35 protein-coding genes and 2 pseudogenes are annotated in these 47,548 nt (G+C 59.7%); 25 read left to right on the top strand and 12 right to left on the bottom strand.

The window, feature by feature from the left end:
- Nucleotides 1–345: 345 nt before the first annotated feature.
- The 4 genes from ACILSL_RS19845 to ACILSL_RS19830 all read left to right on the top strand — a co-directional run bounded on the left by ACILSL_RS19845 (nucleotide 346) and on the right by ACILSL_RS19830 (nucleotide 5,353).
- Entirely contained in the window at nucleotides 346–1,386 is a 1,041-nt protein-coding gene (locus ACILSL_RS19845) for an aldo/keto reductase (protein WP_395733800.1), read from the top strand.
- A 248-nt stretch (nucleotides 1,387–1,634) separates the two neighbouring features.
- Nucleotides 1,635–3,176, top strand: coding sequence for an MFS transporter (locus tag ACILSL_RS19840; protein WP_395733799.1), 1,542 nt, complete (start codon nucleotides 1,635–1,637; stop codon nucleotides 3,174–3,176).
- Nucleotides 3,177–3,455: 279 nt separating this feature from the next.
- Complete coding sequence (locus tag ACILSL_RS19835) at nucleotides 3,456–5,012, top strand: MFS transporter (RefSeq protein ID WP_395733798.1); 1,557 nt, start codon at nucleotides 3,456–3,458, stop codon at nucleotides 5,010–5,012.
- A 116-nt stretch (nucleotides 5,013–5,128) separates the two neighbouring features.
- Nucleotides 5,129–5,353 carry a zinc ribbon domain-containing protein gene (locus ACILSL_RS19830; RefSeq protein WP_395733797.1) on the top strand — a complete coding sequence of 75 codons (225 nt, stop codon included), beginning with the start codon at nucleotides 5,129–5,131 and terminating at the stop codon, nucleotides 5,351–5,353.
- Between the two features lie 249 nt (nucleotides 5,354–5,602).
- Here the strand turns inward: ACILSL_RS19830 and ACILSL_RS19825 are convergent.
- Together ACILSL_RS19825 and ACILSL_RS19820 are read right to left on the bottom strand one after the other, a co-directional pair.
- Nucleotides 5,603–5,749 (bottom strand): annotated as a pseudogene (locus ACILSL_RS19825) (hypothetical protein); the annotation flags it as partial.
- Nucleotides 5,731–6,714 (bottom strand): annotated as a pseudogene (locus tag ACILSL_RS19820) (RsmB/NOP family class I SAM-dependent RNA methyltransferase); the annotation flags it as partial. The pseudogenes ACILSL_RS19820 and ACILSL_RS19825, both read right to left, overlap by 19 nt.
- Before the next feature lie 105 nt (nucleotides 6,715–6,819).
- On the opposite strand from ACILSL_RS19820, the gene ACILSL_RS19815 reads away from it, so the two are divergent.
- The 5 genes from ACILSL_RS19815 (at nucleotide 6,820) to ACILSL_RS19795 (ending at nucleotide 12,459) form a co-directional block, all read left to right on the top strand.
- On the top strand, nucleotides 6,820–7,347 hold the full coding sequence (locus tag ACILSL_RS19815) for a hypothetical protein (protein WP_395733796.1): 528 nt from the start codon (nucleotides 6,820–6,822) through the stop codon (nucleotides 7,345–7,347).
- A gap of 23 nt (nucleotides 7,348–7,370) precedes the next feature.
- The gene (locus ACILSL_RS19810; RefSeq protein ID WP_395733795.1) at nucleotides 7,371–8,336 is read left to right on the top strand and encodes a LysM peptidoglycan-binding domain-containing protein; all 966 of its coding nucleotides are present in this window, start codon (nucleotides 7,371–7,373) and stop codon (nucleotides 8,334–8,336) included.
- Nucleotides 8,337–8,367: 31 nt separating this feature from the next.
- Entirely contained in the window at nucleotides 8,368–9,327 is a 960-nt protein-coding gene (locus tag ACILSL_RS19805; RefSeq protein WP_395733794.1) for an acetyl-CoA carboxylase carboxyltransferase subunit alpha, read from the top strand.
- A gap of 89 nt (nucleotides 9,328–9,416) precedes the next feature.
- Nucleotides 9,417–10,166 (top strand): hypothetical protein, encoded by a 750-nt coding sequence (locus tag ACILSL_RS19800; protein WP_395733793.1) that lies wholly within the window; start codon nucleotides 9,417–9,419, stop codon nucleotides 10,164–10,166.
- Between the two features lie 199 nt (nucleotides 10,167–10,365).
- Nucleotides 10,366–12,459: a TonB-dependent receptor plug domain-containing protein gene (locus tag ACILSL_RS19795; RefSeq protein WP_395733792.1), complete on the top strand. Its 2,094-nt coding sequence runs from the start codon at nucleotides 10,366–10,368 to the stop codon at nucleotides 12,457–12,459.
- Nucleotides 12,460–12,492: 33 nt separating this feature from the next.
- Here the strand turns inward: ACILSL_RS19795 and ACILSL_RS19790 are convergent, their stop codons facing one another.
- Nucleotides 12,493–13,155, bottom strand: coding sequence for an urease accessory UreF family protein (locus ACILSL_RS19790; protein WP_395733791.1), 663 nt, complete (start codon nucleotides 13,153–13,155; stop codon nucleotides 12,493–12,495).
- 90 nt (nucleotides 13,156–13,245) lie between these two features.
- Between ACILSL_RS19790 and ACILSL_RS19785 the strand changes: the two genes are divergently transcribed.
- Nucleotides 13,246–13,608 (top strand): YkgJ family cysteine cluster protein, encoded by a 363-nt coding sequence (locus tag ACILSL_RS19785; protein WP_395733790.1) that lies wholly within the window; start codon nucleotides 13,246–13,248, stop codon nucleotides 13,606–13,608.
- On the opposite strand, the gene ACILSL_RS19780 is transcribed toward ACILSL_RS19785, so the two are convergent.
- Nucleotides 13,605–14,069, bottom strand: a complete 465-nt coding sequence (locus tag ACILSL_RS19780) for a pyridoxamine 5'-phosphate oxidase family protein (protein ID WP_395733789.1) — start codon at nucleotides 14,067–14,069, stop codon at nucleotides 13,605–13,607. The two genes, ACILSL_RS19785 and ACILSL_RS19780, sit on opposite strands and share 4 nt — an antisense overlap.
- Nucleotides 14,070–14,186: 117 nt before the next feature.
- Between ACILSL_RS19780 and thrH the strand changes: the two genes are divergently transcribed.
- From thrH to ACILSL_RS19765, 3 genes are all read left to right on the top strand, one after another.
- A complete protein-coding gene (thrH, locus tag ACILSL_RS19775; protein ID WP_395733788.1) occupies nucleotides 14,187–14,795 on the top strand; it encodes a bifunctional phosphoserine phosphatase/homoserine phosphotransferase ThrH in 609 nt (202 codons plus the stop codon).
- Nucleotides 14,796–14,853: 58 nt separating this feature from the next.
- Nucleotides 14,854–16,362, top strand: coding sequence for an anthranilate synthase component I (trpE, locus tag ACILSL_RS19770; RefSeq protein ID WP_395733787.1), 1,509 nt, complete (start codon nucleotides 14,854–14,856; stop codon nucleotides 16,360–16,362).
- A 409-nt stretch (nucleotides 16,363–16,771) separates the two neighbouring features.
- The gene (locus tag ACILSL_RS19765) at nucleotides 16,772–17,881 is read left to right on the top strand and encodes a glycoside hydrolase family 3 N-terminal domain-containing protein (protein ID WP_395733786.1); all 1,110 of its coding nucleotides are present in this window, start codon (nucleotides 16,772–16,774) and stop codon (nucleotides 17,879–17,881) included.
- Here the strand turns inward: ACILSL_RS19765 and ACILSL_RS19760 are convergent.
- From ACILSL_RS19760 to ACILSL_RS19740, 5 genes are all read right to left on the bottom strand, one after another.
- Nucleotides 17,838–18,041 carry a tetratricopeptide repeat protein gene (locus ACILSL_RS19760; protein ID WP_395733785.1) on the bottom strand — a complete coding sequence of 68 codons (204 nt, stop codon included), beginning with the start codon at nucleotides 18,039–18,041 and terminating at the stop codon, nucleotides 17,838–17,840. The two genes, ACILSL_RS19765 and ACILSL_RS19760, sit on opposite strands and share 44 nt — an antisense overlap.
- Before the next feature lie 287 nt (nucleotides 18,042–18,328).
- A complete protein-coding gene (locus tag ACILSL_RS19755) occupies nucleotides 18,329–20,998 on the bottom strand; it encodes a hypothetical protein (RefSeq protein WP_395733784.1) in 2,670 nt (889 codons plus the stop codon).
- Nucleotides 20,999–21,281: 283 nt separating this feature from the next.
- A complete protein-coding gene (locus ACILSL_RS19750) occupies nucleotides 21,282–22,796 on the bottom strand; it encodes a hypothetical protein (protein ID WP_395733783.1) in 1,515 nt (504 codons plus the stop codon).
- A gap of 101 nt (nucleotides 22,797–22,897) precedes the next feature.
- Nucleotides 22,898–24,319, bottom strand: coding sequence for a DUF1501 domain-containing protein (locus ACILSL_RS19745; RefSeq protein WP_395733782.1), 1,422 nt, complete (start codon nucleotides 24,317–24,319; stop codon nucleotides 22,898–22,900).
- A gap of 15 nt (nucleotides 24,320–24,334) precedes the next feature.
- Complete coding sequence (locus ACILSL_RS19740; RefSeq protein ID WP_395733781.1) at nucleotides 24,335–26,857, bottom strand: PSD1 and planctomycete cytochrome C domain-containing protein; 2,523 nt, start codon at nucleotides 26,855–26,857, stop codon at nucleotides 24,335–24,337.
- 148 nt (nucleotides 26,858–27,005) lie between these two features.
- Between ACILSL_RS19740 and ACILSL_RS19735 the strand changes: the two genes are divergently transcribed.
- The 8 genes from ACILSL_RS19735 to ACILSL_RS19700 all read left to right on the top strand — a co-directional run bounded on the left by ACILSL_RS19735 (nucleotide 27,006) and on the right by ACILSL_RS19700 (nucleotide 40,026).
- A complete protein-coding gene (locus ACILSL_RS19735; RefSeq protein ID WP_395733780.1) occupies nucleotides 27,006–27,878 on the top strand; it encodes an alpha/beta hydrolase fold domain-containing protein in 873 nt (290 codons plus the stop codon).
- 137 nt (nucleotides 27,879–28,015) lie between these two features.
- Nucleotides 28,016–29,860, top strand: a complete 1,845-nt coding sequence (locus ACILSL_RS19730; RefSeq protein WP_395733779.1) for a hypothetical protein — start codon at nucleotides 28,016–28,018, stop codon at nucleotides 29,858–29,860.
- Nucleotides 29,861–29,865: 5 nt separating this feature from the next.
- Nucleotides 29,866–32,634, top strand: a complete 2,769-nt coding sequence (locus ACILSL_RS19725; RefSeq protein ID WP_395733778.1) for a hypothetical protein — start codon at nucleotides 29,866–29,868, stop codon at nucleotides 32,632–32,634.
- On the top strand, nucleotides 32,631–35,663 hold the full coding sequence (locus tag ACILSL_RS19720; protein ID WP_395733777.1) for a hypothetical protein: 3,033 nt from the start codon (nucleotides 32,631–32,633) through the stop codon (nucleotides 35,661–35,663). Before ACILSL_RS19725 ends, ACILSL_RS19720 begins: the two co-directional genes overlap by 4 nt.
- A 1-nt stretch (nucleotide 35,664) precedes the next feature.
- Nucleotides 35,665–37,308 (top strand): hypothetical protein, encoded by a 1,644-nt coding sequence (locus tag ACILSL_RS19715; protein ID WP_395733776.1) that lies wholly within the window; start codon nucleotides 35,665–35,667, stop codon nucleotides 37,306–37,308.
- Nucleotides 37,309–37,351: 43 nt separating this feature from the next.
- On the top strand, nucleotides 37,352–38,251 hold the full coding sequence (locus ACILSL_RS19710; protein WP_395733775.1) for a MotA/TolQ/ExbB proton channel family protein: 900 nt from the start codon (nucleotides 37,352–37,354) through the stop codon (nucleotides 38,249–38,251).
- A gap of 11 nt (nucleotides 38,252–38,262) precedes the next feature.
- Nucleotides 38,263–39,105, top strand: coding sequence for a hypothetical protein (locus tag ACILSL_RS19705; RefSeq protein ID WP_395733774.1), 843 nt, complete (start codon nucleotides 38,263–38,265; stop codon nucleotides 39,103–39,105).
- Nucleotides 39,106–39,111: 6 nt separating this feature from the next.
- Nucleotides 39,112–40,026: a hypothetical protein gene (locus ACILSL_RS19700; RefSeq protein ID WP_395733773.1), complete on the top strand. Its 915-nt coding sequence runs from the start codon at nucleotides 39,112–39,114 to the stop codon at nucleotides 40,024–40,026.
- A 23-nt stretch (nucleotides 40,027–40,049) separates the two neighbouring features.
- Here the strand turns inward: ACILSL_RS19700 and ACILSL_RS19695 are convergent, their stop codons facing one another.
- Nucleotides 40,050–41,609: a PQQ-binding-like beta-propeller repeat protein gene (locus tag ACILSL_RS19695; protein WP_395733772.1), complete on the bottom strand. Its 1,560-nt coding sequence runs from the start codon at nucleotides 41,607–41,609 to the stop codon at nucleotides 40,050–40,052.
- Between the two features lie 301 nt (nucleotides 41,610–41,910).
- Between ACILSL_RS19695 and ACILSL_RS19690 the strand changes: the two genes are divergently transcribed.
- Nucleotides 41,911–42,486 (top strand): hypothetical protein, encoded by a 576-nt coding sequence (locus ACILSL_RS19690; RefSeq protein WP_395733771.1) that lies wholly within the window; start codon nucleotides 41,911–41,913, stop codon nucleotides 42,484–42,486.
- Between the two features lie 238 nt (nucleotides 42,487–42,724).
- Nucleotides 42,725–43,036: a hypothetical protein gene (locus tag ACILSL_RS19685; protein WP_395733770.1), complete on the top strand. Its 312-nt coding sequence runs from the start codon at nucleotides 42,725–42,727 to the stop codon at nucleotides 43,034–43,036.
- Between the two features lie 73 nt (nucleotides 43,037–43,109).
- Here ACILSL_RS19685 and ACILSL_RS19680 read toward each other — a convergent pair whose 3' ends face one another.
- Nucleotides 43,110–44,036 carry a metallophosphoesterase gene (locus ACILSL_RS19680; protein ID WP_395733769.1) on the bottom strand — a complete coding sequence of 309 codons (927 nt, stop codon included), beginning with the start codon at nucleotides 44,034–44,036 and terminating at the stop codon, nucleotides 43,110–43,112.
- A 155-nt stretch (nucleotides 44,037–44,191) separates the two neighbouring features.
- Nucleotides 44,192–45,523 (bottom strand): ammonium transporter, encoded by a 1,332-nt coding sequence (locus ACILSL_RS19675; RefSeq protein WP_395733768.1) that lies wholly within the window; start codon nucleotides 45,521–45,523, stop codon nucleotides 44,192–44,194.
- 414 nt (nucleotides 45,524–45,937) lie between these two features.
- Between ACILSL_RS19675 and ACILSL_RS19670 the strand changes: the two genes are divergently transcribed.
- Together ACILSL_RS19670 and ACILSL_RS19665 are read left to right on the top strand one after the other, a co-directional pair.
- Entirely contained in the window at nucleotides 45,938–46,087 is a 150-nt protein-coding gene (locus ACILSL_RS19670) for a hypothetical protein (RefSeq protein WP_395733767.1), read from the top strand.
- 399 nt (nucleotides 46,088–46,486) lie between these two features.
- Nucleotides 46,487–47,263 carry a zinc-dependent peptidase gene (locus ACILSL_RS19665; protein ID WP_395733766.1) on the top strand — a complete coding sequence of 259 codons (777 nt, stop codon included), beginning with the start codon at nucleotides 46,487–46,489 and terminating at the stop codon, nucleotides 47,261–47,263.
- The last annotated feature ends 285 nt before the right edge of the window (nucleotides 47,264–47,548 follow it).

The raw sequence follows: 47,548 nt of genomic DNA, 5'->3' as shown, positions 1-47,548 counted from the left end.
TCCACCCGGCCCTCCACATACTTCGTGCTGCGATACTCGTAGCCTTCGCGCACGCCAAAGGCGTGATATAGCAAACTCTGGCTCATTGCTCCCCTCTGCCATCATCCCGCCTCGTATGCACCAACTTCCCGGATGAACCAAATATCGAACCTACACAGCACATTTTTTTAACGTTAATGCTTATCTTTAGCACCAAAATTTCGCACTTCAAACATAGGCCTGCAATCCAACCCCTTGAGGGCTCCATCGATCAGGGTCCTACTGGGTCTGTTTTTCTTGAGAACGCATGTGCTCCGCGCTTTCGCGTTTGCCCATCCCGCCCTCCTTCTCTAGCATCGGCGTCTTATGAATCGCAAACGCCTTGGCCGCACGGGTATCGTTGTCACTGACATATGCATGGGAACCATGACCTTTGGTCTGCAGGCAGATGAGAAGACCTCGTTTGCAATCATGGACCGTGCGCTGGAGGCGGGGATCGATTTTTTTGACACGGCGGAGCTGTATCCGGTGCCGCCGAGTGCGGAGCTGTTTGGGGTGACGGAGCAGATCGTGGGCAAGTGGCTCAAGGGGCAGAAGCGTGGGGAGATCATTATTGCCTCAAAGGTCACGGGCCCGGGCCATGGCTGGTTCCGGCCGCCGGTGCGGAATGGGTTCACGGCGCTGGATCGGCGGCAGATTTTCCAGGCTTGTGAGGACAGCCTGAAGCGGCTGCAGACGGATTACATCGACCTGTATCAGACGCATTGGCCTGACCACGGCATGCAGCAGGAGGAGACGCTGGGCGCGCTGACGGATCTCATCGACCAGGGGAAAATCCGGGCGTGGGGATCGAGCAATGAGACGTGCTGGGGCGTGATGAAGAATCTCTGGGAGGCGGAGAAGCATGGCCTGGCGCGCATGGCGACGGTGCAGAACAATTTTTCCCTGATCAACCGCCGGTGTGAAAGCGAGCTGGCGCAGGTGTGCCGCAAGGAAGCGGTGAGCCTGCTGCCATACTCGCCGCTGGGTGGCGGGGTGCTGTGCGGCAAGTACAATGGTGGTGCGCTACCGCAAGGGGCGCGCTTCACCGACTACATTTTGAACGGTGGGCCGCGTCAGAAGAGGATGGCGGCGCGCTTCGTCAATGAGCGCAGCCTTGAGACCACCGCGCGTCTGCAGGTGATTGCGGCTGATCTGGGCGTGAGTGTGACGGCTCTGGCGCTGGCCTGGAGCAAGCAGCATGACTTTGTAGCCTCCACGATCGTGGGTGCCACGACGGTGGCGCAGTTGAACGAAAGCCTTGCTGCGGCTGATCTGGTGCTGAGTGATGAAACACTGGCCCGCATTAATGAGATTGATGAAGCGATCCCGTGCGCGATGACGGAGGATGGATTGCGGAGGCTGTAGGATGGCTTGGCCAAAGGAGCTGATACAACTTTCAGCATGTGTTGGGGGATGCGGTGCTTTTTCCAGAGCGAGCTGAAGCTCGGGAGTACTTTCTCCGTGCTCATGGCGTTCTGTGCACTGGCGGTGTGATGTTGAGCTTTTCGCCTCCAGAGCCTTGGCGGTTATTTTCCAAGCGAGGAAAAAGACGTTGCGCTGTGAGGCTGCTTTTGCTGGAATCGCCGACTCCCTGACCGATCCCATCCCACGCCATGACTCAGACCACCTCCGGCAAAGCCGACATGAAACTTTTCTGGGCGTGCTTCATCGCCCTGGTCGCCACCTCGTTTGTGTTTGGGGTGAGAGCCAACACGATTGGGGAACTGCAGAACAGCTTCAATCTGTCTGAGTCCCAGAAAGGGGCGATCAATGGAGCAGGCATGTGGCCTTTTGCGCTGAGCATCATCTTTTTCAGCCTGATCATCGACCGCATCGGCTACAAGACGGTCGCGCTGTTTGCGGCGGGCTGCCATGTCGTATCGCTGGTGCTTACGCTGCGCGCCTCCGGTTATGAGGACTTTTACTGGAGTTCGCTGCTCATCGCGGTGGCGAATGGCACGGTGGAATCGTTCATCAATCCGGTCGTCGCCACGATCTTCAGCAAGAACAAATCAAAGTGGCTGAACATCCTGCACGCGGGCTGGCCCGCAGGCCTGGCGCTGGGCGCGCTGTTTTGTGCGCTGCTCCCGGACACCAAGCTGTTCTTCAATGCCGTGTGGCAATTCCGCTTTGCACTGTGCTTCATTCCTGTGGTGCTCTACACGCTGCTCATCCTGCCGCGCAGCTTCCCGGTGAATGAGCGCGTGGCCGCCGGGGTGAGCTACCGCGACATGCTCAAGGAAGTGGGAGCGGTGGGGGCCTTCATCATCGGATCTCTGGTTTACTGCGCCGTCGTGCAGATGATCGGCTTTGAAGCCTCCCTGCGGGACTCGCTTATCGCCGGACTGGTGCTGGGTGCGGCCACGGGCTTTTACACCCATTCACTGGGCAACTGGCTTTTCATTGTCGTTCTCATCACCATCGGACCTCTGGCCACGACCGAGCTCGGCACCGATGGGTGGATGCCGGAACTGCTCAAGCTCAGCGGCCCGGATTTCCCGAACTTCGCCACGTGGATCTTTGTGTATGTCTCCGTGATCATGACGGTGCTGCGCTTCTACGCGGGACCCATCGTGCACAGGTTCTCGCCCATCGGCCTGCTGGTGATCAGCGGGGCCATCGCCATCACGGGTCTGATCTTCCTCTCGCATGCCACTGGCTGGGTTATCCTCGCGGCCGCGAGTGTGTATGCCTTGGGCAAGACTTTCCTGTGGAGCACCACGCTGGGGCTCACGGCCGAGCAGTTCCCTAAAGGTGGGGCGCTCACACTGAATGGGGTTTCTGCTGTTGGCGTGCTTTTCCTGGGGGTGCTGGGCAGCCCCTACATCGGTCACAAGCAGGACCTCGACATGGCCGAGCGTCTCTCCAAGGCCGAGCACAGCGCTCTGTACTCAGAGATCAAGGGCGAACCCAAAGCCGGCATCTTCGGCAATGCGCCCACGCTGAACCAGGAGAAAATCAAAGCCCTCCCTGCCCCGCAGCATCAGGAACTCGAGACTGTGCAGGCCGCCAGCAAGCGCAGCGTCTTCACGACCATTGCCATCCTCCCCAGTTTCATGCTGGCCTGCTATCTTGGGATGTTCTTCTGGTTCAAATCCCGTGGTGGCTACCAACCGGTCGTCATTTCTGAAGGAGATGCAGGCCAGGGCCACTGACCCAAGGCGCCGGAAACAAAGCCCCCTACATTCGCTGCAAGATCGACAGGCTTCGCAGCGATAACAGGCCCGCCCACCCGAAAGCGCTCACAGCAAAGGTCTTTTTCTGGACGCGATTTGCGGACCTTCCCGCTGAGCGTTCTGGCAAGTTCTCAACCTTGAGAACACTTTTTCCTTGTCGCTCCAAGGCGTGGCACCTAAAACACGCCCGTTCCCGACAACCACCACTCCAACCAACACACACACTCCACTCCCTCCTCTATGAGCGAAAACAATCGAATGAGACTTCTCTGGGCCGGCTTCATGGCCATTCTCGCGGCCGGCGTCGGCTTCGCCATCCGCGGCGGCATCTTTGACAACTGGGCGAAGGAGTTCGGCTTCACGGGCGCGCAGCTCGGTGCCATCGGCGGCATGGGCTTCAACGGATTCTGCTTCGGCATCATCCTTGGTGGCGTGGTGGTGGACAAGATCGGATATGGCAAGCTCGTGGTGGTGGCCTTTCTTCTTCACATCGTTTCCGCCCTCGTGACGTTCACCGCCAGCGGCAGCAGCGCCTTCATGGTGCTGTCCCTCGGCATGTTCATCTTCGCTTTCGCGAATGGCACTCTGGAAGCCGTGGCCAATCCCCTCGTCGCCACACTGTTCCCGGAAAACCGCACGCACTACCTCAACATTCTGCACGCCTCCTGGCCTGCCGGCATGGTGATCGGTGTGATCATCGGCTGGTTCCTTGACGACAAAATGGAGATCAACTGGCGCATCCAGCTCGCGCTCTATCTCATCCCGACCGTCATCTACGGCCTCATGTTCATGGGCCAGAAGTTCCCCCAGTCCGCCGCTGCGGCCAAGGGTGTCAGCTTTGGCAACATGCTCAAGGACGTCGGCATCCTCGGCGGCGCCGTGGCATGCTTCCTCCTTTCCTTCTTTGCGGAAGGCTTCTTCAAAGACGTGCTCAGCGTTGAGCCTGCTCTGGCCAAGAACCTCGGCTACGCCACGGGCGGCATTGTGCTGATCGCCGTGGGTGTGCTCACCAAGTTCTCGCTTGGATCGCTGGTGCTCTTCGTTCTCTTCGTGACTCACGCCCTCGTCGGCGCGGTCGAACTGGGCACAGACGGCTGGATCCAGAACATCACCGGCAACCTGTTCACCCCAGAGCAGGGCAAGGCCCTCTTCCTCTGGACCTCCGCCATCATGTTCGGTCTGCGCTTCTGCGCTCATTGGATCGAAAAGACACTCAAGCTCTCCCCCATCGGCCTGCTTTGCGTCTGCGCAGCCCTCGCCTGTGGCGGCCTCACGCTGGCCTCCGGTATGAACACCTTCACCACGGCGCTCGTCGCCTTGGGCGTCTATGCCTTCGGCAAGACCTTCTTCTGGCCCACGATGCTGGCCGTCGCCTCGGACCGCTTCCCTAGCACGGGTGCTGTGGCCATCTCCATCATGGGTGGCATCGGAATGCTCTCCGCTGGTATCATCGGTGGTCCTGGCCTCGGCTACACCAAGGACCGCTTTGCTGGTGAGTCCCTGAAGGCCTCCAACCCCGCCTTGTACGAAACCTACAAGGCTGAAGCTCCGAGCAAGTTCCTCAATCTGGAAGCGACTGCCGCTATCGGTCTTGATGGCAAGAAGCTCTCCGAAGCCAAGGAAGCCAAGGAAAAGACTCCGGATCAGAAGGCCGTGGTGCTGGCCGATCAGCAGGGCGACCGCAAGACTCTGAAGTTTGACTCCTACATCCCCGGCACGATGGCCGTGATCTACCTGCTCCTGCTGGTCTACTTCAAGTCCATCGGCGGCTACAAGCCTCTGACCATTGAGGAAGAGATGGCCGCGAAAGCCTGATCTATCTTTCCATTACTCCCACGCGGCGTCCCTTCACGGGGACGCCGTTTTTATTTCCCGCCTTGCGCAGTGTCATTCATTCGGCATTCGTATTTCTAACATCTGTCATTCCCACCATGCCCACCTACGTTTACGAAACCATCCCCCAGTTTGAAGGCGAGCCCACCAAGCGCTTTGAAATCCGCCAGAGCATGAAGGACGCCGCGCTCACGCAGCACCCGGACAGCGGCCAGCCGGTCCGGCGCGTGCCGATTGGCGGCACGGGAATGATGGGTGGTGGCAGCGGCGGTGCCCAGGCTTCAGGCGGCGGCTCCTGCGGGACTGGGTGCGGGTGTCATTAGAAAATGACGAATGTCGAATTCGCGAATGTCGAATGAAATCCCAAGTTCCAAGGCCTAAATGCCTGAAACCTCCGGAACCACTTCGTCATTGAGCTTTTCTTCGGCATTCGCCAGCTTGGTTTCTTCCTTCTGCGGAGCAGCTTTTCTCATCAAACGTGCTGCATAGAAGCCGTCGAAGGCGCCGGTCTCGGGGGTGCGGTGGAGTTCTTCTTCCAGAGCCCATTCCTCACCGTGTTTGGCCAGGAAAGCCTGCACCTGCCGTTCGTTTTCACTCGGCAGGATGCTGCAGGTGGCGTAAACGAGCTTGCGCCGGGGACGACCATGCGGCTGTAGCTTTCGAGAATCTCCGCCTGCAGGGCGATGAGACGATCGATCTCGGCATCGCTGAGTTTCCATTTCGCGTCCGGATTGCGGCGCAGCACGCCCATGCCGGAGCAAGGCACATCCAGCAGCACGCGATCCGCTTTTTGAGCGAGGCGTTTCACGGTCTTCGAGCCTTCGATCTCGCGCGCTTCGATGATGTCAACGCCGGCGCGTGAGGCGCGCTTGCGCAGTTCTGCCAGCTTCCAGGCATGCACGTCCAGCGCCAGCAGACGGCCCTTGTTGCGCATGAGGGCCGCGAGGTGCAGCGCTTTGCCGCCGCCACCGGCGCAGGCATCGATGACGCGCATGCCGGGCTCCACCTGCAAAAAGGGTGCGATGAGCTGCGATGCCGCATCCTGCACTTCAAAGAGGCCGGACTTGTAGGCGGCGGTGCCAAACAGATTCGCCCGCTGCTTCAGACGCAGAGCGCTGGGCACCTGATCCACGGCTTCGGTTTCATAGCCTTCCTGGCCCAGACGCTCGCGCAGAGCACGACGGTCGTTTTTGAGGGTGTTCACACGCATGAACACATCCGCAGGCAGGTTCAGCGACTCGCGCAGTGCGGGCCATGCGGCCCCCAGTTCGAGACTGCCGCGCGCTTCCAGCCAGTCTGGGATGGCGGCACGGATGGCGGGCGATGCGCCCTCCTTGGCACGTTTCCGCACATCCTCAGGTTTCACCTCGGGCGCGGCTTCGTCCTTGGGAAGGTCACGACCGTTGGTGATCCAGTAAGCGGCCCAGACCCGCCAGAGGCGCTCCGGGGTGATGTTCTCCGGCTGCGTGTGCTCTTCATCAGGCAGCCCGGCCAGATACCAGAACCAGCGCCACCAGCGTACGCACTCATAAATGGACTCTGCGAAGATGCGCCGGTCCCGGCTGCCCCACTTGCGGTGCCGCTTGAAGGTGAACTCGATCACCTTGTCCGCATAGCGTTTGCCTACAAACACCTCTCCGAGTGAAAGGATGATTTCGTCAAGCAGGTGGGGCGGGAGTTTCATGGGACTAGAGACATGGCGCAGGCGTATCCCCTTCACAACTGCGGCTACCAAGAAATCACTGGCCCCAGCGTAGAAGCAGATTACTCTCAGCCACCCCAAAAAGACATGCCCACCGAGTTCGATATTCAATACGCCCTGGAAAACACCCAGGTGCTCCATGAGCCGGACCGCCGCATCGACACCTTTGGCAGCACGCATTTCGAGTTTCAGATCGTCACCGAACTCATGGATACCGTCGGGGCCGTGCGCGTGCGTGAAGGTCGCATCGAGGCGGAGAAGCCCCTCATCCTGCGGCCGGAACTGCCGGGCCAGTTTGACTTCGAAGGTTTCGGCCCCGAAGTGGCCGGATTTGGCGAATTCCTGCGGGACAACCTGCACAAGCTGGCGATCCTGAAGTACGGCTTCAAATTTCGCAAAGGCGACATCAGCGAGCTGATCATCCACGAACCCATGGAAGAAGTCACGGGCAAGCTGCTCGGTGAGATCCGCAACTCCGGCAACCCGATGCGTGCGGTGATCCAAGGAGTGGACGACACCTGGGAAATCTGCCTGCTGAAGTTCACCGTCGAGATGATCGAGAAGTCCCAGAACATCAACCTCTTCGATTTCAAACGCCGCGGCCTGCTGGGCTGAGTGGTAGTTTGCAGGTTCACGCGATGGCCAAGACCCAGATCAAACTGCTGATTTTCCTCATCACCGTGGGCTTGGTGGCAGGCACTCTGGCGATGGGGTACTGGGTTTACATGAACATCCTGCTCAAGGAGAGCCAGGTGGAGCAGGACATCGCCTCCATGAAGGCGAAGGACCGCCCGCGTGTGGACCCCGGCGTCCGTCGCTTCGAAGCCGCCGTGGAACTTATTCACCAGGGCAAAATCGACGAGGGCCGTGATGCGCTCTACAAACTCTGCCAGCAGTTTCCCGACTCCAAGACCTGCGCCGAGGCCATGCGCATCATTGGAGAGATCAACATGGACCAGCTCTACTCCGCGAACTCCACCGCCGGGAAGAAGGACTACATCGTGCAGCCGGGCAATTCGCTGAACTCCATCGCCACCAAATTCGACACCACCGTGGATTCCATCATCCGCTCCAGCGGTTTGATGAGCTTCAATCTGCACCCCGGCGACCACCTCACCATCATCCCGATGGACTTCCATCTCGGGGTCAGCATTTCCAAAAAGCAGGTCATGCTGCTGCGCAAAGTGGGCGACAAGGAATACCTGTTCAAAGTCTACAATGCGAAAGACATCCGCATCACCCCGGGCATGCGCCTGCCGGTGGAGATGACCATTGCTGGAAAAAACTCCATCTTTGATGGCAAGCCGGTGCTTTCCACCGATCCCAACTACGTCGATGCGGAGAAATGGTTTTCGGGCAAAAAGCCGGGCTCAACCACGACGATCAGCATCCGCACACCGCCCGTGGCCCGCACCATGCCGGTGGAGGAGCCAAAGGCCCCCACTCCAGCTTCGAAAAAATCCACCGCTTCCGCCACCCCGGCTGCCATGCCGGCCCCAGCCCCCTCTCCCACGGCGGAAACGGGCATCTTTCTTGCCCGCGAAGACATCGAAGAACTCTTTGCGCTCGTGCGCAACGGGTCAAAGTTGAGCCTTGTGAGATAATCCCTCCCATCCCATTTTCCCACCGACCGCCATGAAACAAGTTTTGGAATTCGAAAAGCCCATCGTCAAAATCCGCGAAGAAATCGAGGAGGCTAAAAAGAAGCTCGCCGCGAAGCCCAGCGACAAGCTGGCGCAGCAGATTGCCGATCTCGAAACCAAGGCCGAAAACCTGCAGCGTGACATTCACGCCAATCTTTCCCCCTGGCAGCGCGTGCAGATCTCCCGCCACATTGGCCGGCCCTTCATGCTCGACTATGTGAAGCACATCACGGATGAGTTCGTGGAGCTGCATGGTGACCGCCACATTGGCGATGACAATGCGATGCCCGCCGGATTTGCCACCATCGGTGGTCAGCGCGTGGCGATCCTCGGCCACCAGAAAGGCCGCGACACCAAGGAAAATCTGCTGCGCAACTTCGGCAGCGCCCATCCCGAAGGCTATCGCAAGGCCCTCCGCCTCATGCGCATGGCCGAAAAATTCAGCCTGCCGATCATCACTCTGATCGACACCCCCGGAGCCTTCCCCGGCATCGGCGCGGAAGAGCGCAACATCGCGGAGGCCATCGCCTTCAACCTGCGCGAGATGATGACCCTGCGCACGCCGGTTATCGCCATCGTCATCGGTGAAGGCGGCAGCGGTGGTGCCCTCGGCATCGGCATCGCGGACAAGGTGCTCATGATGGAGAACGCCTACTACTCCGTGATCAGCCCGGAAGGCTGCGCCGCCATTCTGTGGAAGCACCGCGAGCACGCCCCGGAAGCCGCCTCCGCACTCAAGCTCAGCGCCCAGGATCTCTCCAAGCTCGGCATCATCGACGGCATCATCCCCGAGCCTCTCGGTGGTGCGCACAACGATCACTTCGCTGCCGCGAACTCCCTCAAAGAAGCGGTGTTGGCCACGCTCAAGGAGCTCAACGCCCTGCCGACCGCCCAGCTGCTGGAGCAGCGCTATCAGAAATTCCGCGCCCTGGGTCAGTTCACTGAGGGCTGATCTCCGGCATTCGGCCGCCCCTGGCCATTGCGGAAGAAGCCAGTTTTGATGCTTTACAGCGCCTGCTCCTCCGGGAAAGCTCGCAGCCTATGAAGTGGCTCATTCGCATTGTCATTGTTCTCGTGGTTATCATTGGCGCCGGTCTTTGGTTTGGCTGGTCTCAGCTTGGCAACCTGGTCAAGTTTGGCATTGAGCAGGGCACGCCTCCGGTGGTTCAGACCAGCGTGTCTGTACGGCATGTGAATGTGTCCCCCTTTTCCGGCAGCGGTCTGGTCGAAGATTTTCAGATCGACAATCCCAAAGGCTTCACGGGCCCTTATGCCCTGCGAATTGGCCGTGCGGAGGTGGGCCTGGACCTGAACAGCGTCAGCGCTGACAAGGTGGTCATTCAGCACATCCGCATCACGGATCCTGAGATCAATCTCGAAGCCGGGCCCGGTGGCACCAATCTCAAGCACATCGCTGACAACGCGATGAACTTTGTCTCCCAGCAAACCGCGCCTGCCGGCAATGCCGCCGTGCCCGCCGCCGACGGCAAGCCGAAGAAGTCCGTCAAACTCCAGGTGAATGAACTGCTCATCACCGGTGCCACACTCAGCGCCAGCGCAGCGGGTCTTGTTCCGGGTGCAGGTGCCAGGATGACGCTGCCTGAAATACGTCTCACGAATCTCGGCACCGGTGCCGCCGGCATCACTCCTGCCGAGCTGATGGCACTGATCCTCCGCCAGCTGAACACCGAAGCCGTCAAGGCCAGCGCGAGTGGTGCTCTCAAAAACATGCTTCAAGGTGGTGCCGACAAACTCAAGACCGACGGTATCAAGGGACTGTTTGGGAAATAGGCCTCGTCGTTCATTGGGCGGCGGATGAAATCTGCGCAGCCACCCGCATGGACTTTTTTCTGACGAGTGTGCCTTCGTGCCACTCGATTCCGTCTCGATGTCAAAATGGACACTATTTGTCCATTCATCAATTCAGCGGCAGCCCGAGCATGACAAAGAATTGGCCGATGTTTGGTTGGCATTCCACTTTTTTCAATCCATGCGCCGATTCTCCCTCCCGCTCCTGCTCGCCTTTTCCGCTGCCAGTTTTGGCGCTGAAATGGAGGAAGATAAAAAGAAAAAGCCCACGAAGACCGCTGACCTGCCTGAGGTGGTGATCACGGCCACGCGCAGCGAGACTCCGCTATCCCAGGTGCCTGCGGCGGTGAAAACGCTGGATAAAAAGCAGATGGAAGAACGGCTCACGCGCACCTTCCCCGAGGCGCTGAGGGAAACGCCTGGCGTGACGATTCAAAAGACCTCCAACGGCCAGGGCTCCCCCTTCATCCGTGGGTTCACGGGCTTCCGCAACCTGATGATGGTCGACGGCATCCGCTTCAACAACTCCACCTTGCGGGACGGCCCGAACCAGTACTGGAACACACTGGACCAGCATGGCATCGACCATGTGGAAGTGCTGCCATCCCAAGGTTCCGTGCTGTATGGCAGTGATGCCATCGGCGGCACGGTGAACGCATTCACCAAAGGGTCGGGCTTTCTCAGCGAAGCCGAAGGCGGTTTTTTCTCCCATGGCCGGGCTGATTATCGTTACTCCACCGCAGAGCACAGCAATGTGGAGCACTTGGAAACCAGCATCGGCGAAGGGCAGAAGTGGGGGCTTCACGCCGGTGTTACCCTGAGCCAGTTTGGCGATGTCACCGACGGCAGCGGACGGCGGCAGCGGCACACCGGGTACGATCAATGGGCCTTCGATGTGAGGCTGGACATTGCACTGGACGATCAGTGGAGCTTCACCGCCGCGCATCAGCAGGTGCGCCAGAACGATGTGTGGCGCACGCACTCCACCACCTCCGGGGTTTCCTTTGAAGGCACCACCGTCGGCACTGACCGCGTGCGACTCTTTGATCAGGAGCGCAGCCTGACGTATGCACGCCTCGCCGGGAAGGATCTGAACAGCTTCATCGACAACGCCAGCCTCACCGTCTCTTTGCAAACCGCCGGAGAGAACCAGTTCCGTGTCACCGGCCCCGGTGTGCGCTCCTACAACAATGTGAACGTCACGACGCTGGGTTCCGATCTCCAGTTCACCAGCAAGTCACCCATCGGCACCTTCGTCTATGGCGTCGATTTTTATGAGGACTTTGTGCAATCACACGCTTCGGACAATCCTTTCCAAGGAGCCGTGGCGGACAACTCCACCTACAGCCTGCTGGGGGTTCACATCCAGGACGCCATCGACCTCGGCGAACGTGTGCATCTTTTCATCGGAGAGCGTTACACGCATGCCACGGCCAGGCTCGGCAGCTTCCAGAATCCCACCACCCTCGCGCAGCAGTCTTTTGCCAGCAGCTGGGACAACTTCTCCGGCAGCGTGCGCTTTGTGATCGACCTGGATGAACGCGACCGCTATTCGATGTATGGCGGCGTGTCGCAGGCCTTCCGCGCGCCCAATCTCTCCGACCTGTCCCGTTTTGATGTGGCGCTGTCCGGGCGCAAAGAGACACCGGCCACGGGCCTTTCCCCGGAAAAATATCTGACCTATGAGATCGGCCTCAAGGCAAACACCGAGAGCCTCACCGCCAGCCTGGCCTACTTCTACACCCAGCTGGACAATCTGATCATCCGGCGCTCCACCTCCGTGCCCCTGCAGGACACCAAGGCGAATGGCGGCAATGGTTACATGCAGGGCTTGGAATTTGCCGCACGCTGGCGGATCGACCAGCACTGGAGCCTCTTCGGCCATCTGGCCTGGGTGGAAGGTGAGGCGGATCAGTTCATCGGCACCACCACGCAGAAACGCCGCGAGCCGCTGGGCAAAATCTCCCCGCTCGTGGGTTATGCGGGCGTGCGCTGGCAGACCACCGACAATCGTTTCTGGTCGGAGTTTGTCTGCCTGACCTATGGCGAGGCCGGACGCATGAACACCTCCGACCAGCTCGACACCCAGCGAGTCCCGCCCAACGGCACGCCTTCTTTCTGGCTGCTCACGCTGCGCGGCGGCTACTCCGTCACCGAGAACCTCATCCTGACAGCCTCCCTCGACAACCTGCTGAACAAAACCTACCGCTACCACGGCTCAGGCTCCAATGAGCCCGGTTTTGGTGCGAACCTCGGTGTGACGGTGAAGTTTTAGCAGTGGCGCGCCGGCTTGTTTAGACGCCGGATTTTACGCATCCACCACGCGCAGCGCGGACTCGCCAGAGGCATCGTTTATGATACGGCCTGTGATTCCGGCGATGCTGAACTTTCCGGCGTAGGGCACCTGCAGGTGCGTATCCCGGGCCACCATGTCCCATTCCAGCCGCAGGTATTCGGCGATCACATTGGTGAGGCTGAGCTGGAAAAAATGTCCGACCGCCGCCCAAACGATGGCGATGTGGGAGTCGCATTTCCCCTGCTCCACGGCCTCGCGCAAACGGCCCAGCACTCCTTGATAGCGCGCATGCTTTGTGGATTTGAGCAACACTGCGCCCGCCTGCAGACTGCGCTGGCAGGCGGCGGGTGAAAGCTGGGAAGAGAGTCTGGAAGAAGCTGCGATGAGACCCGCCAGATCATTGGCATGCGCGCTCTGCCACGCGGACTTGAGCGCCGGACCGATGGCTTCACGCAGCACACTTTCAGCTGCGGCATTCCACTCGCCCACATCCTCCACCAGCAGCACCTCCACGCGGGCGCGCACGCTGCCCAGCAGCCACTTCACCCAGTCCAGCCCGCGAGACCAGTCCTCGATGACCTGCTGATCATCCGCCGTGTCATGCGGTGCAGGCAGCAGAGTGATGGTGGGAAGCAGATGCAGTTTCATCGCGACAGCCACACGCGCCGCAGCCATGGGCGGCGATTTTCAAACCTTCGTTGCATAGACCCGTTCATCGCACGAACTATGCCTCCAGCGCGGCAATGCGCGAACAGAATACTTTTCATGAGCGAAGCCTCCCCACTTGACACCTCCACGCCCTGGTATGCCTGCCAGCGCTGCGGCAACTGCTGCCGCTGGCCAGGAGATGTGCGCGTCACAGACGATGAGATCACGCGCATCGCCGCGTATCTGGACATGCCGCGCATTGAGTTCGTGGAGCAGTGCACACGACTGAACGCGAACCGCACCGGCCTGAGCATCATCGACAAGCCGAACGGCGAGTGCTTCTTCCTCGAAGGCGTGAATGTCTGCCGCATCCAGCCGGTGAAGCCGGTGCAGTGTGAAGGCTTTCCCAACACCTGGAATTTTCCCGGGTGGCGAGATAAGTGCGAGGCGGTGGAGGCACCGCGCCCAGCATCCCATTAGGCTGCTGCCGGCACCGACTTGTCCCAGAGCACGGACTTCGTATAGGCATAGGGCTTGCACAGCACGACCTTGCTCACCTCCGTGCGAATGACGGCAAATTTGTGATAGTCCTCCGTCTCGCAGTACTTGCGGTAGTAGGCCTTGGATTTGCCGGGCATCTGATCCCAGTAGCGCTTCGCGGCATCTCCCTCGATCAAACGAGTGCGCCCGGAGAGGTATACGATGGTCTCCATCGAGGGTGAGGCAAACATCCATTCCGCCTGCGGATTGGCACGCAGGATGTCGGCCTTCAGCGAATTGGGAGCGGTGATGGAAATGATCTCCTCCATGTCCGTGGTGACCTGCGTGGTCATCCAAGCCGAATGGGGATGGCCCTCGGCATCAGACGTGGCCAGCACGGCATTGCGGCAATTGGTCACCAGTTGAGCAGCGTTTCGAGTGGCTTCGTTTTCGATTTTCATGTTCAAACAAACGCCAAATTTTCAACAGCGTCTCCGCATGGCTTGCCCGCATGTGCGCCTTTTTTGAAGATCGCGGCTTTACTGGACAAGCGGCCCAGTGCATGACATCTCCCCCACATGAAGCAGCAGACCATCGTCACACTCGACCTCGAAGGCGTTCTCGTCCCCGAAATCTGGATCGCCTTTGCCGAGAAGACCGGCATCCCCGAACTGCGCCGCACCACTCGGGAGGAACCTGACTACGATGTGCTCATGAAGGGCCGCCTCAAAATCCTCGATGAGCACGGCCTGAAGCTGCCGGACATCCAGGATGTCATCGGCACGCTGGCACCGCTGGAGGGCGCGAAGGCTTTCCTCGATGAGCTGCGCTCAAGCACGCAGGTGGTCATCCTGAGCGACACCTTCGCGGAGTTTGCCCAGCCGCTGATGCGCCAGCTCGCATGGCCGACAATCTTCTGCCACCAGCTCGAAGTCGCCCCAGACGGCCGCATTGTGGACTACAAGCTGCGCCAGCCGAACCAGAAGCAGAAGTCCGTGGCCGCCTTCAAGGCGCTGAACTACCGCGTCATCGCCGCGGGTGATTCCTTCAACGACACCACGATGCTTGGCGAGGCCGATGTCGGATTCTTCTTCCACGCCCCCGCCAGCATTCAGGCGCAGTTTCCGCAGTTCAAGCCCTTCGACGACTATGGTGAGCTCCTGGCCGCCATGCGCGCTGTGCTTTGAAGCATCATTGCCACAACGCGATTCCGCGTCCAGAATGCGCGCTCGTTTCACGCCCCGCATGCCACAGCTCCATCTTCAGCCCGACTTCGCCACTTTTCAGACGCTCGCGCAGCAGGGCAATCTCGTACCAGTGGTGGCGGAACTCGCCGCCGACTACGAAACCCCGCTCTCCGCATTTCAAAAGATCCACGATGGCCGCTGTGCCTTCCTGCTGGAATCCGCAGAACTGACGCAGCACTCCGGGCGCTACTCGCTGCTCGGGAGTTCCCCGCGAATCATCTTCACCGCACGCGGTCGTGAGATCGAAATCGAGGAGCGCGGCAAGAAGCGCAGCTACACCACCACCGGCGATCCACTGACGGAGCTGCAGGAGCTGATGAAGCCCTTCACGCCGCTGGAAACGCAGCCGCTGCCGGTCTTCCACGGCGGCGCGGTGGGTTATCTGGCGTATGACATGGTGCGCTTCTTTGAGCCGACGCTGCCGCCACCACCGAAGGATGAGCTGGGCCTGCCGGACATGGTGTTCATGGTCACAGACACCGTGCTGGTATTTGATCACCGCACCCGCCGCCTGTCCATCGTGGCGAATGTCCACACTGATGAGCATGCCACGCTGGAGGCTGCTTACGACTGGGCGCGCGAACAGATCGCGGATGTCATTGCCAAACTGGAGAAGCCTCTGGCTGCCAGACCGCTGCAAACCTTTGCCCCGGTGGGGCAACTGCCGCCTCCGGTGAGCAACACCACTCAGGAAGAATACGAGGCGATGGTGCTCAAGATGAAGGAGTACATCGGCGCCGGTGACATCTTCCAGGGCGTGCCCTCCCAGCGCTTTGAAACGGACTACCAGGGCACCACGCTGGATCTCTTCCGCGCACTGCGGCATGTGAATCCGAGCCCCTACATGTTCTGCATCGACTTCCCGCAGGGCTTCGCGCTCGTCGGCAGTTCGCCGGAGGTTCATGTGAAGTGCATGAACGGCCGCATCGACATCCGCCCCATCGCCGGCACGCGCTGGAGGGGCAAGACCCCCGCAGAAGACGATGCCCTGGCGCAGGAGCTGCTGAATGATCCCAAAGAACGCGCCGAGCACATCATGCTCGTCGATCTCGCACGCAATGATGTCGGACGTGTGGCTGATTACGGCACCGTGCGCGTCAGCGATTTGATGATCATCGAGCGCTACTCCCACGTCATGCACATCGTCTCCAACGTGGACGGCCATCTGCGCGACGACAAGACCGCCTATGACGTCATGCGCGCCACCTTCCCCGCCGGCACCGTCAGCGGCTCGCCCAAGGTGCGCGCCATGGAGATCATCAACGAGTGCGAGAAGAGCAAGCGCTGCGCGTATGCCGGTGCCGTGGGCTACTTCGGTTTCGATGGCAACCTTGATTCATGCATCGCGCTGCGCACCTGCGTCGTGAAGGATGGCAAAGCCTATGTGCAGGCGGGTGCTGGTGTTGTGGCTGACTCTGTTCCTGCGTCCGAGTATCAAGAAACGATCAACAAGGCCACCGGCATGCTGCGTGCGATTCAATGGGCGCGCCAGTTGAGTGCGCCGTGAGCTGATTGAGTTGCTCACACACTAATCACACGGAGCTAACAAGCTAATCACACAGTTGCTCACAATGCGCGAATGCATCACCCAGAAACAGAGAACCCCCCGGCATGCGAAGCCGGGGGGTTCCATTGGCGATCCAGCAACCAACAACGATAGAGGACCGATTGGCACGAAATGCGTTAGCTGAGGAAGCTTGCAAACGTGGCCCGCGAGTTGCCCCACGGACGACGACATGTTAAAAAGTTTTGCCCCTCCCGTCAACCTGCCCACCCTTCTTTTGCAAAAAGAAACCGCTGAGTCGCAATCCTGAGAGCCTAAAACGCCCAATTGTTATCAGAATTTTAGCAAAACGAGTCTTGACACCTGATCTGTCACTTTCGACCAACCACTACTCAACCGAACACACGCCATCATGCCCACCTCCCAAGACCTCGGCCAGCTCCTCCTCATGGGTGTCCCCGGTGCCGAACTCACTCCAGAAACCGCCGCACGGCTCAAAAAACTTCAGCCGGGTGGCTTCATTTTATTTGGACGCAACATCCAGACCCCTGAACAGGTCCGCAAACTCATCGATGACCTGCGCGACATTTCCAACATCGAGCCATTCATCACGATTGATCAGGAAGGTGGCCGCGTCTCACGTCTCCGGCTGATTGGTGAAGAGCCACCGAATGCCCAAGCGCTGCGTGACAAGGGAGATCCGGCGCTGATCAAACGTCATGGCAAACTCACCGGGCAGATTTTGCGTCTCTTCGGTTTCAATCTCGACCTCTGCCCTGTGCTGGACATCTCGTATGATGATGCAGCGGACAATTCTCTCAAAGGCCGCACGTATGGCCGCGATCCGCAGCAGGTGATCGACAACGCCGGCGTCTTCAATCGTGCCATGCGCGCCGAAGGCATCCTGAGCTGCGGCAAACACTTCCCGGGCTATGGGCCTGCGGAGTGTGATCCGCATGAGTTCCTGCCCGTCATCACCAAAAGTCGTGAAGAGATGGAACGCAGCGAACTGCTGCCCTACTCCGCGCTGCTGCCGGAACTCGACAGCGTGATGACCTGCCACAGCAACTACACCGCGTATGATCCCGACCGTGGCCGCTGGCCTGCAAGTCTGAGCCACAACATCGTGACGAAGCTGCTGCGCCATCAGTACGCCTTCGACGGGCTGGCCATGACCGATGACCTCGACATGGGGGCGATCCTGAATGAAGTCACCTTTGAGCAGGCCATCCAGGAAGCGGTGCGCGCCGGCAATGACCTCGTCATGATCTGCCACCGCGTGGAAATGGTGGAGCTGGCCCGCCAGCACCTCGAAGGCGTCGAGGCCCCGGCCCTGCATGATGCTTTGATGCGGATCGAAAAAACCAAGAAGCGACTGGTGAAGCCGGACCGGTTTGATCTTGAGCGCTTCGCGGCGATCAACCGCGACATCTGGCAGCTGCGCGTTGACACTCTGGGAGAAGAAGCCGCCAAAAATCTCAGCGTCGAAGATGGCAAACGTTCCCCCGTGGAGCTGTACTGAGAAACTGCGGATATGACGAATAGGACAGCCCGGCGGGGTCCATCAGCCCTTCATTGAGATTCTGCCGGATGGCGAGCGTCCGTTCATGCAAGGCCTGCGCACGATCCACATCCATGCAGCTGTAATAAAGCATCCCGAGGTTGTTGTATGCGGAAGCCATGCGTGAGCTCTGAGCTCCCGCGCGGAAGAACGGAGTGCATGGATCTGCTCTGCGAACATGCCTTCATTGAGGCAGCAGTTGGCGAAGGCCTTGCGCTGCAAGAGCTTGTCAAAGTTGTGGCAGATCCGGTCCAGCACACGAGCGATTTCTAGTGTGATGTGTGCTGCCTGCAATTGAATGGGGGAAAGGCCACCAACCTCATCGTGCCGGTGACTCTCAGCCCGTGCTTTCGCGGGGAATCCCACGCCCGAATGGCCGCCCTATTGAAATACGGGCACCCGCTGGGATCATGGTATTGCTTTGCGTTTCGGCGACAAGGGTGCGGCAGTGGATATGGCAGGCATCTGCCCTGTCCTGTTTTCCACCTGCCCCTGCTTCATGCGGTCGATCTCCTCCTTGGAAGGAAGAATGGCGCGGCGAATAGTGATGGGGGGGAGCTCTGGCTGCTTTGCGGCAGTTATTGGAGAGACTGGCGCAGCCACGGGCTGCGGACTTGCGGGGGCAGGTGTCAGCACCGCAGTTTTCGTCGATGAATCCACCGAGGGCGCGGCCACAGGTTTTGTCATCGGCTTCACTTCATTCACCTGGGCGGGCACACCTGGTGGTGGGGCGGAAGCAACCGTCACTGAGGCCACCACTTCAGGCTCTGGTTTAGCAGGCTTATTCGGCGCTGATTCCACCACTGCTAGCACAGGCTTGACCGTGGGAGCCGGAACAGGAGCTTTCATCGCCTCAACCACCTTGACGGGGGCGACAATGGCAGGTGCGGGTTGTGGCTTGACAGCTTCGGCTTGAGCAGGAGCCGGAACAGGAGCTTTCATCGCCGCAACCACCTTGACGGGGGCGACAATGGCAGGTGCGGGTTGTGGCTTGACAGCTTCGGCTTGGGCAGGAGCCGGAACCGGCCTGCTCTGGACAGCCTTCACGGATGCAGGTGGCGCATCCTTTCGACTGACGGCAGGTCCTTCAGCTTCCGCAGAGGCAGCCACCGACTGCGCCACACCTGCCGACTCCTTTTTGCCGCCCATGCAAATCCATGCTCCAAAGCCCAGCATCACTGCAGCAGCAGCCGCGATGGCCCCCACTGGCAGGCTGCGTTTTTGCTGGACCAATGAATTGAAGTCATGCGTCTTGATGCCGCGCTTGATGGGGGAGATGGGCTCATCCTCCACATTTCCAGCAGATGCCGCATTCGCATTCCAATCATCGTCAAAATCAGATACGGAACCGACGCTTTCCATCTCTTCCACCGCCACCACATGGCTGCCCCGCAGGCGTGTGGCCAGATCCACAGTCGGTGCTGACAGCAGCGCCTCGAACTTGTCGATGAATTCACCCGGACTTGGGGCTTTGCCCGGACGGCGGATCATTTCAAGACATTCACGCACATAAGCGGCGGCCGCCTCAGGGGTGGATTCAGGGAACTGCGGCACACCTCCGCTCTGACGCTCCCCAGTGAGCAAATAACCTGCAAGCGCCACAAAGGAGCGATGCCGGAAATCACGATTCTGCAAATGCTCCTCCTGCTGCTGTCCTTCGGCGAGGTCCATGTCCACCAGCAGCGGTTCATACAGGCTGCGCATAGTCATGTGAGGGCGAAGCTTCACGACAAACGAAGGCCAGGCGTCCAAGCGCTTCTGCATCAGCCGCTCCAGCTCACGCGAGAGCAACGGACCATTTTTCCCCACCCGCAGCAGGATGTTGGAAGGGTGCAAATCGACACGCTGCACACCACACTCCACCGCCTGATCAAGCCCGGCCCGGATCTGGCGCATCAGCACCGTCACTTCGGCAGGATTCAGCGTGATGCGTTCCGCCATGAGTCGGCTGAGTGCAAAACCAGGCTCTCGCTCTTCGGTCAGGAAGGTCCAGTCAGGGCTTTCCCAGAGACTTAAAGAGCGCAGGATGTTCGGATGCCGCTCAGGATTGAAGCGCCACATCTGCAAGGGCACCGCCTCGTAGCGAGATTTGTCCACGATTCGCGAAGGAGGCAGCAGGTGCACCGTGACCGGCTGCCCCAGCTTCGTATTGATCGCTGGAATGGAGAAGGGATAGCGGCGTGCGTGATCCGCATCCTCCACGCGAAACCGCGTTCCGAGAATGGTCTCGACCGGCACGTCCTCCAGCAGCAGCTCCTGAAGCAGAGGCTGCGGCAGCAGCGAGGAGTTCACCACCAGGTGTTTGCGAAAACTGCGTGCCTTGATGTTGCTCGAAAGCGCGCTGAACGCCTCACGCACATCATCACGCAGTTTTTCAATTGATGCCGGGGCATTGCCAGGGTCGGTGAGTGCAGCTCGGACCGCTGTGCGCAATCCCATCGGGAGCTGCGTCAATGCAGGGAACCGGTCAGGATTTTCACCCGCATAAGGCTGCCCGGTCAGCAGCAGGAAAATCAACCGGCAGGCCTCCGCCACCAGCCGTGCGCCGTCTTTTCCCTCGGCACCTGCATCCAGCTGCGACAGACCGTAATCAAACACGCGGAGCTGCAGGAATGTGTCTTCCAGAGTCGTGACCAGCACGCGGTCGAGATGCATGCGCGAAACCAGACGCTGGAAGCCTTGCAGCTGCAGCAGGTCATCCAGCAACTGATAGACCATCGCCAAGGCTGTCGCGGGCGCCACTGCGCCGCGCCTTTGGGTGTAGTGCTCGACGAACTCACCGTCATTGAGATTGCTGGTGTAGTAGACCCGCCCTTGATCTTCACCCACTTCCAAAATGCGCATGAAAGCATGCCCGCGGATTTCCGATGCCTGACGGGCACGATCAAACGCGGATTTCTTCATCGCCGCATCCAGCGTGCCTCCCCCGCGCAGCACATGCAGTTCCACCAAACGGTGAATCCGGTTGTCGAAGGCCAAATAAACCACCTCATCCTTGGAACGCACCAGTTCGACCGGTGCACCACCGGTTCGATGCGCCACGGAAAGGCTGCCAAATTGCTGAGGCTCTTCAATCATAACAAGTTAATCAACCATCCAGCGCGAGTCATACTGAGATGAAAATTCGAGGCACGACCACGCATACATATTCCTATTTATAAGGGTTGCGGCTCAAAGTTGCAAAGTTTATTATGGAAAATCTAGTCACTCAACCCCATAAACAAACCAGCCACCAGAGATCAGACCATAAAAAATAATTACCAAAGCCAATTCCAATAAGATCAAACGGCATTAATTATAATCATATAAACAATAAATTCCACATCCGATACTCGGAATTGAGCCAGTGGAGGGTATCCTTTTATTTTTTGTCTCCAACCACTGGCACAGATTTATTGCCAGAAATGTCCCCAGCGATTGCGGTCAGGCGCTTTTTCTCATCATCGTTCCATTGATAGGCTGCATTTGTGAGCCCATTGCGGGCGGCGATTTTGATCTCAGCAGCATTCGCGGAACCGGAATAGGCCAGCATCTCCCAAAGCGTGATTGCATTTCCTTTCACCCGATCCAGCAGCAGTTTACAGACACGCAGACGGACCTCTTCATCCTTCGGCGGATCTAGATGAAGCCAGACCAGCAAATTCATGTACTGCGGGCTCTCAAAAGGCAGTTCCTGGCTTTTTCCTGAAAGCACTTTTTCATTTTCCTGCCAGCCGCCGTTTTTTGCCAAAGCATGCTGCGCCTCAAAAGGCTTCATCTCAGCGGCCTTTTTCTGCAGTTCTTTTTTCCTCCATGCCTCCATCTCGGCAGGAATCGAGAGCGTCGCCACCGGTTTTAAAGCGTCCAGAATGCCAAGGACAAATTCCCTCGGCAGCACCAGCACAGGCACCAGCACGGTGAGCAGCATGGCCAGGCAGCCGCAGAACCAAGGCAGAATAAACCGCGCCAATGGCCCCGCCTGAGGATGCGGAAGTATTTCTCGGGTGACTCTCCCGGCTGTCGGAACCAGTTCGGGCGCAGGCTTCGGAGACACCCCGTTTTCCGTTTTCACAGCCGCCAGCTTTTGGGTCACCTCCACCAGCTTGTCCTGCTGCTGCGCAAATTTCACCGCCAGGTTCCACCAGCTCTCGGGTAACACCGCCTTGTATAAGTCAGCGCCTTCCATGTCGGTCGTCAAACACTCCGACAAATGATCCAGCGCTTCGAGTTCCGTCTTGCTCTTCCAAGTCCAGGCTGTTTTGGGTTTGCGCAGCCGCACGTCCCAGAAATCACGCTCGTCCTGCACCGCACTGCACACGACGCGTCCGGCCGCCAGCCAGCGCTTGGCATCCGCCAGCGCCTCCCGATGCTCCTCCCCTGCCAGGGGCTGGGCGGCATTGTACAGCTGCTCTGCACGTGAAAACCGCGTCACCGCCAGCGTAGCTGCCAGTGCCAGCATGACATCGACGGCGCAGGCGTTTCTGGAGGCATGCGATGCCACGATCGCATCGGCGAGTCTGGAGAGGCGGTGCGTCTCCCCGCGTGCAGCCCAGCGGGATGCCACCATGCACGTCACGTTGACTTCCCCGCTGCCCATTTCAATGACCAGATCGGGGATGCGTGCGAGCTCTGCGAGCTGGTCCTCATCCTGCTCAAACATCTCGGCGATCAGCAGGCTGCCCGCCGCCGCCCACTCCGGCTTTGAAAATGCCTGGCAGCAGAACGCATCAAAGTGACCCGGCACGGCGACTTTGCCGACCATGGCGCGCAGCAGCCCTTTGGCGCTGGCGCGCAGCTCCTCTGGCAGTTCCGTCGCTATCATCGCCTCGATGCGCGTCATCGTCTCCGCATCGATCGAACTGCTGGGGGAAGCGTCCAGCGCCTGGCTGGAGGACATCTTCAAGGCGGATGCTGAGGCGCTGTTTCCCATTTTCAGCGCCATTGATAAGACGGATCACGCCAGATGCAACGCGTGCGTCACTTAGGGGGCTAATTCGCTCATGCGATGATCTCCTTCGCCACCGTGCCGTAAACATCCGTAAGACGGAAATCACGGCCTGCATACCGGAAGGTAAGCCGTTCGTGATCAAGGCCCAGCAGAGCCAGCACCGTGGCATGCCAGTCATGGATGTGCATCTTGTTCAGCACGGCCTCGTAGCCGTAGTCGTCGGTCATGCCATAATTCATGCCGCCCTTCACCCCGCCACCGGCCATCCACATGGAGAAGCCCTTGTTGTTGTGATCGCGCCCATCCTCCCCCTGGCTGTGCGGGGTGCGGCCAAATTCACCGCCCCAGATGATCAGCGTGTCTTTGAGAAGTCCGCGCTGCTTGAGATCGGTCAGCAATCCGGCAATGGGTTTGTCGATCGCCCCGGTGTTGCGCTCCAGGGAGGCCTTCAGATTGAAATGCTGGTCCCAGTTGCCGTTGGTGAGCTCGATGAATCGGACGCCAGCCTCAACAAACTTGCGCGCCATCAGGCACTGCCTGCCAAAGGCATCCGTCTCCTGCTCATCAATGCCATACAGCGCCTTTGTGGCCGCTGTTTCCTTGCTCAGGTCCATCACCCTCGGCACCTCAGCCTGCATGCGAAACGCCAGTTCATACGATTCGATCACACCTTCCACCTCGGCGCTGACACCGCCGTCCTGCTGCATGCGAGCTTTGTTGAGCGCCTGCACCAGATCCAGCTGCGTGCGCTGCTCCTCGGTGGTGTAGCGGTTGTTTTTGATGTTCGCCACCGTGGCCTGTTCTGCGCCGCCGAACCGCCGGCCTGCGCCGCCGGGGAGACCATTGCCACCGATCTTGGTGCCTTGATAAATGGCAGGCAGGAATGCACTGCCGTAGGTGCGTGTCGCATTGCCGGGTGGATTGACCGTGATGAAGCCGGGCAGATTTTCGTTCATCGTGCCAAGTCCATACAAGGCCCATGACCCCAAAGATGGCCGCACGAACTGCGTCGTGCCGGTGTGGAGCTGGGAAAACGCCTGGGGATGCGCCGGCAGATCCGTGGACATCGAATTCAGGATGCACAACTCATCCGCATGCCTGCCCAGGTTGGGAAACAGCTCCGAGATGTACAGGCCGCTCTTGCCCTGCCGGTTGAACTTCCAGGGCGATGCCATGAGCTTCGCGGTGCCATAGCGTCCGGCCGCCGAAGGCGCGCCTTTGCCGTTGTCGGCGATCAGCTTTGGCTTGTAATCAAACGTGTCCACATGCGACGGCGCGCCCTGCATGCAGAGAAAGATGACATGCTTTGCACGTGGCGCGAAATGCGGTGCTTTCGGTGCCAGCGGTCCCGTGGCGGCCTGCGGATTGGCGCGCAGAGCCTGCTGCTGTGCCAGCGCTGCAAAGGCCAGGTAGCCGAAGCCGTTGGAGCCGGTCTTCAAAAACTCGCGCCGGGAGAATGGGGTCGTGTTCATGATGTGGGAGGTGCTTTAATTGAGGTAACGAAACTCCGCGCTCGCGATCAGGCTCTGACAGAAGGCGGACAGCGCGGCAAATTCCGCCTGCGCCTTCGCTTCTTTGCCGCTGCCCTTGTCCTTCGCAATCTGCTGCGGGAAACGCATCCAGAAGTTGCTGATGGCCGCCTTCTCCTGCGTCGTGGGTTCACGGCCAAACGCCAGCTCGTAGGCGTAGCTCAGACGTTCGGCGGAGCTGCCCGGGTGCTTGGCGATGCGTGCCGCAAACGCATCCGCTGCACTTTGCGCCTGCGGATTGTTCATCAAATACAGGCTCTGCGAAGGCACGTTCGTCGTATCGCGATCCCCATTCACCAGGCTCGCATCCGGATAGTCAAAGACCGAGAGCATTTCTGGAATCTGATCCCGGATGATTGGAATGTAGATCGAACGATAGGTGTAGCTCTTGCTCGTCAGCTCACCACGAAAGATCGAGAGCAAGCCCTGCCTGCCCTCACCAGCGCGTGCCACGGGCGAGCCGTCCACCGGATACAGATTCAGAGTGCCCCCCACCGCGAGCATCGCATCACGGATCGCCTCCGCCTCCAGGCGGCGCTGGTTCATGCGCCAGTGCCACTTGTTATCGGGATCGACGGCATAGTTCGCCGCATCGTAGCCTGAGCCCATCTGATAGGCACGGCTCATCATGATCTCACGGATCAGCTTCTTCACCGACCAGCCATTCTCCATGAAGGAGACCGCCAGATAGTCCAACAATTCAGGGTTGGATGGCTTCTGGCCCATCGTGCCAAAGTTGTCCGGTGTCGGCACGATGCCGCTGCCCATGAGTTTCAGCCACACGCGATTGGCCATCACACGTGCCGTCAGGGGATTGTCCTTCGAGGCGATCCAGTAGGCCAGGTCCAGCCTGCCGCTGCCGCTTTGCGGGCTGATGTTCAACGGCTCGCCTTTCGCACACAGCACCTCCACCAGTCCTCGTGGCACCACTTCGCCCGGCTGCTTGATGTCGCCACGAATCAAGATCGGGCTGTTGAACGGGGTGGCGCGATCCAGCATCCCCATGGCCAGAGTGCGCGGCGTGCCATCGTCATAGAAAAGATCCACGTCCGCCTTCACCTCTTCCGCACGATCACGTGCGCCCCGAATGCGCAGGAAGCTCGCCGCCCCAGCCTTCTCACGGTCCTGCTGGCGCATGGCAAAAATCTCCTTCTGCGCCTCGGCGGCAGCGGTTTTCGCACGCTCATAGCTGCCCTTGAGCTCAGCCACTTCAGACGGCGAAATCTTCGCCAGGGAGGCCGTCTGCCCGGCAGTGCGATCCAGTTCGATCAATCCTGCCGTATTGTTGTTCTGCAGCTGCTCATACGTGCCAAACAGCGTCTCGCTGCTGAGGAAGATGCCCGCCAGCGCGTAGTAGTCGCGCTGCGTCACGGGATCAAACTTGTGATCATGGCAGCGTGCGCAGGCCAGCGTCAGCCCCAGCATGGACTGCGACACGGCGTCGATCTGCTCATCCACCACATCCATTGAGAACTGACGGCGGTCGCGGTTGTTGTGTCCTTTGGCCCCAATCGCGAGAAAACCCGTGGCCACGATCTTGTTCGCCTGATCGCGCTTGCCCTCAAACTTCAGCAGGTCTCCTGCGATCTGCTCCTTGAGGAACTGGTCATACGGCTTGTCCTTCGTGAATGAATCGATGACGTAGTCACGGTAGCGCCATGCATGTGGGTAGAGCACGTTCACCTCCTTGCCGCTGCTTTCCGCATAGCGGGCCACGTCCAGCCAGTGCCGCGCCCAGCGTTCGCCATAACGTCCGGAGTCCAGATACATGTCGATGACTCGCTTCACCGCTTCAGGCGACTGATCGGCGACAAAGGCCTTCACCTCATCCGGAGTCGGCGGCAGCCCCGTCAGGTCAAACGCAATGCGGCGGATCAGCGTGGGGCGGTCCGCATCGCGCATGGGGTGCAAGCCGTTGGCTTCGATGCCAGCCAGTACGAACGCGTCGATCTCCGTCTTCGCCCAGCCTTCCGTTTTCACCGCTGGAGGTGCAGTCTTCACCGGTTTCTGAAAGGCCCAGTGCTTGCGGCCTTCATCCATGTCGATCACCCGCTTGCCACCGCCCGCATTCACCACCTTGTTTTCACGCGGGTCAGGGGCGCCCATCTCGATCCACTTTTTGAAGTTCGCGATCACATCATCCGGCAGCTTTTGCTTCGGCGGCATCTGCATGTCCTCATTTTTCCAGGTCATCGCCTCGTACACGCTGCTCTGTGCGATGCTGCCCGGCGTCACCCCCGGATGCCCCGATTCCCCGCCCAGCAGCGTCGCCTGCCGGGTATCCAGCGTGAATCCGCCTTTGACCTTGGACGATTCAGCGGAGTGGCATTTGTAGCAGGACTGCACCAGCACGGGCCGGATGTTCTTCTCAAAGAACTGCAGTTGATCCGCAGGTATGCCAGCATGCGACGCCTCGGTGGCGTCAGCGGCGTACAGAGCCATGGGAGCAAGCAGAAGGACGGAGAAGGGCAGAGTCTTCATGGGAGGGTGAAGCGAATGACAGCGTGTAACACCTTGGCCCTAAAAAGGTTTCTCTCGTGCTGCCTTTGCATGCCACCCCCGCTGAAACTCCCCGCCGACAAGAGCCGTTAGGTCCCTCCCTCATTTCTTTCCCACCCCTTCACTCCTCATGCGCCACATCATCGCCTCCCTGCTGCTCGTTTCCTCCATTCACGCGGCGGAACTCGTCGTTCCAGACAACGTCACCTTCACCCGCGACATCGAATTCGCCAATCCAGACAACCAGCATCTGCAGGTGAATCTGGCGCAGCCCAAAGAGGGCACGGGCCCCTTCCCCGCCGTGGTCTGCATCCATGGCGGCGGCTTCCGCGCTGGCAAGCGGGAGGGGTATGACAAACTGCTGCTCACACTCGCCCAGCATGGCTATGTGGCCATCACCGTCACCTACCGGCTAGCACCGGCCTACAAGTTCCCCGCCGCCGTCCATGATTGCAAAGCCGCCGTGCGCTGGCTGCGGGCAAACGCCGCGAAATATCACGTGGACCCCGCACGCATCGGAGCCATGGGCGGCTCTGCGGGCGGTCATCTGGCGCAGTTCCTCGGCGTGACCGCCGGCGTCCCTCAGTTTGAAGGTGATGGCAATCTGGAGCAAAGCAGCGCCGTGAATTGCGTGGTCAATTTCTATGGCCCCAGTGACTTCACCAAGAGCTACGACAAGAGCGTGGACGCCAAGGACGTGCTGCCGCTCTTTTTCGGCGGCGATCTCAGCACCAAGCGCAAGGAGCACATCATCGGCAGTCCTCTCTACTGGGTGACGCCCAATGCCGCCCCCACCCTTTGTCTTCACGGCACGGCTGATGAATACGTCGCCTATGAGCAGGCCACCTGGATCGTGGACAAGCTCAAGGCCGCCACCGTGGAAGCCGAACTCGTCGGCTTCGAAGGAGCTGGCCACGGTCTGAAAGGCGTGCCCCCTGAAAAGACCGAGCAGCTCATGCTGGCCTTTTTTGACCGTCATCTCAAGCCTGTGGCGGCCCGCTAGCTGCTTTGCAGATTGAATTTGCAATGATTTGATGAACCATGAAAACTCGTGCTTTTCTAAGTAAAAAGCCAAGTTAAGATCGAACTTCGCAGGTTCATTTTTTTAATTATTCCCCACCAATCACGCAACAGGCAAGAATGAACGGCAACCACAACTCGCTCTGCATTTTAAACTGCATCACCGGGGAACGCTCCAAATTTGACGGCGGCACGTTTGTCATTGGCGCAGGGCCTCAGTCAGATTTGAAGGTAAACTCGCCGCAGTGCCCCCAGGTGCTTTGCAAAGTCACGAAAACCGGCGATGCCATGGACTTCCAATTCAGCAGCCCGGTGCTGGTGAACGGCGCTGAAACGACTTTTTTCAGATCCCTGCCGGGAGAGGAGCACACCATGACAGGCGCGGGGCAGCTGCTGGCCTTCAAATACAGCCCCCAGCCGGGCACCTGGATGGCTCTGGGGAATGACAACTCGTGGTTCGTTTACAACAGTGAGCAGCATGACTGGAACGGCCCCTTCGGCCCGGAGTTTTTGAAAACCTGGCTGGGCCAGTTTTCCACCAACGCCCGCAAGCGGCTGGTTTTAATCCCGAACGGCATGGAGCAAATGGGGTTTTATGTGCACGACTCCATGGAGATCCTCAAAATCCCGCCGCCCATGACCCCGCCGGCCGAAAAAACCGCGTGGTATGACCGCTACAGCTCCATGCCGGATGAATCAGCCGAACCGGCCCGTTCCCGATCCAGCTCCCGTGAACCAGCCATGGAGGCCGCGGAAGTGAACAGCGAATACGGCGAATTCACCTGCCCGATCTGCTGGTTCAAATTTGACCGGGGCGATGCGATGAACATTGCCGTGCACAACAGCCTGCGGGGTGATCCCATGCTGGGCGATGAAGCCATGCAGCGCTTCCACGCCACGCGCTTCAATGACCGTGGGCAGGCGCTGGATGCCATGGGCCTCTCCACCTCCGACCTCGCCTGCCCGCACTGCCGCCGCAAGCTGCCACCGGGGTTCCTCGACCTGCCCCATCACATCTTTTCCATCGTCGGCGCGCCCTCTTCAGGCAAATCGTACTACCTCAGCGTGCTGATCAAAATCCTGCAAAGCACCCTGTTCCAGAATTTTGGCATCACGTTCCGGGATGCTGATCCCTCGGAGAACGTCATCCTCACGCAGATGAAGACGCAGCTGTTTTCCTCCTCGTCACCGGAGGATGCCTTCCTGGCCAAAACCGATCTGGAAGGGGCGCTCTATGAGACCCTGCCACGCCAGGGGCGCAAGGTGCGCCTGCCCAAGCCTTTCATCTTCAAACTGTCTCATCCCGACACGCCGGACAACGGCTTCTCCATGGTCTTTTATGACAATGCGGGCGAGCATTTCGAGCCGACCCGCAACAGTGCGGACTCGCCCGGTGCCCAGCACATCGCGGTGGCCTCCGGCATTTTCTTTCTCTTCGATCCCCTGCACAACACCGAGTTCCGCGCCATGATGAAGGGCGTCACGGATCCGCAGATCAAAACCCACCGCATCGATCAGCAGGATGTCATCCTCGCTGAAACGGAAGTCCGCATCAAAAGCCTGCTCGGGCTGGACTCCCGCCAGCGCGTCTCCACACCGTTCGCGGTGATGGTGGGCAAGTATGACACCTGGGCCTCTTTGCTGGGAGATGAACCCCTGCTCCCCGTGATTGAAGATGGCGTGGTCAGACTCGACCACATCAAGGCAAACTCCAAGCGCGTGCGCAATCTCATGGTGCGCATCTGCCCTTCCATCGTGGCGAATGCGGAGGCCATCTCCTCCAATGTGTGCTACTTCGCCGTCAGTCCGCTGGGCTCTTCACCGGTGGAATTTCTTGACCGAGACGGCACGCCGCGCATCGGCCCGGATCCGAAGCAGCTCAATCCCCAGCATGTGGAGGCGCCCACACTCTGGGTGCTGTCGCAGGCGACGCCTGAAATGATTCCCTCCACCTCCGCGAACTGATCCACATGGCCTGGCAGCTCATTTACACCAGCGCCCCCCGCCTGATCGAAGCAGGCCGCACGGGATTCGGCACCGTGGCCAGACATCGCGCTGTCAGCGGCATGCTCGCAGCAGCGGTGGAACGCTTCAGCCAGTTTGCCCGGCTGCCGGGTCATGATCCCCGGCGCGTAGTTCACGCCCACCGCATCCTGACCGTAGGTTCGAGCACTTATCATGTGCTGAGCTGCCTGCAGGACGCCGGCTCAGACTACACCGGCCGCACCAATCACATCGCCCATCACCTCATCGCCGAACCTCGGGAGATTCGCGCCCTCTCCGCCGCAGGACTGACACCGGCGGACGTGCTCCTCTCCATGGCCTGGCGCACATCATGGAACGAAGGCCCGCGCTACCTTGACCCTGCCGAGGAGATCAATCTGACAAGCTTCACCCCTTCGGCCTCTCATGCCTGGGCCGCAGTCACCGGTGATCCCGCCTCCGCCGGCATCCTTTGGTCCCGTGAGGCAGACAGGGGCTGCTATCTCATCACACCTTCTGGCATCAGTGCGCTGGAGCTTTTCCGCGAGTCGTTGCAGGTGCAGCCGGCGCACTCCTGGCAGACCCGCTTCACCACCTGTCTGGAGCCCAATGACGATGTGGCGGACTTCCGCTGGATCGCCCTGTCATCCACCTCCCCCATGCGTTCGCAGGCGGAGACCTCCAACCGCCTCACGCTCGATCTCACCCGTCCTGACACGCTGCCGTCGCCGCCTCTACCCGAGGTTGCCCCGCCAGCCTTTGAATCCGTGAGTGCGGCAGCACCGGCGCCTGCGCACTCCGCACCAGCACAGGTCTATGAATCCATGCGTTCGTCAGATGCCGCGTCAGCTCCCGTCAGCCCCATGGGCGCGTGGTCGCCTGAGCCACGCCGCAAAGCTGCCAAATCAAACAAGAGCTTCATCGGCATCTCGCTCATCATTGCCGCTGTGATGATCGTTGTCGTGGTGGGTGCTTTGCTGCGGCAGAACAATCTGAAGGAACAGGCGCGTGCGGACTATGAACAAAAAATTGCCGCCACCTGGAAAAATCATCAACTCGTCCTCAGCGACACGCGCAAGCTGCTCGAAGAACAGCCCGACCTTGAAGAAGGGACGGCTCTGCTGAAGTCACACGAAGACTTTTTCCGCATCATGAAGCAGGTGCTGAAGCAGCCGGGGACTTCCATCGAACTCCCCCTTCCCGCACATACCGCGGACGATCTCGAAGATCTCCAAAAGCTGCTGGAGGAATGGACAGGACTGCATGTAAAACCCTGGGCGAAACTGCAATCCGGCCAGGCCAGCGTGACGGCGTTGGACCTTCTTGAGGCCTACCGCAAATGGCAGGACTCACGCAATGCCACCTGGAAGCAGCTGACCCGTTTTACAAGCCTGAAAGAGATTCCGCCACCCGGTGAGGAATTCGTCCAATCACTGAAGGACGCAGCCCGAGAAGTGCTGCGCCATGCGGAGCCTGCACGCGACACCCGTGCTCAGTGGGAGGAAGTGTTTAAACTCCCCGGAGACCCGCAGAACAGCACCGTTCTCGAAGTGCAGCAATGGCTGAAGCTTTGGGCAGCACTGGACGATGCAGGCCCCCAGTCCCGCGCCACAGCGCAAACTGCCGCCTCCAACAATTCACTGCCAGAATGGCTGCAAGCCAAGGCGGAAGGATTGAAGCAGCAGCCTGACAAGAAAAATGACCCCAAGATGGCGGTCAAGGCTGACGATCCGCGCCCTCAAGTGGCGCCAAAACCGGTGGTCATGATCGAGGATGCGGATGCGATCTCCGCCACCAATCCCATCCATCTTTGCCTGCTCCAGCCCAACGAAGATCCGGCGGGAAAAATCGCCGGGCTGAAGGTCTCTGATGACATGCAGTTGTTTGTCGGCAACGCCTGGGCACAGCATTCGCCCCCGGATGGAAAGGCCGAGCCCAAAGAGGGCGAACTGAAGAAGTGGCTGCCGGTCAGCCTGGAAGGCGACGAGGCGCTCAAGTTCGGCACGTCCTTGTTTGCCAAACTGAACGAAATGATCGTTTTCTCCAAGGACGGCAAACTGACCGCCATTCCTGAAGAACTCAGCAAATCGCCCGACGGCGTCAGGATCGTTGCACGCAGCAAAGAGGGCACCAAAGTTCTTTTTGATCTTCGCATCTTCAAATCATCCGCAGGCCACTCAGCTCTTATGCCTTTCGTTTTGAAGGCCACGTTGGTTGAGTCACCTGAAATGATCGAATCGCCAAAACTGGGAGCGCTGCTCAGTCGCCTTCAGGTTGTTAATGCAGCATCGCAGTTCAAGCTGCGCTCTCCGCTGAATCTCGAAGAGCCTTGGGATGCAACTCTGCAGGATGGAAAATGGATCCTCTCGCAGAAACAGCTCACTTCCGTTCAAAATGCCCAGGCCATGACACTTCTGGCAAACCAGATTCAGGCCCTTCTCGACGGAATAAAAAGCCTGGGAAACCTCAAGGAAGTGCTCCTTAAAAACCAGTCCGGTTCCGGGGCAAAACAGTCCGGTTCTGAGGCAAAACTCAAACAGTATGATGACGGAATCGCTGCAAAGGAGAGTGAATTGGCCGAGGCCAGGCAAAAACTGGCCGCTTTAAAACAGACCAAAGAACTGCCCAAGCCCGGCCTGCCTTCAGGCGAATTCATTCTCTATGCCTCACCCAAGGCAGGAACTGAGATCGACATCTGCAAAGTGCAGATCGTGCCTCCAGCAAAACCTGCAGCAACTCCCACGACCAACCCGTGAAACCTCTCACTCAAGCCATCGAGGCCATCCGCGCCGCCCTCAAAGAGGAGGTGCCACCATCCGCCGTGGAGGATGCCGCCATCCTCTACGCGCAGTTTTGTTCGGATGTGGAGCGGCGGCTGGACCTTGTCGCCACCATGCTGCAAAAAGGCAGCGACTACCAAGCCCTCCAGGTGGCGGAAGAAGACCCGCCGCTGCTGGATCTCGCGGCAGCCGTGAGTTTCGGCGAAGAAAAAAACTGGCAGATCTATTGCGACGCTCATGGGCTGAAAGTGGCCCCCCGCGTGAACCTCCGCATCATTCAGGATCTGGAGTCCCTCTATTCCCGGGGCATCTCCGCCAATCATCCGCTTTATAAAGACTTTCGCGCGGCGGTGCTCTCACGCGATGACGCAAAGTCGCTGCGCATCGTCAAAACCATCCTCAAGCTCAACCCGCAGGACGACAATGCCCGCAAGGAACTCCAGCGTCTGGAGAACAAGGCGCTGCAGGAAAAAATCGACCTGCTGCGTGAGGCGCTGAAGACGGATGACGAAGAACGCATCGCCACGCTCACGGAGGACATCAAGGCCGCCGCTCCTCCATCCAAGCTGGAACGCCTGGATGTCTTTGAGCAGGGGGAGAACATCCGTCAGGCGCTCCGCCGCAGGCAGGCCGAGGCCCGCGTGCCGGGCATGCTCACCACCATGCAGCAGTTCAAGGCCGAGGGCAGATGGCGGCAGCTGGGACAGATGCTGAGCGTCATCAACGCCATGTTCAAAGAGCATGGCTTCACGCCTGCCGATGCTGCGCAAAAAGCCACCCTGGCGGACCTGACCCAGTTCCATCAAAAGGAAAGGGCTGCCGATGAAAAGCAGCGCAATTTTGACCGCACACTCAAAAGCTTTCTCTCCTTTGTGGAGGAGGTGGAAACCCGCCTGCTCACGGGCGCTGGCGTCACGTTTGAAGAGATTGCCGGCAAGGATGAAAGCTTCGTCAAACGCTGGAAGGAGTTGGAAGGCTATCAGCTGCCGGTGGCCGCTGACTCGTTGCAGCGCCTGCGCACGGCTGGCCAGGAACTGCGGCACAAGCTGGAGCGCATGCAGCGCACCAAACGTGCGGGAAACATCGCGCTGGCCGCTGCGGCATTGGTGCTGCTCTGCGGCGTTTCCGCCATCAGCCTGCATGCCTGGAAGGCCTGGACGCTCACGCAGGAACTCGCCTCCTATCAGGCCAAGGAAAACTACAGCGCCGCAGAAAATCTGATCAAGAAACTGCGTGGCGAAGAGGAACTGCTGCTGCGCTGGCCCTACCTGCAGGCCCGGATCGAAGAAGTCAGTGCATGGGCCGCCAAGTCCCGCGTCACCGGCAAGCAGGCCGCCGAAGCGCTGCTGGCCTTGGAAAATTCATTCCAGGGGGAGCAGACCAAGCTGACGGCCACCCAACTCGTCAGGCAGCTCAGCGATGCCGAAGCCTTGGTAAAACAACTGGGAGGCGATGTGGCGGCAGAACCGAAAAACCGCCTCGCAGCCCTGAAGACCAAGGCGGATCTTCACCTCGTGACGGCCCTGAAAAAACTTGTCGCCAGCACCTCCTCCACCCTGGCCAAGCTCGAAAAGCGCGGCACCGCCGAGCTTTCGCACGAGAAGCTCGCAGCCAATGTCAGCACCAGTTGCACGGCCATCGACAAGGAGCTGCTGCCCCTCGAAGCATTCCTTAAACCCGAGGTGCCGGCCCTGGCTTTCCCAGCGGATCTGGAGACGCGGATTCGCGCCCTGCGCCAGCGTCTGAGCACCTACCAGGATGATCTGCGCACCTTTGCCACCATCCGCAAGGAAACCGCCGGTGCCGCCTCGCTGGACGACTACCGCAAGGCCATCACCAAGTGGCAGACCATCAAGTTTGCCGAGGCCGCCCCCTCCCTCAAAATGCTGGACACCCTGCCGACGGAAAAAGCCTTTCAGGCCGCCCTCTTCACCGGTGGAGACAAGGATCTGCTCCAGGCTGTTCTCGATGACAAGTCCAGGAGCTACATGGCGCCCGACACACTGCTCGAAGCGGAGCTGAAAATGATCCTCTCCCTTCTGCACAACGAATATTTAAACAACATTTTCGAGAGCAGCGTGATTCACTATTCCAGCAAAAAGAGCGGCGGCACCGTGTGGTCAATGGGCAAGCCTGAAGCGACGGTCATTGGTGGCTCCAGCCGCTGGAGCGCCAAATTCTACCAGCCCGATCCGACACAGACGTCGGTGATGTTTATCCAGCACAGTTTCACCCGCGCCGGAGAGGTGGGCGAATACCAGGGGGATGCCATCACCACCACCCGCCTGAGTCAGACCAGCGAGTTCATGAACTCATTGGATATCGGACGCATCAGTGACGAAAAAGGAGAGCACGTGCTCAAGCCGCTCCTGGAAGTCTGTGACAAGCTGGTGCAGGACACCCGTGGCAGCCCCATCGCCAAAGCCTACGTCCTGCTCAAGCTTGAAGACATGATGCACCTGAGGCCGCGTGAATGGGGCTTGGTGCACTGCCCGTCCTTGCAGCAGGATCTGCAAGCTCTGCATCGAACGCTCGGCACCACGCCACTGCGCAGCGAAGACTGGCTCGTGCCGGAGATGCAGGAAAAATGGCTCACGCCGCTCACCGCCTTTTTCAAACCTTTGAAATCACGCGCCTATCTGCGGGAGGCGCTCGCCCACAGGAACTACCTGCGCGCCGCCACCAGTGCCGGACTGAAGTTTGCCGGTTATGTGGAGACCGATCTGTCTCTTGTCCTCAACTCACAGGGACGCAGCGCAGGTGAGCTGTGGATGATCAGCAGGGAGAACGGCAAGCCGCTCCTGGTGCCCAATCCTGCCGCTGGAAAAGCCGCATCAGACACGCCCAAAGCGATCGTGGCCTCCGCCTCCGTTCCTCTCAGCCCGGTGTTCTTCGTGACTGCAGACCGGCGCGCCCTGCTGCAGCAGTATCAAGAAGCTCTTTCCTCCACCGGAGTCGATCTCAAGCCGCTCCCTGCTGAATCCCTCTTTCTAACCAACCCCTGATATGAGCAACACAACCTATTCTCTGGAGTGGCGCGGCACTGTGAAGTCCGGCCTCACCTATGAAGACATTGAGGCAGGCCTCGTCTCGGGGGATTTGCACACCTTGTACAAGATCCAGGTGAACGGCCGACGGCTCGTGCTGCGGGACTTCGTGGAGCAGCAGCGCCCGCTGCTCGCACCGCCCCCGGTGAGAAATCTCCCGCCGTCTCCATTGCCGCAGCTTGTCGGCAATGCACTGCCGCGGCCAGATCTGCAGTCATCGGTACCGCCACCGCCGCCCATGGGCAAAGCCGTTCCTTCTTCTCTGCCGCTGCCCGCCGGTCGCAAGGCAGCAAAGCCCGTCTGGTTCTGGCCGACCATCATCCTCTCTTCCACCGTCTGCATTCTGATCGGCGTGGTGCTCGTGTATTTCATCGCCAGCAGTTTTTCCAGCAACCGCAGATCCAACACCACAACGAACACCTCCTCAACAAGCACCAGTGCTGGCAGCGAGGGCAAGGGAGAGGCCACAGCGAGGGTCTTGAAAATCCTCCCCTATTCCCGCGCCGGGAAAGAGTTCTTCCCCAGTGCGCTCGTCTCCACCTATAACGTGCAATGGAACAACCAAGAGCTGAACAGTTTCGCCCCGGCCATCTTCGGCGATGAGGGCAGCTGGCTGGGCCTGGTAGTGGAAGGGGTGACAAAGAACGCCCATGTCAGCGTGGCAATAACCGTGGACGGCTTCACAAAACCCTCCAAATGGGAGGGGGAGATCACCTCGGTAAGCGAGGATGGCGCGGCCATGATCATACCCAAGCTCATCTGGGATTACGCGGCACTGCAGAAGGTCCGCCAGCAGCGGCCCGTCAATGTCAGCTTCACGGCCTCAGTCGATGGCAAGCCGCTGCCGGAAGTGACAGAAACCTACACGATGAGATCCATCAACGACTGTCCCCTGGTGCTGCTGAATGCGGATGGCAAAGGAGAAACAAACCTCTCCTTCCTCTTTGCCGCCTACGTCAATGAGGGCCACCCGCAGGTTCAGAAAATCCTCAAAGAGGCGCAAGACACCGGCCTGGTGAAGAGTTTCAACGGTTATCAGGGCGATCCCGACAAGCCAGAAGAGATCAGGATGCAGGTTAAGAGGCAGGTGTTTGCGATCTGGAACGCCCTCCAGCGCCGTGGCATCAAATACAGCAGCGTTACCAACACGCCGCCCGGAGACCGCATGTTCTGCCAAAGCGTGCGTTTCTTGGATGAGTCCATTGACAACCGCTCGGCCAACTGTGTGGACGGCACGGTTCTCATGGCCTCTGTGCTGCAAAAGATCGGCATTCAGTCCTACCTCGTGCTAGTCCCCGGCCACTGCTTTCTCGCCTTCAACGAGATAGAGGACAGCGCGGCCCTTCCCACCGGTCTGGAGACCACGATGCTGGGCCGCGACAACATCACCAATGTAGAGAAGCTGGAGTTTCTCTCCGATGCTGAACAGTCCAAAGAAAACCATGCCTCCGTCAGCACCTTCGTGGAGGCTATGAACGTGGGCAGTGGCAGGATTCAGGGCTGCGTCCTCAATTTGCAGGGGGGGGGCAGTTCAAAATACCAACTCATCTCCCTCAAAGAGGCCCGCAACCTCGGCATCAAACCGATCGCGTCGGAGCAATGAACTCTTCTGCCACGTCCTACCACAAATTCACCAATCCATGAGCATGCCACAGGTCCCGCCATCAAACTCGGTGGCCATTCCATCCGGCAATCCCTTCAAGGACACGCCGAAATCACTCGACTGGTCTCGCTCAGACATTGAGCGCAGGCTCGGCTTTCGGGGTGGGCGCTTCACCAGTCCGGGCAACACTTTGTCTTTGATCATCGCCCTGCTGCTGACCGCCGCCTTTTACACCGCCATTATTCTGGTGCAGCAGAAGTGGCCGCAGACGCGGTGGTTTGCCGCCATGTTTCTGGAGCGCGGCCCCTGCCCCTACCCCACAATGCTGCTCTTCTTCTGGGCGCTGGCTTTGCTGCTGCTCAAATGGCGCAAGCTGGTCTTTCAGCGCAGGGTCTTCGGTCTGCCCCTCATGCCGCAGGAGCCTGAGTTTGTACTGACCTCCGCCACCGCCCGCGAGGTGCGCGAGCGCATGAGCACTCTGGTGGACAACCCGCACCACTTCGTCCTCTTCAACCGCATCGATCTCGCACTCGCCAATCTACACAACATCGGCCACACCGCCGATGTGGCCGCCATCCTCAAGGTGCAGGCGGAAAACGACGAAGCCCAGATCGCCTCCAGCTATGGGATCATTCAGGGCTTCATGTGGGGCATTCCGGTGCTCGGTTTCATCGGCACCGTACTCGGCCTGAGCCAGGCCATCGGTGCCTTTACCGACACCCTGCAAGCAGGCGGAGATCTGACCGCCATCCGCGCCTCGTTGAAGACGGTCACCGGCGGACTCTCCACCGCCTTTGAAACCACCCTCGTTGCTCTGGTCTGCGCGTTCATTTTGCAGCTCATCGTCAGCTTCATGCAGTCCCTGGAATCTCAATTTTTGGACAACTGCAATGACGTCTGCAGCAGGCAGGTGGCTGGAAAACTCCGTCTGCAGGAAACCTGATCCCCATTGCGATGAGAGGCCGGTTCCAAAAATCCCATGGCAGCGCGGTGAGTTTCTTCGCGTTCCAGGACGTGATCACGGGCACCACCGGCTTTCTCGTCATCATCACCATTTTTCTCGCGCTCAATCTCGATGATGTCATCAGTATCAGCAGCGATGCAGATCCCCATTCAGCTCTGACTGTCACCCTCAAAGACACACTGGCCGAAATCGTGAAGCTCAAGCAGAAGGGCGTCATGGCCGAACTGAGTCCGAACGAAACGGAGGAAACCATCAGACGCATGATCGAGGAATTGAAGCGCTCCATTGAGCGGCTCACTCCCTCCACGCAGCCGGATGCCACCCAGAAGACCACCGAGGAGACGCCCCTTCAAAGGGAGGTGCGCATAGAAAAGCAGAAGCTGCTGACCACCATCGAATCACTCAAAAAGCTCCTTCCTGAAACCACGGAGAAGGCCGCGAAGGCGGAGTCCGAAGTGGCCGCGAAGGAGAGCGAGGTCAAAAGAATCCAGAGCCTTCTGCAGATGAGCTATGATCAGCAGAACGTCCTGCGCCTGATTCCTGAAAAGAGCACCACCAACAAAGATCCCGTGCTCGTCGTGGTCGATAAGACCGGCTTTCGCATCCAGCTTTTTGACGGCTCAAAATCGAAGTCCGCCAGCTCGCTGGAGGAGCTGATGCAGACCTTGACCGCCTACCCATCAGCTCAGCATTACATCGTGCTTTACTTCAAACCCTCAGGCGCGCTGCAGTTTGATGAAGTCACCCGGCGGACTCGGGGCGCAGGTTATGAAATCGGCTACGATCTCATCCCCGAACACATCCAGCTGGAGCCTGCCGGGCCCACCAAGTAACAGGCCATGAGAAGACTGCGCCCCAACTCCGAAGAGAGCCTCGATCTGCTGCTCGACACCCTGTGCAATGTGTTTGGCGGCATCATCCTCATCTCCTGTCTGCTGGCGCTTCTGACCAATCAAAAGACTCCCGTTCCGGGCGACCCCAACGGCATTTCAGGCACTCAGGGCCGGCTGCTGGCGGAGCGGATCGCAGCCGCCAAAAGCGAACTCGCGGGACTCCTAAAAATCAGCGAAACAAGGAAGTCCAAAGGGCAGGACGAGTTGCAGACCCTGATCAGCGAGCGCAACGAACTCCAGGCCACCCTGGACCGGCTGAGAAAACTGCAGCCCACGAACTCCGACACCACCGTCTCCAAAGATCCTGTGGGAGACCTCACGGTCCTCCGCTCTGAGATCAAGGCCCTCGACCAGCGCCTCGCCGATGCCAAAGCCAGAATGGAAGCGGCTGACAAAAAGGCACGCGATCTCGCCGCGCAAATTCAAAGCCTCCGCAGCAAGATCACCGCCGAGGATGAAAAACGCATCGAGCGTGTGCGCTTTCCCAAAGAGCGGCAGATCACCAAGTCAGCCACGAACATCATCTTGAAGTACGGGGCGGTGTATCCGCTGCAGGACTCCACCGGTGCCAACTATTCCGGCATCACACGTGTCATGAAGGGCGCGGAAGACTACGAAGCCATTCCCAAGAAATCCGAAGGCATCCCCATGACGGACCTTGCCACGCTGCGCAGACTCCTGGCCAGCTACAAGCGCGGGGGCGTTTACGTCAGCCTGTGCGTCTATCCCGATTCATTCGAAACCTTCCGCGCCATCAAGTTGCTGGTCCTTGAAGCAGGCCTGGATTACGGCTTCGACGTGTTTCCTGAGCACTTCATCATCACCTTCAGCCCCAAAGGCACCTCCCCCGCTCCGCTGTAAGGAGCTTTGAGGTAGCGCGCCTCTCACTTCGTCGGCCGCAGGTCAAAGCACACCAGCTTGTCCTTCTGCCGCACGATCAGCCTGCCGTTGGCAATGGCGGGTGAGGAGCAGCCCATGGCATCTGTTTTAGCACGGCCCATTTGCTCGTAGGCGGCGTTGGTGGCTTTCACCATGCGCACATGCGTGCCGTTGTTTTCATAAACCAGCAGCTTGCCGTCAGCGAGCAGCGGAGAGGTGATGGTGCTGTTCACCTCATTCACCACCCACTTCTCCGCCCCTGTTTCAAGGTCGATGCACTGATGCTTTTCACCGCAGCAGAGATAGACGCTGCCTTCGTAAATGATCGGGCTGCCGGCGTAGCGGCGCGTCACCCAGAAATGCGACCACGCAGTCTTCGGCGTGCCATCAGGCTGCATTTTGTACGCCCGCAGGCCCACGCCTTCCGTGCCGCTGTAGAGCACCAGCCAGTCGCCGCTGCTCACCGGCGTGCTCTGGCTGCCGCCTTCGGCCTTCCATTTCACTCCGCCGGTTTCCGGATCGAGACCGTAGAGAGCATTGTTGCCATTGATGACGAGCACGGGCTTGCCGCTGCTCGGCGCCCACCACGTCGGGCTGGCGATCAATCCCTTCGCTTCCTTCTGCTCCCACAGCAGCTTGCCATCCGCTTTCGAGAAAGCGCAGGTCGTGCCAGCGGCCATGTACACGCGGTCCCCCATCACGAGCGGCGATGCCGCAGGTCCTTTGACAGAAAGCGGTGCTGACCACACCAGCTTGCCGTCGGCCTCGTTGACGCAGAGCAACTCCGAACTGCACGCCGCATAGACCTTGCCATCCACCACCGCACAGGTGCTGGAGGACTGGCGGCCGCTGGGCTTGCCCGGCTGCGTGTATTTCCAGATCTGTTTCCCTGAGGCCAGATCCATGCAGAGGATCACATCCTGCGCGGTCTTCACCGTATTCGGCACCAGCGCGATCATCTTCTCCTTCACGTCCGGTGGGAATCCTTCGTCATCCAGCCACTTGCTGAACACTGCCGCACTGGCAAACGGCTTGCCCTGGCGGCTGTTCATCTTGTCCAGCCACTCCAGCGCGATGGCATTTTTGCCCGCCTTGAAGCGGCTGGCCACCCAGGTGCCGATGTTGATCTCCTCTTTCTCGCTCAGGTTGTCCTTGCGCCACTGCGTCACCCATTCATCGAACTTCGCGCCGCGCAGCGCAGGCAGGTTGAGGCGGGTTTCCTCCAGCTTCTTCGCGAGTTCCGGCGACGTGCTGCGATAGTTCAGCGACTGCAGCACCTCCGTGTCGATCTCGCGCGTTTCAGAGGGCACGCGCTCATGCCACACCACGCTGAGAAACACCTTCTCCCCGCTGACCACCGGGCTGCCATGGCCGCCATACTCATTGCTGGGTATGAACTCGCTCTCCCAGACCTTTTTGAGCCCCTCCGTTGGAAAGGCATCCGCAATCGGGCTCGTGTCCTGTGAAACCCCGTTGCGGTCCGGCCCGCGCCATTGATTCCAATCACCTGCCCATGCAGTGGAGACAAAGAGCAGGACATGCGCAGCAGCAAAAGCGGTTTTCATGAGCTGCCGTAAACGGCTTCGCGCCGCCTTAAGTTTCAACAAGCATCATCGCCCGATTGATGATGAAAAGGGCATGCGGCTTCTGGCACCTGCCATCCGGATCTGCACAGGAGCCGTGAGGTGTTTTGAGTGCAGAGGCTTCACCGGCTCAGAATCAGATCTGCTTTCAGCGGATCAAGATGCAGCTTAAGTGGATTCACAGACGGGAGCCCATGCCGTCCATTAGTCACTGGCTCATAGTCATTTGCACGAGTCCGCTCTTGTGCAGAACCTATTCCATGCTTGTTAAGCGGCCATTGCCATGACTGGACCCACCCTCCAACCTCCGTCTGAATACTTTTTCGAAAGGTATCCCTGGAACGACAGGCGGGTGCTGTTTTGCATGGCTCTGCTGATGGCTTGCAGCGACTTCCTGGCCAGCCCCATCATCTTCTTTCCCTTCCTGTTCGTGATCCCCGTGGCGCTGATGGCGTGGAACTGCGGTCTCCGCACCGCCTTGTGGCTGGGGGCCATCCTGTGCCTCATTCGCTTCTGCATCCAATATTACTGGGGCATTCCTTACACGCTGCCCGTCGCCATCACCAACGCCATCCTGCGGCTCGCGATCCTGTTCTTCATCACTTTTCTGTGCGGCAGACTGTCTGAGCAGACCCAGGCCCTGCGTGCCCGCGTGCGCACGCTGGAGGGGCTCCTGCCCACGTGCGCCTACTGCAAGGACATCCGGGATGAAGAGGGCGAATGGCAGCAGATGGAAGAATACGTGGCCTCGCGATCCGCCGCCCAGTTCACCCATGGCATCTGCCCGAAATGCGTCGCCAAACATTTCAGCGACGTCGTGAGCCCGGATGAGAAGAAGGACGCAGGAGCCAAACATTGACAGCCCCCTCCTTGATCAAACGGGCAATCCCGGACTGATGCTCCAGCCAGCAGGGGGGTGGATAAGGGATGGGCAGGGATCACACCGGCCGCCAGCCACCTGGCTGTAATGGAGTACCTGACCCTCTTCTCGGGGGTGTTCCGGAAGGTCGTTCTTTGAGCGGTTTTCGATCTCTGGGTGTCCAATGTTAGAACTGAGTGTCTCACATTCGCGCTTCAACTCCTTACCACTTATCGCCATGAAATGTCATCTTATGCTTCTCGCTCTGGCCGGTCTGGCCGCCGGCCTCTCCGCCTGCGCATATTCTCCCAAGATCCAGCTGGTCCATACCGGGACGGTGCTCGAATCCGCTCCAGGCGTCATCGGCCCTCTGGTGATGAACAATGGCGTGGCGCTGCAGCAGTACAGTCCGAAACTCTACACGCCCTTCCTTTACGATCACCAAAGCATGGCCAGCAACACCTTCTACCACGCCCAGGCCGTGCGGCACGCTGGCGATAAAAAAGGCTCCGTGCATGTGGGACCTTTGATGCAGGCGTCCGCGGAATGATCCTCCACGCACCCGCGCTCTGCCTTCATCCCGAGACTGGGTGTGCTCCTTCCGCCAGAGGAGGAAGCGCAGCCTAGGCCCGCCACACCGCCTTCTCCACCTTGCCATTCCATGCGTGATCCTGCGCATGCGTCAGCGTGGTGAAGTCTGCGCCCTGCTGCGTGAGCTGGGCCATCGTCCAGCCAGTGGTGCTCTCGGTGGGATTGGACACGTAGGAGGTGGCGGGAGTGTTCAGGATGTGGATGCCGCGATGCTGGAAGTGATCCCGATGATGGATGTGGCCGTGGATGTACGCCTTCACCTGCGGGCGTGAGACGAGGAGCTCCCACAGAGGCTCGGAGTCTTCCAAGCCGCCGGGGAAATGCTTTTCCTCGCCGCCGAGCCGGGGATTGTGATGGGCGACGACGAGCGCGGGCTTGCCGGGGTGCGCATCCAGCATGCGGCCCAGCCATTTGAGCTGCTCCGGGCCGAGCAACCCCTGCGCGACGGCGCGGGCGTCCGCGCCCTGCCCCACGGTTTTGAGCGAATCGAGCAGGAAGAGATTCGCCTTGGCTAATGAGACGACGCCGACATGCCGAGAGACCACGGGCGGCTCCGCCGGTTTCTCCGCCTGCAGCACCTGGTAAAAAATGTCGCGGTTGTCGTGATTTCCCAGGGTGAGGTGCACGGGCATGCCGGCCTCCCGCAGCGGGGCGATGAGCCGCGCGAAGTGCTCGTAATCACCGGGCCGCCCATTGCTCAAGGCGAGATCTCCATTGATGACGACCGCCGCAGGCCGCCGCTCCTGCGCGATGAGCCAGGCCACCGTCTCGCGCAGGTGCGTGGGGATGGCCGCACTGGCCGGATGCTGCGCGCCGATGTGCGTGTCATTGAGAATGGCGATGCGGTCCGCATCCACCCGCTGTGAGTCTGCTGCGCGAAGCACCGGAGCGCAGACGACCGCGCCGCCAAGCTGAGTGAGGAACGTGCGCCGGGATGGGGTGGGGAGATGGATGGGCATGGCTGGGGGAGGCTAAAGTAGCCTTGCGGCTGCGCAACAAGCTTCGGCTCCGCATCTCCCGCGCACCACGCAAGCCTCACACCACCATGCGCGGGGAAGGGAGTGGAGGCGTGGTGACTGCCTCTGCCCTTCCCTCCCGCGACATGGGTTTAAACTCAGTCGTTGTAAGCGGCTTCGCCGTGCTCGGCGAGGTCGAGGCCCTGGTTTTCGTCTTCGGGGCTGACGCGCAGGCCGAGGGTGACATCGATCACCTTGAGGATGACGTAGCTGGCGATGCCGGAAAGCAGGATGGTGTAAAGTGAGGCAAGGAGCTGCGTGACGAGCTGGCTGCCGATGTGGAAATCTCCCAGGCCGCCGGCGAAGGAGGTGGTGCCAAACACGGCCACCAGGATGGTGCCCACGAAGCCGCCGACACCATGGACGCCGAAGACGTCCAGCGAGTCGTCATACTTGAAGCGATGCTTCAGTTTGGTGCAGGCCAGCCAGCACAGCAGCGAGGAAATGGCGCCGATGCAGAGGGCTCCCACAGGGCCCACTTTCCCGGAGGCCGGGGTGATGGCCGCGAGTCCGGCGATGGAGCCGGTGGCGATGCCGAGCACGCTGGGTTTGCCATTGCGCAGCCACTCGATGAACATCCACACCACGGCGGCGGAGCTGGCGGAAATGTGCGTGACGACGAGGGTCATGGCCGCAGAGCCGTTCGCCGCGAGCTGGCTGCCCGCATTGAAGCCAAACCAGCCCACCCACAGCATGCCTGCGCCGGTGACGGTGAGCGCGAGATTGTGCGGCATCATCTGCGCATGCGGGAAACCACGACGTGGGCCGACCATCATACAAGCTACCAGCGCGGCCACGGCGGCGGTGATGTGCACGACGATGCCGCCCGCGAGATCGATCACACCCGTGAGGCCGAAGAACGCGCCCGCCTTGTGCCACACACCGTAGCAGCAGGGCACATAGACCACGAGGCTCCACACCACGCTGAAGATCAGGATGGCCTGGAACTTCATGCGCTCTGCAAACGCGCCGATGAACAAGCCCGGGGTGATGAGGAAAAACATCATCTGGTAGGCGAAGTGCAGCAGCTCCGGGATGGTGGGGCAGTCACTGCGCACGGACGTGGGAGTGACGCCGCTGAGAAAGACCTTGCTGAAACCACCGACGATGCTGCCGCCGTCTGAAAACGCCAGCGAGTAGCCCACGGCCAGCCAGACGAGGCTGAGCACGGCAGTCAGCGCAAAGCACTGCATCAGGATGGAGAGGATGTTCTTCGCCCGCACCAGTCCGGCGTAAAACAGCGCCAGGCCGGGGATCATCATGAAGAGCACCAGCGCGGTGGAGGTCAGCAGCCAGGCGGTGTCGCCGCTATTGATTGTGGAGCCGTCGGCGGCCTGGGCGGAGGTGGTGGCGAGAGCGAGCGCGGCCAGCGCGGCAAAGGCATGCCGTGCGGCCCCGCTCCCCGTGCGTTTCAGCAGGGATGAGGTCATGGTTGGTTGGGTGGTTGGTGCTTGAGCCTTGGTTGGAGGCTGGTTGGGGTCCGATGCTAACCAAACCACCCCTGCAGGCAAGAAGAAACCACCGCTAGTTGGCATGATTCTTGCTCTATTTTTCCACAGATTGCTGGTTTTCACCCCCAGTCAGCTTTGCTGTGTCGTGATTCCGCGCCCTGCCTGAAGACACTGCTTTTGGACCGATGCCTGCAGGCGCGAACCGTGGCGCTACGCTTTCCCGTTTCACCGGAACGAGGCTGCCTTACCAAGGCTCCCACCTGGGGGTTGCTGCGGATTGGCCAGTTTGTCTTCCGGCATGGTCCTATTTTTTTCTACCATTCCATGGTTCCTGAGGCGCGGACGCGCTCCCTTGGGAGGTGGGCTGACCGGGCCCTGGAGGCTATGACCCAGATGATCAAGATCGACATCGCCGAGGTGAAACGTGCCGCCGATGGCGCCCAGGCCGGTCGAAAAACATTTCCTGCTCCCGTCCAGCGGAGCCATCAAAACCAACGAAACCGGGGTTTTGATGGTTTCGTTGGTTTTGCTGGTTCATTTTAAAAGGGGGAGTGTGTTTTTACTGTCCTGCGTGTGGCAGGAAGACTGACCCCAAGTTGCAGGGTTTCGTCGGTTTCGTCGGTGTGTTTTGCAGGGGGAATATTTTTTTCAGCCGTCCCGGGCGGTGCAGGAGGGAGGTTTCGGGGGTTTTGGTGGTTTCGGTGGTTCGTTTGGAGAGGGGGAGTTATTTTTCTGCCCTCCGAGATGGAGGCAGGCTGGGGGTTTCGTCGGTTTCGTCGGTGTGTTTTGCAGAGTGAAAATATTTTTTCCACCCTGCGGGATGAGGTTGGGATACCTGAGGAGCGTTGTTTCTGTGGAACAAGAACCTCCCTGCCTCGCAGTCATGGGCCTGCATTTTCAAATGCTCTGGCAGCCAGCCACCCATGGGCTACTCTCCGCCCCATGATCTGGGAGAAACTGAAGGCGCTGCTGGGCATCGAGGCCAAGGAGCCCATGGTGTTCCATGAGGAATGGATCGACATCCTGAGGCAGAATGTACCGCTGTATGCCCACCTGCCGGAGGAGCTGCGGCTGCGGCTTCACGAGAGGATCGCGCAGTTCATCTCGACGATTCGTTTTGAAGGCTGTGGCGGGCTGGAGCTGACGGAGTCCATGATCCTTACCGTGGCAGCACAGGCCTGCCTGCTGGTGGTGCAGCGCACGGGGAGACCCTACCCGAAGCTGAGTGCCGTGTACCTCTACCCCACCACCTTCAGTTCGCTAAGGCAGCGCAGAGACGCCCAGGGCATCGTCAGCGAGGGAGAGGTGCACCGGCTGGGGGAATCCTCCCGCTGGGGCACCGTGGTGCTGGCCTGGGATTCCGTGGCTCACGGAGCACGCTACATTCACGATGGAGACAACGTGACCTTCCATGAGTTTGCCCATCAATTAGACCACGAAGATGGTCCCACGGATGGTGCCCCCGCCCTGCCCAGCGGTGCCGCCTACCGCACGTGGTCCCACGTCTTTCATGACAACTACGCCGACTTCCTGCAGCGCACGGATGAGGGCACCGAGAAGGTGCTGGATGCCTACGGCGCCACCAATCCAGCGGAGTTCTTCGCCGTGGCCACCGAGACCTTCTTCGAGAAACCGCAGAAGCTCTACGACGAGCGGCCGGAGATGTACGCTGAGCTGGCCAGGTACTACCGTCTGGATCCACGGGAGTGGATGGAGTGAGGGTGCCCCACAGTCCTTACAGTGATTCTGAATAGCACAGAGTGGTATCTACAAGCATGTCATTTATCAGCTCATTCATGGCAGCACGCCCTCGAGTCCTTCCCCGCCGTGAATCCCGCCGTGAAAAAAACACTCCCCCTTTTAAAATGAACCTCCAAAACCTCCGAAACCACCAAAACCCCCAGCCCACCTCCATCTGGGATGGTCGAAAAAGTAACTCCCCCTTTTTAAATGAACCATCAAAACCAACAAAACCCCCAAAACCTCCCGCCTGCATCTCCCTTG

This window comes from Prosthecobacter sp., assembly GCF_044222345.1.
Taxonomy (GTDB): Bacteria; Verrucomicrobiota; Verrucomicrobiia; order Verrucomicrobiales; family Verrucomicrobiaceae; genus Prosthecobacter.
The sequence above is the reverse complement of the archived record's forward strand: the minus strand, read 5'-3'. Positions and strand labels throughout refer to the sequence as shown.

Excerpts from the sequence above, each read along its gene's own strand:
- ACILSL_RS19830 (WP_395733797.1), top strand. The coding sequence starts at position 5,129 with ATGCCCACCTACGTTTACGAAACCATCCCCCAGTTTGAAGGCGAGCCC.
- ACILSL_RS19705 (WP_395733774.1), top strand. The coding sequence starts at position 38,263 with ATGAGAGGCCGGTTCCAAAAATCCCATGGCAGCGCGGTGAGTTTCTTC.
- ACILSL_RS19750 (WP_395733783.1), bottom strand. The coding sequence starts at position 22,796 with ATGTCCTCCAGCCAGGCGCTGGACGCTTCCCCCAGCAGTTCGATCGAT.
- ACILSL_RS19710 (WP_395733775.1), top strand. The coding sequence starts at position 37,352 with ATGCCACAGGTCCCGCCATCAAACTCGGTGGCCATTCCATCCGGCAAT.
- ACILSL_RS19840 (WP_395733799.1), top strand. The coding sequence starts at position 1,635 with ATGACTCAGACCACCTCCGGCAAAGCCGACATGAAACTTTTCTGGGCG.
- ACILSL_RS19730 (WP_395733779.1), top strand. The coding sequence starts at position 28,016 with ATGAACGGCAACCACAACTCGCTCTGCATTTTAAACTGCATCACCGGG.
- ACILSL_RS19715 (WP_395733776.1), top strand. The coding sequence starts at position 35,665 with ATGAGCAACACAACCTATTCTCTGGAGTGGCGCGGCACTGTGAAGTCC.
- ACILSL_RS19835 (WP_395733798.1), top strand. The coding sequence starts at position 3,456 with ATGAGACTTCTCTGGGCCGGCTTCATGGCCATTCTCGCGGCCGGCGTC.
- ACILSL_RS19765 (WP_395733786.1), top strand. The coding sequence starts at position 16,772 with ATGCCCACCTCCCAAGACCTCGGCCAGCTCCTCCTCATGGGTGTCCCC.
- ACILSL_RS19675 (WP_395733768.1), bottom strand. The coding sequence starts at position 45,523 with ATGACCTCATCCCTGCTGAAACGCACGGGGAGCGGGGCCGCACGGCAT.
- ACILSL_RS19735 (WP_395733780.1), top strand. The coding sequence starts at position 27,006 with ATGCGCCACATCATCGCCTCCCTGCTGCTCGTTTCCTCCATTCACGCG.
- ACILSL_RS19845 (WP_395733800.1), top strand. The coding sequence starts at position 346 with ATGAATCGCAAACGCCTTGGCCGCACGGGTATCGTTGTCACTGACATA.
- ACILSL_RS19665 (WP_395733766.1), top strand. The coding sequence starts at position 46,487 with ATGATCTGGGAGAAACTGAAGGCGCTGCTGGGCATCGAGGCCAAGGAG.
- ACILSL_RS19755 (WP_395733784.1), bottom strand. The coding sequence starts at position 20,998 with ATGATTGAAGAGCCTCAGCAATTTGGCAGCCTTTCCGTGGCGCATCGA.
- ACILSL_RS19780 (WP_395733789.1), bottom strand. The coding sequence starts at position 14,069 with ATGAAAATCGAAAACGAAGCCACTCGAAACGCTGCTCAACTGGTGACC.
- ACILSL_RS19690 (WP_395733771.1), top strand. The coding sequence starts at position 41,911 with ATGACTGGACCCACCCTCCAACCTCCGTCTGAATACTTTTTCGAAAGG.
- ACILSL_RS19745 (WP_395733782.1), bottom strand. The coding sequence starts at position 24,319 with ATGAACACGACCCCATTCTCCCGGCGCGAGTTTTTGAAGACCGGCTCC.
- trpE (WP_395733787.1), top strand. The coding sequence starts at position 14,854 with ATGCCACAGCTCCATCTTCAGCCCGACTTCGCCACTTTTCAGACGCTC.
- ACILSL_RS19685 (WP_395733770.1), top strand. The coding sequence starts at position 42,725 with ATGAAATGTCATCTTATGCTTCTCGCTCTGGCCGGTCTGGCCGCCGGC.
- ACILSL_RS19695 (WP_395733772.1), bottom strand. The coding sequence starts at position 41,609 with ATGAAAACCGCTTTTGCTGCTGCGCATGTCCTGCTCTTTGTCTCCACT.
- thrH (WP_395733788.1), top strand. The coding sequence starts at position 14,187 with ATGAAGCAGCAGACCATCGTCACACTCGACCTCGAAGGCGTTCTCGTC.
- ACILSL_RS19670 (WP_395733767.1), top strand. The coding sequence starts at position 45,938 with ATGATCAAGATCGACATCGCCGAGGTGAAACGTGCCGCCGATGGCGCC.
- ACILSL_RS19700 (WP_395733773.1), top strand. The coding sequence starts at position 39,112 with ATGAGAAGACTGCGCCCCAACTCCGAAGAGAGCCTCGATCTGCTGCTC.
- ACILSL_RS19725 (WP_395733778.1), top strand. The coding sequence starts at position 29,866 with ATGGCCTGGCAGCTCATTTACACCAGCGCCCCCCGCCTGATCGAAGCA.
- ACILSL_RS19800 (WP_395733793.1), top strand. The coding sequence starts at position 9,417 with ATGAAGTGGCTCATTCGCATTGTCATTGTTCTCGTGGTTATCATTGGC.
- ACILSL_RS19795 (WP_395733792.1), top strand. The coding sequence starts at position 10,366 with ATGCGCCGATTCTCCCTCCCGCTCCTGCTCGCCTTTTCCGCTGCCAGT.
- ACILSL_RS19760 (WP_395733785.1), bottom strand. The coding sequence starts at position 18,041 with ATGGCTTCCGCATACAACAACCTCGGGATGCTTTATTACAGCTGCATG.
- ACILSL_RS19815 (WP_395733796.1), top strand. The coding sequence starts at position 6,820 with ATGCCCACCGAGTTCGATATTCAATACGCCCTGGAAAACACCCAGGTG.
- ACILSL_RS19680 (WP_395733769.1), bottom strand. The coding sequence starts at position 44,036 with ATGCCCATCCATCTCCCCACCCCATCCCGGCGCACGTTCCTCACTCAG.
- ACILSL_RS19810 (WP_395733795.1), top strand. The coding sequence starts at position 7,371 with ATGGCCAAGACCCAGATCAAACTGCTGATTTTCCTCATCACCGTGGGC.
- ACILSL_RS19785 (WP_395733790.1), top strand. The coding sequence starts at position 13,246 with ATGAGCGAAGCCTCCCCACTTGACACCTCCACGCCCTGGTATGCCTGC.
- ACILSL_RS19740 (WP_395733781.1), bottom strand. The coding sequence starts at position 26,857 with ATGAAGACTCTGCCCTTCTCCGTCCTTCTGCTTGCTCCCATGGCTCTG.
- ACILSL_RS19790 (WP_395733791.1), bottom strand. The coding sequence starts at position 13,155 with ATGGCTGCGGCGCGTGTGGCTGTCGCGATGAAACTGCATCTGCTTCCC.
- ACILSL_RS19805 (WP_395733794.1), top strand. The coding sequence starts at position 8,368 with ATGAAACAAGTTTTGGAATTCGAAAAGCCCATCGTCAAAATCCGCGAA.